Consider the following 57305-nt stretch of genomic DNA (forward strand, 5'->3'; position numbering starts at 1 on the left):
CTTTTGGTTACTTTTGGGCTCTTTTCAAAAGTGACCCGCTGTAAGAGCGGAACCAATATCAGCAACAACCCAAATAACGGATATGCCCCCAATCACTCCTTATCGTTCCCATAGTTCATGATCGACAACAACCGAATCGGCACCTGCACCAACTCCTCCGGCCCATGCGGAATCTCCCCCTCAAACGTCAAGCTATCCCCGGCCTCCATCCGATACAGCTGATTCCCATGCCGATAAATCAGCTCACCCTCGAGCAAATGCAAAAACTCAGTCCCAGGGTGCGCAAAGGTCGGAAACTCTTCACTGGCGTCATCCATGCTGACCATATACGCCTCGAAGCTCTTCTTGGGCCCCCGCGTATGGTTGAGCAGGTGATAGGTGTGCCCCTTCTCGGTCCCCCGACGCACCACTTCCATCCCCTGGTCAGCCTTGACCAACAAGGCACTGCCATCCTGCTGGTCATACTCACTGAACAACTTCGACAACGGCAGCCCAAGCACATCACACAAGCGGCTCAAGGTATCAAGACTGGTAGACACCTGGGCGTTCTCAATCTTGCTCAACATGCCCTGGCTGATATCGGCAATCTTCGCCACATCGGACAGCTTCAGGTCCTGGGCCTGACGCTGGCGTTTGATCTGCAGCCCCAGGTATTGCTCGAGCTTGAGGCGCGGGGCGGTTTCGGTGGACATGATCATCGGCTCCTGCACGGTTTCCGTTCAGTAATATTATTTTCGCACTGGGAAAGTGCAAAGTCTGGCACTTGAAGGCCACCCCGCTTTACGTATTCCTGCGGGGAAAAGAATTTTCCCATATATACAGCACAAAAGCGCTTTGATCGGCACTTCAATCGCCCGCTCGCGAATCTGGCAAGGGTATTGCATTCCTGTAGGGAAACTAACTTTCTTTTTAGGAATAAAAAGACAGTAGGCCCACCCACACGGTTTTGCCTTTCGCGAGGAGTGACACGCAATGTTGCCAGCAGAAACCCAGCGCATCATCGACAAGCACGGGATCAAGTACGTGCTTGCGCAGTTTGTGGACATACACGGTGCGGCCAAGACCAAGTCGGTGCCGATCTGCGGGCTCAAGACGGTGGCCGAAGAGGGCGCAGGTTTTGCCGGGTTCGCCATCAGCGGCATGGGCATGGAGCCTCACGGGCCAGACTTCATGGCCCGCGGCGACCTGTCGACCCTGACTCCGGTGCCATGGCAACCGGGCTACGGGCGGGTGGTGTGCGTCGGCCATGTGGACGGCAAGCCACATCCCTACGACAGCCGCTACGTGCTGCAGCAGCAAGTGCAGCGCCTGCAAGACAAGGGCTGGACCCTGAACACTGGCCTGGAGCCCGAGTTCAACCTGATGCGCCGCGACGAGCAGGGCAAGCTGCAATTGGTCGACCCCAGCGACAACCTGGACAAGCCTTGCTACGACTACAAAGGGCTGTCGCGCTCGCGGGTGTTCCTTGAACGGCTGACCGAAGCCTTGCAGGCGGTGGATTTCGAGGTCTATCAAATCGACCACGAAGACGCCAACGGCCAATTCGAAATCAACTACACCTACAGCGATGCCCTGACCTCGGCCGACCGCTTTACCTTCTTCCGCATGGCCGCCGGCGAGATCGCCAATGACCTGGGCATGATCTGCTCCTTCATGCCCAAGCCCGACCCGAAACGCGCCGGCAACGGCATGCACTTTCACCTGTCCATCAGCAGCGCCGAGAACAAAAACCTGTTCTTTGATGCCAGCGATCCAAGCGGCATGGGCTTGTCGAAAATGGCCTATCACTTCGCCGCCGGCTTGCTTGCCCACGGCCCGGCCCTGTGCGCGTTCGCCGCGCCAACCGTCAACTCCTACAAGCGCCTGGTGGTGGGCAATTCCTTGTCCGGTGCCACCTGGGCCCCGGCCTTTATTGCCTTCGGCGCCAACAACCGTTCGGCCATGGTGCGGGTGCCCTATGGCCGCCTTGAATTCCGCCTGCCGGACGCCGGTTGCAACCCCTACCTGGTCAGCGCCGCGATCATCGCGGCCGGCCTGGACGGGATTGATCGCCAGCTGGAAATCGACCACGTCTGCAACGAAAACCTCTACAGCCTGAGCCTTGAGCAGATCGCCGAGCGCGGCATCAAGACCCTGCCGCAATCCCTCAAGGAAGCCTGCGACGCGCTGGAAGCCGACCCGCTGTTCGTCGAGGTACTGGGCCCGCAGATCGTGGGTGAGTTCATCAAGCTCAAGCGCATGGAGTGGGTTGAGTACAGCCGCCATGTGAGCGACTGGGAAATCCAGCGCTATACCGAATTTTTCTGACACCGTGTGACGGAGACTTGTTATGTGTGGAATCGTAGGCCTGTACCTGAAAAACCCGCAGTTGGAGCCCCAGCTCGGCAAGCTCTTTGAACCCATGTTGCAGGCCATGACCGACCGTGGCCCGGACAGTGCCGGGTTCGCCATCTACGGCGACGAAGTGGCCGACGGCTGGGTCAAGCTGACCCTGCAGGCGACCACCGAAGCGTTTGACTGGAAAGCCCTGATGGGCGAGCTGGAAGGGCGCCTGGGCTGTTCCCTGGACTGGTTCCAGAACGCCAGTGCCGCCGTATTGAAGATCCACGCCGACGAAGCCCCGGTGCGCCTGGCCCTGGCCGAACTGGCACCGAGCGTGCGCATCATGAGCGCCGGGCAGAGCATCGAGATTCTCAAGGGCATGGGCTTGCCCCAGGAGATCTCCCAGCGCTTCGGCCTGGCGAACATGCAGGGCAGCCACATCATCGGCCATACGCGCATGGCCACTGAAAGTGCAGTGACCATGGAAGGCAGCCACCCGTTTTCCACCGGCGCCGACCTGTGCCTGGTGCACAACGGTTCGCTGTCGAACCACTTCCGCCTGCGCCAGGAACTCAAGCGCGAAGGCATCCATTTCGAAACCGACAACGACACCGAAGTCGCCGCCGGCTACCTGACCTGGCGCCTGCAACAGGGCGACTCCCTCAAGGAAGCGCTGGATCACTCCCTGGAAGACCTCGACGGCTTCTTCACCTTTGCCATCGGCACGCGCAACGGTTTTGCGGTGATCCGCGATCCGATTGCCTGCAAGCCGGCGATCCTCGCCGAGACCGACGACTACGTCGCCATGGCCTCCGAGTACCAGGCGCTGTCGAGCCTGCCGGGGATTGAAAACGCCCGTATCTGGGAGCCCGCACCGGCCACCCTGTACATCTGGGAACGCGAGTCAGCTTAAGGAGCGCACACATGAAAACCATCGATCTTTCCACCGCCAGCGTGCGTGACCTCAACCAGGCGCTGCACGCGCAGGCTATCGATAACGAATGGCGCGTCACCCATTCCAACGGCAAGCACAACCTCGCCGTGGGGGTGAACCAGGCGGTGTCCATCGATATCGAGGGCCACGCGGGCTACTACTGCGCGGGCATGAACCAACAGGCGTCGATCACCGTGCACGGCAATGTCGGCGTGGGCTGCGCCGAGAACATGATGTCGGGCTCGGTGCGCGTCAAAGGCAGCGCCTCCCAGGCCGCCGGCGCAACGGCCCATGGCGGCTTGCTGGTGATTGAAGGTGACGCAGGGGCGCGTTGCGGTATTTCCATGAAGGGCATCGACATCGTTGTCGGTGGCAGCATCGGCCATATGAGCTGCTTCATGGGCCAGGCCGGGCGCCTGGTGGTGTGCGGCGATGCCGGCGATGCACTGGGGGATTCGTTGTATGAAACCCACATCTACGTCAAAGGCACGGTGGAGTCCCTGGGCTCCGATTGCATCGAAAAAGAGATGCGCAGCGAACACCTGCAAGAACTCCAGGAACTGCTCGACCGCGCCGGTTTCGCCCATCAGGCGGCGGACTTCAAGCGCTACGGCTCGGCCCGCCAGCTCTACAACTTCAAAGTCGATAACGCCTCCGCGTACTGATCCAGGAGCTCCACCATGAGTGAACAAACCCCTCCAGTGTTGCGCGAGTCGGCCACCTTCGACCGCCTGACCATCCAGGAAATCCAGCGTGCCGCCGAAACCGGCATCTACGACATTCGCGGCGGCGGCACCAAGCGCAAGCTGCCGCACTTCGATGACTTGCTGCTGCTGGGCGCCAGCGTGTCGCGCTACCCGCTGGAAGGCTATCGCGAGAAGTGCGGCACTGACGTGATCCTCGGCAACCGCTTTGCCAAGAAACCGATCCACCTGAAGATTCCGGTGACCATCGCCGGCATGAGTTTCGGCGCGCTGTCGGCCAACGCCAAGGAAGCCCTGGGGCGTGGCGCGACCATCGCCGGCACCAGCACCACCACCGGCGACGGTGGCATGACCCCGGAAGAGCGCGGCCAGTCCCAGCACCTGGTGTATCAGTACCTGCCGTCGCGCTACGGCATGAACCCCGACGACCTGCGCAAGGCCGACGCCATCGAGATCGTCCTGGGCCAGGGCGCCAAGCCCGGCGGTGGCGGCATGTTGCTGGGGATGAAAGTCACCGAGCGCGTGGCCGGCATGCGCACCTTGCCGATTGGCGTCGACCAGCGCAGCGCGTGCCGCCACCCGGACTGGACCGGCCCGGATGACCTGGCAATCAAGATTGCCGAGCTGCGGGAAATCACCGATTGGGAAAAACCGATCTACGTGAAAATCGGCGCCAGCCGGCCGTATTACGACGTGAAGCTGGCCGTCAAGGCCGGTGCCGATGTGATTGTCCTCGACGGCATGCAGGGCGGTACGGCCGCCACCCAGGACGTGTTTATCGAGCACGTTGGCATCCCGATTCTGTCGGCCATCCCGCAAGCGGTACAGGCTTTGCAGGAGATGGGCATGCACCGCAAGGTCCAGTTGATCGTGTCGGGCGGGATTCGTAACGGCGCCGATGTGGCCAAGGCCATGGCGATGGGCGCGGACGCGGTTGCCATCGGTACGGCGGCGTTGATTGCCCTGGGCGATAACCACCCACGGCTGGACGCGGAACTGAAAAAGATCGGCTCGGCCGCCGGCTTCTACGACGACTGGCAGAACGGCCGCGACCCGGCCGGGATCACCACCCAGGACCCGGAACTGTCCAAGCGCCTGGACCCGGTGGAAGGCGGGCGTCGGTTGGCCAACTATCTGCGGGTGATGGTGCTGGAGGCGCAGACCATGGCCCGTGCATGCGGCAAATCCCACCTGCACAACCTCGACCCCGAGGACCTGGTGGCGTTGACGGTGGAGTCGGCCGCCATGGCCCGGGTGCCGCTGGCGGGCACCAGTTGGGTGCCGGGTTCCGGTAGCGGTTACTGAAACCGGATGAAAACCTGTGGCGAGGGAGCTTGCTCCCGCTGGGGTGCGAAGCAGCCCTGAAAGAGCCGGCTCCAGCTGCGCTGTCGAACGGGAGCAAGCTCCCTCGCCACAGCAAGCTCCCTCGCCACAGCAAGCTCCCTTGCCACAAAAAAATCAAATCAAGGGGCCCGGCAAGAGGCTCCCCAAACAACAACTGCTCACTGCCAGCCCCATCCCATTTCTTTTGCAGGAGCTTTGAACATGGTCAATCGTCTTCTTGGCAAATCCCTTCTCGCGTTACTGGCGGCCGCTGCCTTTGCACCCTTGGCCCAGGCCGCCGACGCCCCCACCTTGAACACCGGCAGCACCGCCTGGATGGTCACCGCCGCCGTGCTGGTGCTGTTCATGTGCCTGCCGGGGCTTGCGTTGTTCTACGGCGGCCTGGTGCGTGCGAAAAACATGCTCTCGCTGTTCACCCAGTGCTTTGGCATCGCCGGCCTGGTGGGCGTGTTGTGGGTGATCTACGGCTACAGCATGGTGGTCGACACCACCGGCATGGTCGAAGGGCAGGTGACGTTCAACAGTTTTGTCGGCGGGTTGAACCGGGCCTTTCTGGCCGGCATGACCCCCGAGAGCCTGGTGGGGGATATTCCGGAAGGCGTGTTCGTGACCTTCCAGATGACCTTCGCCATCATCACCCCGGCCCTGATCGCCGGGGCCTTTGCCGAACGCATGAAGTTCTCGGCGGCGCTGCTGTTCATGGCCGTGTGGTTCACCCTGGTCTATGCCCCGGTGGCGCATATGGTGTGGGGCGGTTCGGGGGCCTTGATGCATAACTGGGGCGTGCTCGATTTTGCCGGTGGCACCGCCGTGCACATCAACGCCGGTGTGGCTGCACTGGCCGCGTGCCTGATCCTGGGCAAACGCCGTGGCTACCAGAACACGCCGATGCCGGCTCACAACCTGAGCCTGACCATGGCTGGCGCGGCGATGCTCTGGGTGGGCTGGTTCGGGTTCAATATCGGCTCCGGTGGCGGGCTCAACGGCACCTCGGGAATTGTCATGCTCAACACCCAACTGGGCGCGTGCGCCGGGATTCTCGGCTGGATGTTCACCGAGTGGTTCAAGGTCGGCAAGCCGAGTGCCCTGGGCCTGGCGAGCGGTGCCCTGGCCGGCCTGGTGGGGATCACCCCGGCCTGTGCCTATGTGGGCGTCGGCGGTGCCTTGGCCATCGGCCTGCTGTGCGGGGTGTTCTGCTACTTGAGCGTGACGGTGTTGAAGCGTCGTTTCGGTTATGACGACAGCCTCGATGTGTTCGGCTTGCACGGCATCGGCGGCATGATCGGCGCGGTGTTGACCGGCGTGTTCTGCGTGCCGTCCATGGGCGGGCTGGTGGAAGGCGTGACCATGGGCGGCCAGGTGGTTGCCCAGATCAAGGGCGTACTGCTGACCACGGTGTATTGCTTCGTGATCAGCTGGATCATTCTCAAGGTGGTCAATGCACTGGTTGGGTTGCGCGCCCATGAGTCGGTGGAAGAGATGGGGCTCGACCTGGCCGAGCACAACGAGCGGGCTTACAACCACTGATAGCCCGAACGGCCCACTGTAGGAGCGAGCTTGCTCGCGAAGAACGTCAACGATGACGCAGCGCTTCTGGATTAGCGCGGTGTCCTTGCGCTTTTCGCGAGCAAGCTCGCTCCTACAGTGGCGGCTTGCATTGGGGCTCAGCTCACCGCCAGCTCGTGGGGCAGGGCGGCCCGCTGCAACTGGGCGGCCACCAGGGTGTTCTTCAGCAGATAGGCAATCGTCATCGGCCCCACACCTCCCGGCACCGGGGTAATCGCACTGGCCACGGTGCGTGCGCTCGCATAGTCCACATCCCCCACCAACCGCGTGCCGGTCTCGGTACTGATACGGTTGATCCCCACATCAATCACCACCGCGCCGGGCTTGAGCCAGCTGGCGTCGATCAGTTGTGGCCGGCCCACAGCGGCGACCACGATGTCTGCCAGGCGGCACAACGCGGGTGCATCGACACTGCGCGAGTGCACCACGCTGACCGAGCAGTTGGCCTGCAACAACAGGGTCGCCATGGGTTTGCCGACAATGTTCGAGCGGCCAATCACCACCGCGTGCAAGCCGCTCAGATCACCGCAGGTTTCGTGCAGCAGGCGCATGCAGCCACTGGGGGTGCAGGGTGTGAGCACTTCCAGGCCTTGCACCAGGCCGCCGACGTTTTCCCGATGAAAGCCATCCACGTCCTTGATCGGGTCGATGGCATGAATCACTGAGGCTTCGTCGATATGGCCCGGCAGCGGCAACTGCACCAGGATGCCGTTGACCGCAGGGTCGGCGTTCAGACGGGCAATCAGCTCCAGCACGTGCGCCTGGCTGGCGTCGTCCGGCAGCCGGTATTCGAGGGAGCGAATCCCGACTTCCTTGGCCCGCAGCAGTTTATTGCGCACATAGACGTGGCTGGCCGGGTCGTCGCCCACCAGCAGCACGGCCAGCGCCGGGTAGATCTGTTGCGTGGCAAGCACCTGAACCTCTTCGCGAACCTCGTCGAGAACCTGGGCAGCGATGGCCTTGCCGTCGATATCGCGGGCAAGCGTGGAGAGAGAGCTGGTCAAAAGCGTCACCATTGTCTGGAGAAGTGAAGGCGCTGAGGGATCACTCCCTCAGCGATGAGATCAGGCTACCAGCTGATGGCAGCCATACACCACCAGCACACCGGCAATCAGCGTGGCATAGGGCAACCAACCGGCACGCTTTTGCCCGTCATCGGCCTGGATATACAGGTCGCTGAGCATCGCGGCGGGAAAGCGGCCCTTGTCCTGCACGTAGTGGCGGAAGCAGAACACCGGCAGGATCAGCAGCGCCAGCAGCAAACCGGTGACCAGCGTGCCCGCGCCCCAGATATCCGCGCCCAGGCCCATGCAGGCCAGGTTGACGAAGCTCAGCACGCCACCCGCCGCCAGCAGCACGGTGGGCGCCTTGTACGGGCGCACCCAGTCGGGGCGGTCCAGGCGGTGGATCCAGCCCGCGTTGAGGTTGAGGAAGTTGAAGATGATGTAGCTGACGTTGGAGGCCGCGAGCACGAACACGTAGTCGGACATCAGCAACAGCAGCAGGTTGAACGACAGGTCGGTCCACATCGCCGCCGTGGGCGCCCCGTGTTCGTTGGTACGTCCCAGGTATTTGGGCAGCCAGCCGTCCACCGACGCCTGATACAGGGTGCGCGAAGAACCGGACATCGAGGTCATGATCGCCAGTAACGTCGCCAGCACCAGCATGATCAGCACGATATTGGCGACCACCTTGCCACCGCCAATGCTGTCGGCCATGACCTGGCCAACCCCCATGCCGCTATAGATCGCAGGTGACAACAGGCCGCTGTACACCGCCGGCGTGACGATGGCGCCGCTGGCGTCGAGCACCGCCGGGGTCACCAGTTGGCCCAGCCCCAGGCTGCCTTGAAACGCCAGCGGGACCAGGGTGAATACCAGGATGCACAGCAGGCCGGCGTAGAAAATCGCCTTGAACGTGTCGCGCTTGGGGTCCTTGAACTCCCGGGTGTAGCACACCGCCGTTTCAAAACCGTAGGTGGACCACGCGGCCATGAACAGCCCGCCGGCCATCAGCGACCAGCCGGAAATATCCCAGGGCCCATCGATGACTTGCCCGGCCGCATCATGGGCCAGGGGGTACAGCGGCAGGAAGTTGGCCTGGGCCGCATCCCCGGTGAACAACGGCACCACGCCCACCAGCAGCAGCGGGATCAGCGAGGTGACGCCCAGCACCAGGGTCAGGCGCGCCGAACGCAGGATGCCGCCGTGCTGCACGGCAAACACCGTGAGCAGAATCAACAGGCCGATGCCGAAGGTCGCGTTGATCCGCAGCGACAGGCCGCTCTTGACCCAGCCCAGGTCCAGCAGGGTCAGTTGCCAGGTGTTGATCAGTGCATCGGCGGGAAACAGCGCGGTCAGGATATAACCCGCCGCCAGCCCCGAGCCGATGGACAGCACCGGCGACCATGCCAGCCAGTTGCACCACACCGAAACCGGTGCAATCAGCTTGCTGTAGCGCACCCAGGCGACGGCGCCGTATACCGAGGCGCCACCGGACTTGTGGGGGAATAACCCGGCGATCTCGGCATAAGTGAATGCCTGGATAAACCCGAACAGGATCGACACGATCCACACGATCCACGCCGGTTTGCCGACCGTCGCGGCAATGGCGCCAATAGAGAACAGCACCAGGGCGGGTACGCCACTGGCGACCCAGAACGCCCCGCGCCAATCGATCTTGCGGTGCAGGCTGCCCACCGAACTGGCGGCCTGCGGTACTGCCTCGAACGTCGTCGCTTCCATCTCTGTATTCCCATGTCTGAATAGCGTTTAAGTGGGGCAGTCAAAATGGGGTGGCGCACACGCGTATCGGAACGATCAACTGCGCACCCGGCTTTTGTCCGGGTCATAGAAAATCGCTGCGCTGGCCGTGGCGCTGATGCGCTTCTGCAGGCCATCGACTTTGCCAATCTCGAGTACCGTGCCGGGCTCGGCGCACGCCACGTCCACCCGGCACAACGCGATGTTGCTGGCCAGCAGCGGAGAGCGGCAGGCACTGGTAACGACCCCGACCTGGGCCCGGCCCTGGTACACCGGGTCGCCATGGTGGGCAGTCTCGTTGCCGCTCAAGTGCAGGCCGACGAGCTTGTGGGTGGGGTGCGCACTGCGCCGCAACAGGGCGTCGCGCCCGATGAAATCATCGGTTTTGCTTTTCAGCGGCACGCTGAACCCGATACCCGCCTCAAACGGGTCGGTCTGGTCGCTGAACTCGTAGCCGGCAAAAATCAGCCCGGCTTCGATGCGCAGCATGTCCAGCGCTTCCAGGCCCAGGGGGACCAGCCCCAAGGGTTGGCCGAGCTGCCAGATGCGGTCCCACACCCGTTCGGCGTCTTCGGGCTGGCACCACACTTCATAACCCAGTTCGCCGGTGTAGCCGGTACGGGAAATCATCAACGGACAGCCGTCGAAACCGTCCAGCCGCCCCACCAGGAAGCGGAACCAGCCGAGGGCTTCCAGGCCCGGTTGGGTGGGCGGGGTCCAGACCATCTGTTTAAGCAGCTCGCGGCTCATCGGCCCCTGCACCGCCAGGTTGTGGATCTGCTCGCTGGCGGACTTGACCCACACCTTCATGCCCAGTTTCTGTGCCTGTTCCCGCAGCCACACCCCGGCGTAGTCCTCACCGCAGACCCAGCGGAAATTGTCCGGGCCCAGGCGCAGCAAGGTGCCGTCATCGAGCATGCCGCCGTGGGGGTGGCACATGGCGCAATAGACCACCTGGCCCACCGCCAGGCGCCGCACGTCGCGGGTCAGGCAGTACTGCAACAGGCTCTCGGCGTCGGGGCCGATGATTTCGAATTTGCGCAAGGCGGTCAGGTCCATCACCGCTACCCGTTCGCGGCAACCGAGGTATTCCTCGATGGCGCCGTAGCCGTCGTAGCGCAACGGCAGCCACCAGTTGCGGTAGTCGGTGAAGCTGCCGGTGAGGCGGCTTGTGCGTGAGTGGAACGCAGACTCACGGGTCAGAATCGGGTCGGCATCGGCCGTGGTTCGAGTGCTCATGGCGATGGAAAAACGCTCCTTCTCGCTGTAGATGCGGACGTGGATGTCGCTCGGGTCCCAGCCATTGGCCGGGTCGATGTCATCCGGGCATGAAGTGCTGGCGCACAGCAGGTCGGTGGCGGCCCGCAACAGCACGTAGTCGCCGGGACGCGACCAGGGCTCGTCGAGGGTCATCTGCTGGTGCGCGTCGATCCCGGTATTGAAGAAAAAATTGATCGCCGGCCAACCCTTGCGGGCCTGGACGCCATGGGGCGCGAGCACCTGGCTGAGGTTGTCGCTGCAGTTGTCGTGCCCGAAATAGCCCTGGCTTTCGTAATAGCGTGCGGCGCAGGCCAGGGCGAAGGAATCGTGGCGGCCGACGGTGTCTTGCACCACCTCCAGCATCGGTTGCATGTTCCGGTCGAAAAACTTCGAGAACAGCCCGGGTGCGGGGTAGGCGCTGCCGTTCAGCGTGCGGGTGACGGTCTGGTCGAGGTCCAGCTCCAGCCCGCGATCCAGGGCGCGACGGTCGAGGGCGACAAAGTCCGAACATTGGCGCCCGGCCACATCCAGCACCTGCACGTACTGCCCCTTGGCGACGGTGTAGCTGTGGGCCGTGCCGGCGCGCAGGGTGAATTCGTCCAGCACTTCGCCCAACGGTTCAGGCAGGGCGGGCACCCAGAGGGGGGAGGGGTCGACGCGGGTTACCAGCAGGCGCAGTTCGCTCGGCCGGTATTGCCGGTCAACGGCGGTGGGCCCGGCCGGGGCGGCAACGATCACCAGCGACCGGTCATGGGCGGTGAAATGGCGGCTATGGCCGGGCGGACTGTCGTCGTCCCACAGCGAGGCGGCCAGCGGCAACCGTTGCGGGTCGATGCCGCGCCGGTTGAGCGCCTGGCCGATACGCCGGGTCACGCGGCAAGCCGTTGTGCCGTGCAGTGCCCAACTGGCCAACGCACTGCGCCCGTCGGCATCGAGGGCCAGCAGTGCGCAGGTTTGCCGGCCTTCGATGTCGATCACCTGCAGGCGGTCGCCGGGTTGCAAGTCCACCAGGGTCACTCCGCCGGCGGCCACGCGGTAACGTTCCAGGTGGGGGGCGCGGGCGAACAGCCCGGGCTCTCGGGGATGAGAAACACGAGGTGCATTCATCATCAGCCGACCGACTTGATGGGCGTCGCGGGCTCACCCAGGTACGCCGCCATCGAGTCATCCAGTGCCTGCAACCACGGTGTGTGGTGCGGTGGCGATTGGGTGCCGGTCATCAGCGAACGATAGGACTTGTCGCGGTAGCCCATGATGTTTTCCGCCTTGTCATGCTTCCAGTGCAGGAAGGTTTCGTTCACCGCGGCGATGTCGAAATTCGGGTAGTCGGTGGCGTCCACCAGGTGCTGGATGTAGGCGCCCTGGTACTCGAACATCTGCTGGTTGGTTTCCAGGGTCTGTTCCCGTGCGTGCCACTGCTGGCTGTCGGCGGCTCGTTCGGCCTGGCTCGGCAGGGTGATGCGCCCCAGGATCACATCGCGGGCATACCAGGCCTGGGCGTCGAACATGTTGAAGGAGTACCACTGGTCCTGCATGCCCAGGTAGATCAGGCGCGGGTTGGGTTCCCAGAACACGCCCTTGTACAGGTTCATCGGCCACAGGCGGTTGTCGGTCTTGAGGCTCAGCTCATCCGGCAGGAACGGGAAATGATGCTTGTAGCCGGTGCACAGGATCACCGCATCGATGTGTTTGCTGCTGCCATCGACAAAGTACGCGCGGTTGTTTTCCAGGCGCGTGAGCAGCGGCTTTTCTTCCCAGTTGTCTGGCCAGGCATAGCCCATGGGCGCGGTGCGGTAGCAACTGGTGATGCTGCGGGCGCCGTACTTGTAGCACTGCGAGCCGATGTCCTCGGCCGAATAGCTGCTGCCGACAATCAGCAGGTCCTTGTCCTTGAACTCCAGTGCCTCGCGAAAATCATGGGCATGCAGGATGCGCCCGGCGAACTGTTCGAAGCCGTCGAAGTACGGCACCTTGGGCGTGGAGAAGTGGCCGCAGGCGTTGACCACGTAGTCGAACTCCTCACAGGTCAGCGTGTCGTTGTTGTAGTCGTGGGCGTAGAGGGTGAAGCGTTGGGTCTGCTCGTCGAAGGTGACTTGGCGCACCACATTGTTGAAGCGGATGTAGTCGCGCACGCCGGCTTTTTCGACCCGGCCCTTGATGTAGTCCCACAGCACCTCACGGGGCGGGTAGGAGCCGATGGGCCGGCCAAAGTGCTCTTCAAAGGTGTAGTCGGCGAACTCCAGGCACTCCTTGGGGCCGTTGGACCACAGGTAACGGTACATGCTGCCGTGCACCGGCTCGCCGTTCTCGTCCAGGCCGGTGCGCCAGGTGTAGTTCCACATGCCGCCCCAGTCCTGCTGTTTCTCGAAGCACACCAGTTCGGGAATGGCGGTGCCCTGGTCGCGGGCCGACTGGAACGCGCGAAGTTGTGCCAGGCCGCACGGGCCGGCGCCGATGATTGCTACACGTAGAGTCATGAGCGTGCCTCCTGAAGGGTTTCAGCGAAAGATCACTGTCTTGTCCTGGTTGATGAACACCCGGTGCTCCAGGTGGTATTTCAGGGCTTTGGAAAGGGCGACGGTCTCGGTGTCGCGGCCAATGGCGACCAGCGAGTCGGGCAGGTGGGTATGGTCGACGCGCTGGATTTCCTGCTCGATGATCGGCCCTTCATCGAGGTCGCTGGTGACGTAGTGGGCGGTGGCGCCGATCAGCTTCACGCCACGGTCGTAGGCCTGGTGATAGGGCTTGGCGCCCTTGAACCCGGGCAGGAACGAGTGATGGATATTGATCGCCCGCCCCGAGAGCTGTTGGCACAGGCCGTCCGACAGAATCTGCATATAGCGGGCGAGCACCACCAGGTCGGTCTGGGTGTCCTCGACGATGCGCATCAGCTCGGCTTCCTGGCTGGCCTTGCTGTCCTTGGTGATGGGCAGGTAGATGAAGCGGATGCCTTCGCGTTCGGCCATGGCTCGCAGGTCCAGGTGGTTGGAGACCACGGCGGTGATGTGCATGTCCATTTCGCCCTTGCGGTGGCGATAGAGCAGGTCGGTGAGGCAGTGGTCGAACTTGCTGACCATCAGCAGCACGCGGGTCGGTTGGCGCGAGCTGAACAACTGCCACTGCATGTCGAAGCCACCGGCGAGGTCGCCCAGGCCTTCGCGCAGGGCACCGATATCACCGCTGACCCCGGTGTTGAAGCGGAACACCGCGCGCATGAAAAACTGCCCGGTGAACTCGTCGTCGAATTGCGCCAGCTCGCTGATATAGCACTGCTGGTGGGCCAGGCAAGCGCTGATCGCCGCGACAATCCCGGACGCCGCCGGGCAGGTGATCTTGAGAATGTAATGTTCGCTGGAGGCGTCCATCGAAGGCTCCTGAATCAAGTGTGGGAAGGCTCAGCCCTTGGCCGTGCGCTTGGTTTTTTCCGGGTCGTCAAAGGGCAGGGCGTGGGTGGTGGCGGTGCCTTCAAGGCTGCCGCGCACCTGCAAGGCAATGCCGGGTTCGGAACAGGCAACGCTCATGCGTGCGATGGCCATCGAGCGTTTGCTCAGGCGCGAATACATGCCGCAGGTGATCACGCCGACCTGCTGGCCGCCTTGCCACAGGGTGTCGCCGGCCTCGGCAGGGCGTACGCCGTCGAGCAGCACGCCGGTGATCTTGAAACGCTCCTGGCCGCGCAGGCGCAGGTGTTCTTCGGCGCCGCGAAATGCTTGTTTGCCAGGGGAGACGGTGAAATCCAGGCCCATTTCCCAGAGGGTGTCGCCGGCCTTCTGGTCGGCGAAGGGGTACATCTGCGAATTGTCGTAGGGAAAAAACATCAGCGAGCTTTCCACCCGCAGCCAGTCCAGAGCGGTGAAGGCACACGGGATAATCCCCAGGCTCGCGCCTTGTTCGAGGATGCTGTCCCACAGGAAAGGCGCGTCGGCGGCCTTGCAGAAAATCTCGTAGCCGCGCTCGCCGGTGTAGCCGGTGCGGGAGATCATCACCGGGCGGTCGAACAGGCGGGTTTGTAGGTGGTGGAAGTACGGCAACTGGCGAATGCCGGGCACGTGCTCGGCGAGGAAATCCACCGCCAGCGGGCCTTGCAGCGACAGGTCGTGCAGGTCGTCATCGAACAGCACCGCCACTTGCCGGCCCTGGGCTGAGCGCACGAGCATTTCATGCCCGGTGCCGGCGCCATGCACCACCATGAAGGCGTTGGGCCCGGTGCGGTAGACGATGCAGTCGTCGACGAATTTGCCGTCTTCGTCGAGCATCGAGGCGTACACCGATTTGCCGGGGTAGAGCTTGGCGATATCGCGGGTGGTCGCCCATTGCAACAGGCTCTCGGCGTGGGGCCCGACGTAGTGGACTTTTTTCAGCCCCGACACGTCCATCAGCCCGGCACGGGTGCGGATCGCCTGGTGGTGGTCGGCCAGCCCGCTGCTGTAGGTCCAGGCCGTGCCCATGCCGTTCCAGTCTTCGAGGTTCGATCCGAGCGCGCGGTGCCGCTCGGCCAATGCAGAAATACGCCATGAGTGGGTCATGTGAGGGTCCTTTGGGTAAAAAGAGAGCCGGGAAAAGGGGCGGTCAGGCCTGCGGGTCGAACTGGCTCAGCCACTCCACCAGCGTGTGCCGGTAGCGGGTCATGCCCTTGTAGTCGGCGATGGGGTCGGGCAGGTCGCGCAGCACGCGGTGCAGGCGACAGCCCCAGCCGGGCTGGGTCACCAGCTCGTCCATGCTGATCAGGTAGGTGCGGATGCTGAACATCACCGCGTTGCTGCGGGCCAGGCGCGCCATCACTTGCAACTCGACCCGCAGGTGCACCTGTTGCCCGACGTTCTGCGCGGTGATCTGGCCGCGATCGGCGCCCCATTCGTGAAAGGTCTCGGGGGATGAATCCAGGCGCGGGTTGATGGTCAGGGTCCAGTTCAGGCGCCGCACAGGCTGGCCGGCCTGCAGGTTGAGCAGGTACTTCAGCGCACGCTCGAACACGCCCATTTGATGGGCCATGGGCACCGGTGCATGCCACTGCTTGAAACTCATGCCGGCGTCGAATGCCAAGGACCAGTCGGCCGGGCCGGTGATCAGGCCGGCGTCCATGTAGAGGTCGCCGTCGCGCTGGTCGAGCAAGGCGAAATCTCCCTGCACCTGGCGCCCGATAAATTCCAGCGGTTCACAGGGCAGGCTGGTGGCGTCGCCGAATACAAAGTGCTGGTTGATCTCCAGCAGGCGGTTACGCCAATGCCAGCGGTCGCCATCACGGGCCAGGCTGAACCACTGCGGGTAATCGGCGGCGAGGTGTTCCATCAGCATCTGCAACGCATCCCAGGCGGCCACTTGCATGTGCGGCATCACCAGGTAGCGACGCGGGTCCTTGTCCAGCACCAGCGCGCGTTCGGCCATTTCCGAGCGGTAGTGCTCGTCGATGTCGAAGCCATGTTCATAGATCGAGCCCGGGTCGCGTGAGGTCGCCGGCTCGATATTCACCGAGTACAGGTAACTGTCTTCGGTAAACGGGAAGGGGAAGCGGCGGATCGCCGTCGGGCTGTTGTGAAAGCTGAAGTCGTCCCGATAACTCAGCACGGGGCTCGATGGTAGAGGCATGGTCAACAACTCCTAGAGGTCCAGCGAAACGCATGGGCCGTTGCCGCGAGAGACGCAGGGCATCAGAAAGTCGGCCTGCTCGGCCGGTGTGAGGAAGCTGTCGCGGTGTTCGATGGCGCCGCCCATGTGACGCGTCATGCACTGGCCGCACACGCCGCCACGGCACAGGTTGGGTACCTGCAACCCGGCGGTTTCCAGGGCTTCGAGCAGGCTCTGCTCGGCTTCGACCCGCAGGCGCCGATCACTGCGCAGCAGGTGCAGGTCGAACGGCTGGCCCGGTTGTGCGCCCTTGAACGCTTCCGAGTGCACGCGTTTGGGCGGCCAGCCGAGGCGCGTGGCCTGGTGCTCGACCGCGTCGAGCAGGGACTGCGGGCCGCAGGTGTAGACGTGGCTGCCCAGCGGCCGGTTGCCGAGGATGCGGCTCAGGTCCGGGCGGCCTTCGTAGGTGTGCAGGAGTGCACCGAGGCGCTGTTGCAACTCGTCGAGGTAGGCGTCGCTCAGGCCCGGCCTGAACAGGTAATGCAGTTCGAACTCGGCCTGCTGTTGTTCGAGGGTCGCGATGTAGGCCATGAACGGCGTGATGCCGATGCCGGCGGCGATCAGGATATGCAGGCGGGCCGTGGCGTGGGGGGCGAACAGATTGGCCGGTGGCGAGATCTGCAAGGTGTCGCCGACCTGCACCTGTCGATGCAGGTACTGCGAACCGCCACGGGACACGTCTTGCAGGCGCACGGCGATGCGGTAGTGCTGGTGGTGCGCCGGGTCGCTGGTCAGTGAGTAGGCATTGCGTACCTTGCCTTCGGCCAGCGGCAGATGCACCTGCACATGGCTGCCGGGCGAGAAGCCGGGCAGGGTGCCGTCGCAGGCCACCAGGGTGAATTCGCGCACCACCGGTGTGAGCATTCTTGCCGCGCTCACCTGCACATTGAGGGCCGCGCTCATGGCTGGAACCCCGCGTAGGGCTTGTCGGGGTTATTGCACACGCCGAAATAAGCCCCCAGGCGCCTGGAAAAATGCGTGCGCACCTCCAGCCCCACATGGCAGCCGATGCAGTTCAACAGCGGCTCCGGCCCGGTCGCCTGGATCAGGCCACAGTGCGCGCAATACACCAGGCGTTGGCCGGGCAGCGAGCAGGTCAGGCGGATTTCGTCGTCTTCCAGGCCGGCGGCGCGGGCCTGGCCGTGAAGGCGCCACACAAAGGCTTCATCGCCCAGCAGGTAGAGCCGACAACCCACGGTGGCGCTGGCCAGTGCCTGCTGCAAGCGCCAGGCGAAGTCGGGTTGTTCACCGTTCAGCAGCAATGGCCGGTCCAGTCCGGCGACAACCTCCAGGCCAACGGTCGCCGATTGCATCACCACGATGGGGCGGTTGTGGGTGTGGGTCATGCGGGCTCTCCAAGGTGCGTTTTGTTTCCTGTTGGGAGAGATACTTTCCTATGGGGAAAATCTTCTCAATCTGGAAAAAGGGCTATGCCTTTGGAGATAAGCCTTGCGCGACGGCCATTCGGGGCATGGAAGTTGCTGGTCTTAAGCTGATGTTGAGCAACCAGGACGGGGGGTTATCTAGAGTGCTGACACGACCAAAAGGCTGGCCGCTCTGGTTGGGGCCTGTGCGCCCCGAACAAGCGCGTAGCGTGCGCAGGCTGTTGGCCGGGTTGCCCTTGGGCGAGGCGCACGCTGACGGTGCCTTGTCGGTTTTCCTGGACCGTTTCGACGCATTGTTGCCCGCTGGCAAGCTCAACCTGATCCTCGGCGGCGAAGACCTGGGGCCGGCCCGGCGCGGGTTGATCGAGGGCTGCCAGGACGTGGCGGGCTGCCCCTGGCGTAACGCGACCGTGGCCGATACGCCCCAGGCGTGCGGCCCGTGCCGGGAACGGGGCGTGCACCGGCTGGTGTGCGCCTTGTCCGAGGGCCAGAAGGGGGCGTTGCTGCTCGACACGCCCCGGCGGGCCGGTGCCAGTTGGCGGCAACTCATGGAGGAGGCCGCGCAGGCGGTCGGTGTCACCGTGCGCTTGCGCAGCCACACCCTTGAGCAACAGCGCAAACAGGCGACGTCCCGGCACGGTGCCCTGGCCCGTGAGCTGCACGATTCGGTGGCGCAGCAGCTGGGTTACCTGTCGTTCCAGGCGCATGGGTTGCAGTCGCAACTGGGCGAGCCGGCGCAAGCCCGCGCCAGTCTGCAGGACCTGTGCGCGGGCTTGAGCCAACTGCAGCGCCAGGTGCGTGAGCTGATCACCAGCGCACGCCTGACCATGGACGGGCGTTCGCTGCGCCAGGCCCTGGCCGACTCCGTTGCGGAGTTCTCGCGGCGTTGCATCATCGTGTTCGAACTGGACAACCGCCTGGCCGACGATGCGTTGAACCCGGAAACCGAATTGCAGATCCTGCAGATCATTCGCGAAGCCCTGGCCAATGCGGTGCGGCATTCCCATGCGCGGCACGTACGCATTGAACTGCGCCAGACCCAGGACGGCGATGCCTCGGTGTCGGTGGAGGATGACGGCATTGGCCTGAGCCCGGCCTGCGGCGAAGACAACCATTTCGGCCTGGCAATTATTCGCGAACGTGCCGCCAGCATCGGCGCGCGGCTGAGCATTGAAGCGATCCGCCCGCACGGGGTGCGCGTGCACCTCGGCCTGCGCCGCAACCAAGACCTGCCACAGGGGAGTCTCGATGGATTGCACGACCTTATTACTGATCGATGATCACCCATTGTTTCGCAAAGGCCTGGCGCAGTTGTTCGGTGCCAGTGACGACTTCGAAGTGGTGGGGCAGGCGGCCAGTGGCCGTGAGGGCATCAACCTGGCGGTGAGCCTGACGCCGCAGCAGGTCCTGCTGGATTTGCACATGCCGGGCCTGAGCGGTTTGCAGGTGCTGGATGAACTGCGCCAACTGCGCCTCGACTGCCAGGTGGTGGTGCTGACGGCGTCGATGGACCGCGCCGAACTGCTTGCGGCCTTGCGCCTGGGCGCCAGCGGTTACGTGCTCAAGGAAACCGAGCCCGACGCCTTGCTGGCGTATATGCGCAACTGCCACAAGGGCGCGATCGTGCTGGATTCGACCCTGATTGCCCTGCTGGCCGACCAGGCCGAGCCCACGCAACACTGCGAGGCCCCGGGCAGCGACAACCTCACCGAGCGCGAAGGCCAGACCCTGGCATTGATCGCCGCCGGCATGAGCAACAAACAGATCGGCCGGGAACTGGGGATCAGCGACGGCACGGTAAAAATCTACGTGCGCAGTTTGCTGCAGAAGCTCGGCCTGCACTCGCGGCTGGAGCTGGCCGCGTGGGTGCACAGCGGCGCATTGATGAAACACGAGGAGCGCCATTAGATGAGGGAAAGCCCTGAAGCGTTTGTGCAGACGCCGCCCGTGCACCTGATGGATCGCTTCCCCGCCGCGTTGCTGGAGCTGCGGGACAATGGCCAGATCGCCCACTTCAACCTGGCCTGGGCCGAGCTGATGGGGCAACCGGGGGCGGAGCGCAATCTGCTGGATTACGTGCACCAGGAAGACCGCCCGTTATGGCGCCAGGCCTTGAATGAACTGCGCCGGCGGCCTGATACGTCATTCAACCAGCGCCTGCGTTTTGTGCATCCTTGCGGCGAGTTACGCTGGTTCGAGGTGAGCCTCAAGCGCGGCCCGCAAGGGTTCTACCTGGCGGCCGGGGATGTGACTGCGCACAAGCGCCGCGAAATTGCCTTGCAGGCGAGCCAGCGCAGCAGCATGAGTTTGCTCGACAGCATGCCGGGGCTGATCTATCGCGGGCGCAACAATCGCGACTGGACCATGGAATTTGTCAGTGCCGGGTGCCTGCAATTGACCGGTTATCCCGCCGAGCGGCTGGTGGACAACCATGAGTTCACCTACAACAGCCTGATCCTGGCGCAGTACGCCGACTACGTCTGGCGCGAAGTGCAATATGCGCTGTCGCGGCGGGAGCCGTTCGAACTCAATTACCAGATTCGTTGCGCCGATCAGTCGATCAAGCACGTGTGGGAGAAGGGCGTGGGGATCTATGCCGATACCCGCGAGGTGCTGGGGATCGAGGGGGCGATTTTCGAACGCAAAACCTGACGGGTAAAACACAATTAAAAATGTGGGAGCGGGCTTGCCCGCGAAAGCGGTGGATCAGCCAATGCATCTATTGACTGTCACACCGCATTCGCGAGCAAGCCCGCTCCCACAGGGGGGTGACTCAATGCGCCCCGGCCGCCTTGTTCAGATCACTCTCCGCCCACTGCGTATACACACACGCATCCGCCGTGGCCCAGCGCACCCGCACCGGGTCGCCGGCCTTGAGCGGCATGCCCGCGGCGGACAACGCCTTGACCGTCATCGAAGTGCCGCCCAGGGTTTTCACGCTGCAGGTCTGGCTTTCGCCGAGGAACAGCACTTCGCCCACGATCGCCGACACTTCATTCCAGCCCGCCGCCAACGGTTGCCCGGCGGCCTGCTCGACGCTCAGCGCCAGGGCTTTTTCCGGGCGCACCATCAGCAGCACGTCCTGGTCGATGTGCAGCCCGGTGGTCAGGCGGATCGACAGGGATTGGCCTTCGAACGCGCCGACGGCGTTGCCCTGGGCCTTGAGCTTGAGGAAGTTCGAGTTGCCGAGGAACGAGGCGACAAACGCGTTCGGCGGGTTCTGGTACAGGTCGAAACCGCTGCCCAGGCCGACGATCTTGCCGTGGCTGAAAATCGCAATGCGCTGGGACAGGCGCATGGCTTCTTCCTGGTCGTGGGTCACGTAGACGATGGTGATGCCCAGGCGCCGATGCAACTGGCGCAGTTCGTCCTGCAAGTCTTCCCGCAGTTTCTTGTCGAGGGCGCCGAGGGGTTCGTCCATCAGCAGGATGCGCGGTTCATACACCAGCGCCCGGGCGATGGCGACGCGCTGCTGCTGGCCGCCGGAGAGTTGCGAAGGGCGGCGATGGGCAAACGCTTCCAGTTGCACCAGCTTGAGCATCGCGTCGACGCGCTTTTCGCGCTCGGCACTCGCCAGTTTGCGAATCGCCAGGGGGAAGGCGATGTTGTCGCGCACCGACAAGTGCGGGAACAGCGAGTAGCGCTGGAACACCATGCCGATGTCGCGCTTGTGGGGCGGCACATTGACCAGGGATTGGTTGCCCACCAGGATCTCGCCGCTGCTCGGTGTTTCAAAGCCGGCGAGCATCGACAGCGTGGTGCTTTTGCCCGAGCCGCTTGAGCCGAGGAAGGTGAGGAACTCGCCGTCCTGGATGTCCAGGGAGATGTTGTCCACGGCGGCAAATTCGCCGTAGTACTTGTTCAGGTTGCGCAGGCTTACCAGGGGTTGCTCGTTGCCTTGCGCGGACGCTTTGATCACTGCACTCATGTTCTTCTCCAGGGCTCAGGGCCGGGTTTCTGTGCGCCGGCGAACGGCGGCGGCAATCACCATGACCAACACCGAGAGGCCGATCAGCAACGTCGACGCGACGGCGATCACAGGCGTCAGGTCCTGGCGCAGGGTGGTCCACATTTTCACGGGAAGGGTTTGCAGGGTCGGGCTGGCCATCATCACGCTGAGCACCACTTCGTCCCACGAGACGAGAAAGGCGAACAGCGCACCCGCCACCATGCCCGGGCGAATCGCCGGGAAGGTCACCTTGAACACCGCCTGCAAGCGCGACGCACCGCAGATCACGGCGGCGTCTTCAATCGACTGATCGAACAGCTTCAGCGAGTTGATGATCGAGATGATGGTGAACGGCAACGCGACAATCACGTGGCTGACCACAAAGGCGAACATCGTCCCGGTGTAGCCGAGCTTGAGGAACAGCGCGTACACAGCCACCGCGATGATCACCAGCGGCACGATCATTGGCAGGGTGAACAGGCCGTAGAGCAATTCGCGGCCCGGAAAGCGCCCGCGCACCAGGGCGAATGCCGTAGGCAGGCCCAGCGCCACGGCAAACACCGTGGTCAGCACCGCGACCTTGAGGCTGGCCACGGCGGCGTTCATCCAGTCGGGGTTGGAGAAGAACTGGCCGTACCATTTCAGCGTCCAGCCGGGCGGCGGGAACACCAGCCATTGTGAGGAGCCGAACGACAGCAGCACGATGAACACGATCGGCAACAGCAGGAACAGGCCAATCACGCCGGTGGTGGTGTACAGGCCCAGGCGCATCCTGCGGCTCATGGCATTGGGAGTCAGGAGCATGACGGCTTACCTCGCGTTGCTGGCGCCAACCGGGGATTCCGGCTGAAGCTTCAGGTAGAAGTAGAACAACACCAGCGTGATGAAGATCAGCAACGCGGCGCCGGCACTCGCCAGGCCCCAATTGAGGAACGATTGCACCTGCTGAATGATGAACTCCGGCAGCATCATGTTCTGCGCACCGCCGAGCAGCGCCGGGGTGACGTAGTAACCGAGGGACATCACAAACACCATCAGCCCGCCGGAAAACAGCCCCGGCCGGCACAACGGCAGGAACACCCGGAAGAAGTTGGTCCAGGGGCTGGCGCCGCAGATGGAGCCGGCCTGCAGGATCATCGGGTCGATGGCCTGCATGGTCGCCTGCAACGGCAGCACGATAAACGGGATCATGATGTAGCTCATGCCGATCACCACGCCGGTCAGGTTGTGCACCATCTCCAGGGGTTGATCGATGATGCCCATCGCCATCAGCGCCTTGTTGATCACGCCTGAAGCCTGCAACAGCACCAGCCAGGAATAGGTCCGGGCGAGCAGGCTGGTCCACATCGACAGCAGCACGATGTTCAGGATCCAGCGCCCCCAGCCGCGGGGCACCAGGGTGATAGCCCACGCCAGGGGAAAGCCCAGCAACAGGCTGAACAGGGTCACCAGGCCTGCCACTGAAAAGGTGTTGAGCAACACCCGCGCATAGGCCGAGTTGGCGAACAGCTGTTCATAGTTGCCAAGCCCCGGCACCGGCTCCAGCACGCCCCGCAGCAGCAGGCCGATCAGTGGTGCCAGAAAGAACAGGCCGAGGAACAACAGGGCCGGGATCAGGTTGCTGGAACCGCGCCAGCGTTGCGCCAGGGACGGCGCTACGACTTTACCGCCAGCCTTGCCGGCAGCGCCCAGGGCGCTCCCGGCGGGCGTGGTTGCGGTCATTTTCATTTGACTAGCCATTCATTCCACCGTGTCGCAATGGCCGGACCGTTCTTGGCCCAGTAGGCGAAATCGAGGGTGATCTGGTCCTTGGCATACGCCGTCGGCAGGTTGGGTGCCAGGACTGAATCCAGGCGCTGCACGCTGTCGATATTCACCGGTGCATAGGCGGTCAGGTTGGAGAAATCCGCCTGGCCTTTGGCGCTGCTGGCGCTGGCCAGGAACTTCATGGCCGCCGCCTTGTTTTTCGAACCTTTGGGCACGACCAGGATGTCGGCCATCACCAGGTTCTGCTTCCAGCTTACGCCCACGGGCGCGCCGTCTTCCTGCAGGGCGTGAACGCGCCCGTTCCAGAACTGGCCCATGCTGACTTCGCCGGAGGCCAGCAGCTGTTGCGACTGGGCACCGCCGCCCCACCAGACGATGTCTTTCTTGATGGTGTCGAGTTTCTTGAAGGCGCGGTCCAGGTCCAGCGGGTACAGCTTGTCGGCGGGTACGCCGTCGGCCAGCAGCGCCAGTTCAAGCACGCCAGGGCTTGGCCATTTGTAGAGTGCGCGTTTGCCAGGGTAGGTCTTGGTGTCGAACAGCGCGGACCAGTCCTGGGGTTTGCCGGCGCCGAGCTTGCCTTCGTTGTAGCCCAGCACGAAGGAGAAGAAGAATGAACCCACACCGTGGTCGGAGACGAAGCGCGGGTCGATCTTGTCGCGCTGGATCACCGAGAAATCCAGGGGTTCGAGCAAGCCTTCGGCGGCGGCGCGCAAGGCGAAGTCGGCTTCGACGTCCACCACGTCCCACTGCACGTTACCGCTTTCGACCATGGCCTTGAGTTTGCCGTAGTCGGTGGGGCCATCCTGGACCACGGTGATGCCGCTGGCCTTGCTGAACGGGTCGGCCCAGGCCTGTTTCTGCGCGTCCTGGGTGCTACCGCCCCAGCTCACGAAATTGACGCTTTCGGCCGCCAGGGCCGCATGAGTGGCCGTGGCCAATAAGCCCGCGAACAGCACTGCGGTGACACGTTTGTTCAACACCATTTTCACGCCCTCATTTGTTTTGTTATTGAGCGGGCTTGGTAGTGCCCGCCTATCGGGAGCAGTAGGTCCAGCAGGGCCTCTAATCGAGGCCCCGGAAGGCGACCGTGCCAAGGGCTTTTATGGGTGCTTTCCCTGGCGGGTGCACTTGGCAGAAACGTTCGGTCTATGGGATGTCATATTATGGTATTCCAAACTTTGTGCAAGCATTTTGCCTTACCGGTTATCCGTCATTCGGTGAACGCAATGCTCTCCACCACCTCAAGGTCGTAGCCGGTCAAACCGGCATATTTAAGGGGCGGGCCGAGGTGGCGCAGTTTGCCGACCCCGAGGTCCTGCAAGATCTGCGCCCCGGTGCCTACTTCAGAATAGATGCGCGATTGGGAACGGTTGAATTGCCGGGGCGCCTGGGTCAGTTGCGGCACGCGCTCGAGCAATGCCTGGGATGACTCATGGTTGGCCAGCACCACCACCACGCCGCAGCCTTCGGCGGCCACTCGCTGCAAGGCGGCCCACAAGGTCCAGTTGGACGGGCCGCTGTATTCGGCGCCCACCAGGTCGCGCAGCGGGTCGATCACATGCACCCGTACCAGCGCCGGTTCGTCACGACGCAACTGGCCCATGACCATTGCCATGTGCACGCCGCCGTCGATGCGGTCTTCGAAAGTGATCAGGCGGAACGTGCCGTGCACCGTCGGCAGGTCGCGTTCGCCAATGCGCACCACGGTGCGCTCGGTGCTCAGGCGGTAGTGAATCAGGTCGGCGATGGTGCCGATCTTGATCCCGTGCGTGCGGGCGAATACTTCCAGATCGGGCCGGCGGGCCATGGTGCCGTCATCGTTCATCACTTCGACGATGACCGAGGCCGGCGTGTGCCCCGCCAGGCGCGCCAGGTCGCAACCGGCTTCGGTGTGGCCGGCGCGGGTCAGTACCCCGCCGTCCCTGGCGCGCAGCGGGAAGATGTGCCCCGGTTGCACAATGTCGGCCGGCCCGGCACTCATGTCCACGGCAGCGGCCACGGTGCGCGCGCGGTCGGCGGCGGAGATTCCGGTGGTCACGCCGACGGCCGCTTCGATGGACACGGTAAACGCGGTACTGAACACGCTGCCGTTGCTCGGCACCATCTGTTCCAGGCCGAGGCGCTGGCAATGTTCATCGGTGAGCGTCAGGCAAATCAGGCCACGGGCTTCGCGGGCCATGAAGCTGATCGCCTCGGCGGTGCAGCAGTCGGCAGGCAGCAACAGGTCGCCTTCGTTTTCCCGATCTTCGTCGTCCACCAGGAGTACCATTTTGCCCTGGCGGTAGTCTTCGATGATTTCTGCGATGCTGTTGAAGGTCATGTAACGTGCTCGGGTTGTTGGTTGTATGTATTATGGTATACCACAAAACTTAACGTAGAGGATGTCACGATGAAGGCCTACTGGATTGCCCATGTGGATGTGGCGGATGCCGAGCAATACACGCAGTACACCCAGCGCGCACCGGCGGCGTTTGCGAAGTTTGGCGGGCGATTTCTGGCCAGGGGCGGGCGCAGCGCCGCGATGGAAGGCGGGCCGGCAACGCAGCGCAATGTGGTGATCGAATTCGACAGCTACGACCAGGCGGTGGCGTGCTACGAGTCCGAGGAATATCAGGAGGCGAAGGCGCACCGTGAGGGCGTGGCCCAGGCGCAGATCATCATTGTGGAAGGCTTGGCGCTCTGACGCGCATCAGCGGATAAAGTGAATCCTGCCGCTGTCGTCGTTGCCGATGTAAATGCCATACACCCCGGCCTGGCGTTCCTCGATATAGCGTTCGAGGATCTGCCGGATCGCCGGGTAGTAGATGCTGTCCCAGGGAATGTCCTCGGGCGCGAAGAATTTGTAGTCCAGGGTTTCCGGCCCGAACTGGCCGGTAATCTCCAGCGCAATGGCGCGAAAGATGATGTACACCTCGCTGATCTTCGGCACGCTGAAGATCGAGTAGGGCGACACAATCTCCGCCCGCACGCCGCTTTCTTCCCAGACTTCCCGCAGTGCCGCCTGTTCCGTGGTTTCGCCACCTTCCATAAAACCTGCCGGCAACGTCCAGGTGCCCGGGCGTGGCGGGATTGCCCGTTGGCATAGCAGGTACTTGCCGTCCTGCTCGATGATGCAGCCGGCGATGATCTTCGGATTGACGTAGTGGATATAGCCGCAGCCGCGGCACATCAGGCGTTCATGGGTATCGCCCGGCGGCAGTTGGTGACCCAGGTCACTGCCGCCGCATTTCGGGCAAAAGCCAGGGGTGAACATGGTCAGTGACCTATGCGGGGTTCTTTGAGCGCGATGGGCAGGGTGATCTCGGGGATCTTGCCGGTCTCTTCCTGCTTGCGCTTGAGGTAGTCCAGGGCAACGGCGGCGGCGGCGCGCACATGGTCGACGCAGGCCTGGTGAGCCGCGAGCGGGTCGCCGCTCTTGATCGCCTGCACCATGCGCTCCATTTCCTGGTTGCTGGTACCGCGACGGTTTTCCTGGGACACCGACGTGGCCCGCAGGTAGCTGATACGCGCCTGCAACTGACGCAACTGGGTGGCGGCAACATGGTTGCCGGAGCCCACCAGCAGCACGTCGTAGAAACCCTGTACCGAGTCGATGACCTGTTGCAGTTCACCGTCCTTGAGGGCCTTGCGGTTTTCCTCGAGGGCTTTTTCCAGGGCCTTGATGTCCTTGGCCTTGGCGCGCAGGGTGAACAACTGCACGATCAAGCCTTCGAGCACGCAGCGCAGTTCATAGATATCGACGGCATCGGCCAGGGTAATGATTGCGACTTGCGGGCCCTTGGCGTCGGCGAACTCCACCAGGCCTTCGGACTCCAGGTGACGCAAGGCTTCGCGCACCGAGGTGCGGCTGACGCCGAGGCGGTCGCACAGGTCGCGCTCCACCAGGCGGTCGCCCGGCAACAGCTGGAAGTTCATGATGGCGCTGCGCAGTTTTTCCAGCACGATTTCGCGCAGGGTGACCGGGTTGTGATTGACCTTGAAGCTGTCGTCGAGTGGCAGGCGTTTCATGGGGTCTGCTCTGAATGGGGCGGTTAACTGGAGGCCTCGGCACCGGCTTTGGCGAAGGCTTCAGGGGCCAGCCGGGCCGATTGAGGGCCAAAATCTTCGGCAAGTTTATCACGCTGTGTTCTTTAAGCGACAAACCCTCACGGCCCCACAAATGGCCCCGGCAGCCGCCTCACGCCAGGGTAGGCAACGGGCCCAGCTTGCCTTTGTGGTAGATCATCGGCGTCACCGGCTGGTCGGGCAGAATCAGGTTTTTCACCGCGCCCACAATGATCGCGTGGTCACCGCCGTCGTATTCGCGCCACAACTCGCACTCGATGATCGCCGTGGCCTTGGCCAGCAGCGGGTTGCCCAGGTCGCTGAGGTGCCACTCGATACCCTTGGCTTTTTCCTTGCCTTTGCTGGCAAACGCATAGGCCTCGGCAGTCTGGTCGGCGGACAGCAGGTGAATCGCAAAGCGCTTGCTGTCCCGCAGGATCGGGTAGGTGTCCGACGCATAGTTGGGGCAGAACAGCACCAGGGCCGGGTCAATCGACAGCGCGCTGAACGCACTGGCGGTGATGCCGACGATGCCGCCTTCCGGGTCCAGGGTGGTCACCACCGTGACGCCGGAGGGAAACGAGCTCATCACGTCTTTGTAAATGCCGGGTTCGATCATGGTTGTGGTCTCTTAGCGCATCACGAAAGGATCAGGCATCGGTGCCTGGGAAAGGTTGATCCACACCGTCTTCAGCTCGGTGTAGGCCAGCACCGAATCGATGCCGCTTTCGCGTCCATAGCCACTGTTCTTGAAGCCGCCGATGGGCGCCATGGCCGATACGGCGCGGTAGGTGTTGACCCAGATGATGCCCGAGCGCACATCCCGCGCCAGCCGGTGGGCGCGGCCCAGGTCGCGGGTCCAGATACCGGCGGCCAGGCCGAACTGCGAGTCGTTGGCGATGGCCAGGGCTTCGGCTTCGTCCTTGAAGCGAATGACCGACGCCACTGGGCCAAACACTTCTTCCTGCATGATCTTCATCGAATTGCGGTCGCACTCGAACAAGGTCGGCTCGTAGAACCAGCCTTCGCCGAGGTTCTGCGGGCGTTTGCCGCCGGTGCGCAGGCGCGCGCCTTCAGCGATGGCATCCGCCACCAGGCCTTCGACCACGGCCAGTTGCTGCGCGGTGGCCATGGGGCCCATCTCGCTGGCGTCGTCTTGAGGGTTACCGATGCGAATGCGTTGGGCGCGCGCCACCAGGCGCTCGACGAATTCGTCGTAGATTTCATCCTGCACCAGCAAGCGCGAGCCGGAGACGCAGCTCTGCCCGGAGGCGGCATAGATGCCGGCGATGGCGCCGTTGATGGCGCTGTCGAGGTCGGCGTCGGCAAAGATGATGTTCGGTGATTTGCCGCCTAGTTCCAGGGACAGCTTGGCGAAGTTCTCGGCGCTGCTGCGCACCACATGCCGTGCCGTGGCGGCGCCGCCGGTGAAGGCGATCTTGCGCACCAGCGGGTGGCGGGTGAGGGCGGCGCCGGTGCTTGGGCCGTAGCCGGTCACGACGTTGACCACACCTGGCGGGATGCCGGCTTGCAGCGCCAGGCGCGCCAGTTCCAGGATGGTCGCCGAGGCGTGCTCCGACGGTTTGATCACAATGGTGTTGCCTGCCGCCAGGGCGGGCGCAAGTTTGATCGCGGTCAGGTACAGCGGGCTGTTCCACGGAATGATCGCGGCAACCACGCCCATGGCTTCGTGCACGGTGTAGGCAAACAGGTCGGGCTTGTCCAGCGGCAGGGTGCCGCCTTCGAGCTTGTCGGCCAGGCCTGCGGTGTAGTGGAAAAACTCCGGCAGGTAACTGACCTGGCCGCGGGTTTCACGGATCAGCTTGCCGTTGTCGCGGCTTTCGAGCTGGGCCAGTTGCTCTTTGTTCTCGGCAATCAGGTCGCCCAGGCGGCGTAACAGCTTGCCCCGCGCGGTGGCGGTCAGGCCGCGCCAGGCCGGGCTTTCGAAGGCGCTTTGGGCGGCGCTCACGGCGCGCTCCACGTCAGCCTCGTCAGCATCGGGCAACTGCGCCCAGGGCTCGGCCAGCGCCGGGTTCAGGCTGTCGAAGGTCTTGCCGGACAGGGCGTCAACCCATTCGCCGCCGATGCACATCTGGAAGCGTTCAAGTGTCATGCCACGATCCCCTTTATCGGGTGTTGTTGGGAGTGTGCCGTTTCGAGGAAGTCCAGCAACAGCTGGTTGACCAGACGCGGCGATTCGACAGGCATCATATGCCGTTGCTCGGGCAAAACGGCCACGGTCGCACCGGGAATGCGCTCGGCCAGTTGCCGGGCCATTTGCGGTGTCGAGCCGGGGTCCAGCTCGCCGGTGGCCACCAGCGTCGGCGCCTTGATGCTGCCCAGGTCGTCGGCGCGGTACATGTCCTGGGTGGCGAACAATTCATAGGTGGTCAGGTAACCCTGAGGGTCGTTGCCGGCGAGGGTCTGGCGCAACGCGGCAATCTGCGCCGGGTTGGCGGCCTGGTATTCACGGCTGAACCAGCGCGACAGGGCGGCTTCGGCATTCGCGTCGGGCCCGTGTTCGGCGGCCTGGGCGGTGCGTGCGATCACCCCGGCGCGCTGCTCCTGGCTACGATTGAACACACTATTGAGCACCACCAGGCTTTGCAGGCGCTCCGGGTAGTGCAGGGCAAAGGCGCGAGCCACCAGGCCGCCCATGGAAAACCCGATCACCGTCGCCTGGGGCAATTGCAGGTGATCGAGCAGTTCCAGCAGTTGGTCGGCGTAGCCCAGCAGCGGCGTACCGCTCTGCGGGCGCGGGCTGGCGCCATGGCCAAGCATGTCATAGGCAATGACGCGGTACCGGGTGGCGAGGCCGACCACCTGGCCGCCCCACATTTCTTTATTCAGGCCCACGCCGTGGATCAAAACCACAGGCTGGCCTTGGCCGGTCGCCAGGTAACTGGTGCCAGCCGGGGTACGTTCAGCGGTGAGCCGAATCATGGAGCGCTCCTGCATGCCTTTTTGTTTGAGTGACGGGTCTTGCTTACTGGGCTTTTTCAGCCGCCAGCTCTTCCAGGTCGATGTAGCGATTGCCGATGCGCGGGTGCAGGCGACCGCCGTCGGCACAGCCCAGGACCACGACGATTTCATCGGCGCGGGGCGCGTCTTCAATCTTCATTTCCAGGGTGATGTAGTGCGAGCGCAGGCCTTCGTCGTCCTTGTGCATCATCGGGATCTGGATCGAGGTGCCCGGGCCGCCGCGCTTGTTGGTGAAGCTCAGGTAGCTTTTGGCCTTGACCGCTTCACGGTAGTGGTTGCCAAAGCGCAGGGTGTGGATGATCGCCGAGGCGTGTTCGATCTCTCCATCGGCACCCACCACGGCCGCCTTGCCGTAGGCTTCGATCTTCTCGGCGCCGCCGATGATGCCCACCAGGCGCTCGACCATCAGCGCACCCAGGTCGGAACAATTGGCGCGGATTTCCGGCTTCAGGTCTTCGACAAAACCGCGGCCCAGCCACGGGTTTTTAAGCACAACGGCCAGGCCGACCATTTTGACCGGGGTGTCCGAGGCTTTGCCGCCTTCGATAAAGGTTTCTTCTACATAGCTGACGATTTTGCGGATTTCGAAACTCATGAACGGCTCCATCTGACGCAGGTGATTTGCGTATGATGGTATACCATAATACGAGAAGCGCAATAGCGTGATGTGCGTTGCCCTGGGGCAAGCTGACAAATGGCCGGCAACGAGCCCGCCCGCGCTAGGCGGGGCAGGCTGGACAGGCGTGATGGGGAGCGCAGGCGGTGAGCACGTCACCGCCTCGTAGGCGGGGTTAGAACTTGAAGCGCCCGACCAGGCCCTTGAGCTGGCCGGAAATATCCGTCAACCGCCCGGAGCCGGTCTGTGCCGAATGAGCAAAGCCTTCCACCAGCTGGGCATCGGCATGGATCTGCGCGATGTGCCGGTTGATCTCTTCGGCCACCTGATGCTGTTCCTCGGCGGCCGTGGCGATCTGGGTGTTCTGGTCGCGAATCGAGTCCACCGAGCCACGGATCTTGTCGAAGCTGTCGCGGGCCTGCTGGATGCGTTCCACGCTGGTGTGGGAGACCTGCAGGCTGCCTTGCATCTGCAGGGTGACTTCCTGGGTGCGGCGGGCGAGGTTGCCCAGCAGGCTGTCGATCTCGCCGGTGGAGTCGGCGGTGCGGCGGGCGAGGGCGCGGACTTCGTCGGCCACCACCGCAAACCCACGGCCCTGGTCACCGGCCCGTGCGGCTTCGATGGCCGCGTTGAGGGCCAGCAGGTTGGTTTGCTCGGCAATCGAACGAATCGTGTCGAGGATGGTGTTGATGTTCTTGCTGTCCTGTTCGAGCAACTGCATGGTCTGGGTCGACTTTTGCAGGTCTTCGCTCAGCTTGAGCACGCTGCCGGTGGCTTCGCCGATGTGCTGCTGGCCATCGTGCACATCCCGATAACCTTCGTCGGCGCTCGAGGCCGCCGCGCTGCACGAACGGGCGACTTCGTTGGCGGTGGCCACCATTTCGTTGAACGCGGTGCTCACCAGCTCCACGGCTTCGCGCTGACGGCCGGCGGCCTGGTTCATGTTGTGCGCGACTTCACGGGTGTCGGCCGCCGCGGTTTGCAGGTCGGACGAGGCGTTGCCGATGCGCTGCACCAACTGCGCGATCATGCTCAGGAACTGGTTGAACCAGCCCGCCAGGGTGGCGGTTTCGTCCTTGCCCTGGACCTTGAGTTGGCGGGTGAGGTCGCCTTCACCTTCGGCGATTTCCTGCAGGCCGTCGGCCACGCCACGAATCGGGCGCACGATCACCCGGGCGAAGCTGGCGCCGACAATGGCGAAGACCACCGCCAATGCCGCCGCGATGGCGGTGATCAGCCAGGTCAGGCGCGTCGCGCCGGCCATCACTTCGTCACGCTTGATCAGGCCGATAAAGCGCCAGCCCAAATCTTTGGAACTGACCACGTTGGCCATGTACGGCACGCCGTCAATCTCCACCTGGGTCACGCCATCGCCGCGCTTGGCCAGTTCGGCATAGTTGGGGCCCAGGTCGGCCAGGGGCTTGAAGTTGTGCTTGGCGTCGCTCGGGTCCACCAGCACGTTGCCGTTGGCTTCCACCAGCATCAGGTAGCCGCTGTCGCCCAGCTTGATATTGCGCACCAGTTCGGTGAGCTGCTTGAGGGATACATCTAGGCCGACGACTCCGAGGATATTGCCGGTGGCGTCGGCGACGGTGTGCACGGTGCCGATCAGCGTCACATCGTCCGGTGCCTAGTAGTAGGCGCCGGTGCGCACGGTGGTGCCGGGTGCGGCGATGGCGGCTTTGTACCAGGGGCGCACACGCGGGTCATAGTTGTTCAGTTTGGTGTCGTCAGGCCAACTGGCGTAGCCGCCGTCGCTCAGTCCCAGGGACAGGTAGGCGGTGCTCGGATGGCTTTTGGCGAACTGGTCGAAAATCGCCAGCAGGTCTTTATTGGTCGGGGTCAGCGGGATTTGCGCGGCGTCGGCGCCGGCGTAGCTCTTGAGGTCCTTGGCCGCGACAACGCGCGGGTCCTTGGCCACATAGTCGACGTTCTGGCTGATGCCGTCGAAGAACTGCTTCATGCCATTGTCGATCTGGCGGATCTCGCGACCACTGCTGTCGAGGAAATTGGCCAAGGCCCCGTCGCGCACATTCAGTACGACGAGCACGGCCACCAGGATGACCGGCAGGCACGCGATGGCCGCAAAGGCCCAGGTCAGCTTCTGCTTGATATTCATGACTTCACCCGCGGGTATTTATAGTTTTTGGCAAGGAGAAAACAGTAGGGTCGAGCGTCGCATGTGTTGTGGTGGGGCGGTGTCAGCCATGCGTACCCCCTGTATATCGACTGCGGGGGTACGTACTTGAGGCTGGAGGGGGTGTTTAAGTGGAGCGGGGAGGCCAGCGGCCTCAGTCCTCGAATACAGGTCGTGAGGAGCGCTCGATCGCGGCCATGGCTTCGGCCTGGCTCATCAACCCGGACTCTTCCAGGATCGACAGCAGTGAGCGACCTTGCGCCACGGACTGGCGTGCCAGCTGGCTGACGCGGGCGTACCCCAGTTTCGGCACCAGCGCGGTGGCTACCGCCATCGAGTCGGTCAGGTGTTGTTCATTGCGTTGCGCATCAGCCGTTATCCCACTGACGCATTTTTCGCGGAAGCGCTGGATGCCCTGGGTCAGCAGCGCAATGCTGTCGAATACACGGGAAGCCACCAATGGCTCGTAGTGGTTGATCTCCAACTGGCCAGCCTGTACCGCCTGTGCCACCGCCACGTCGTTGCCGATGACCGCGAAGCTCAGTTGAATCATGGCCATCGGCAGCACCGGGTTGACCTTGCCGGGCATGATCGACGAGCCGGCCTGGGCTTCGGGCAGCTTCAGTTCGCCAATTCCGCCGACAGGGCCGGACGACAGCAGGGTCAGGTCCGAGGCGATCTTGGCCAGGGACGCCGAGCAGGTGCGCAGTTCGGCGGAAACCCGGGAGAACACATCCATGTTCTGCATCGCGTCGAAGGCATTCGACGGTGCCTGGTACTCAATGCCGGTGATCTGTACCAGGTGCCGGTACACCGAGGCGCGATACGCCGCCGGCGCGCCGAACCCGGTGCCGATGGCGGTGCCGCCCAGGGGCAGGGTGCGCAGTTTGTCGCGCACGCTGGCAAGCTCCGCGCCCAGTCGATAGGTGAGGTCGGCATACCCGGAAAACACCTGGCCCAGGCGCATCGGCTGGGCGTCCTGCAAGCAGGTGCGGCCCAGGTGCAGGACATCGGCAAACTGTTCGGCTTTCTGGTCGAAGCGGGTTGCCAGTTGTTCCACTTCATCGATCAGCGGGCCGAGCATCGCGTACGTGGCGATCTTCAGGGCGGCCGGGTAAACATCGTTGGTCGACTGCGAGGCGTTCACATGGTCATTGGGGTGCACCACCTCATACGAACCGGCGGCATGCCCCATCAACTGTTGGGCGCGGTTGGCAATCACCTCGTTGAAATTCATGTTGGTGGACGTGCCGCCGGAGCCTTCCAGCAGGTCGACGATCAGCGAGTCGTCGCACTGGCCGGCGATCACCTCGCCGCAGGCCTGCACAATGGCCTCGCACTGGGGCAGGGCGATGACGCCGCAGGTGTGGTTGGCCAGCGCGGCCGCCGATTTGCATTGGGCGAAGGCATCACGAAAGGCGGGGTAGTGGGCGATGGTCAACGGTGACACGCTGAGGTTGTCGAACCCGCGTACCGAGTTCACCCCATACAACTTGCCGGCCGGAATGTGCACATCACCGACGTAATCGGTTTCCAGTCGTGCAGCGGCAGAATCAAAAGTACTCACGAGCATCACCCTCATCTATTTGGATTAACGCCTCCACCCCTTTGTCCAGGGCCTTTAGCCTGGGCAGGAAGGAGTGGAGGATCACATTGCGCGCCGTTTCGCAGGCATCGGCGAAAAAGGCGCTGTATTCATCGCGTCGCGCTACCAGGTACAGCGAGCGCTCCAGCTGCAGGTCCGGGGTGAGGTGTGCGGTCACTTTGTCCACCCACGAAGAGGCCTGCAAAAAACACATCGGGCTGGTCACCGCCCATCCGATGCCCTCGGCGACCATCGAGGTCAATGCATCGGCGTTGTCCAGTTCCAGGCGGTTGGGCACCCGTACATTCAGGCTGCGCAGATGGCGTTCGATCTGCAGGCCGACCTGGGACATCCGGTTGAAACGCACCACCGGCAGCACATTGGCCAGCGCCCGTACGTCCTCGACCGTGTTGATTTCGGTGCGCAGCTGGCTGGGCGTGATCACAAAGTACTTCTCTGAAAACAGCCGGTAGCGAATCACATCGTTGGCGTCCATCAGCGGGTCGCTGGTGACGATCAGGTCCAGGTCGCGGCGCAGCAGGGATTCGCCTTGTTGCGGGCTGAGCCCGGTGCGGATCGACAGCTGCGCGACCTTGCCCAGCAATTGTTTGGTGAACACCGAGCCGCAGGTCGCTGCAAAGGAGTCCACCAGGCCAATGCGCAGGTCCGGGTTCACGCCGCGTCCGGCGTCGATCACCTGGGCCTTGAGATGGGACAGTTCCTCGCTCAACACCGAGCCCCGGTTACGCAAGGCGATGCCGAACGAAGTGAGGGCGAGCGGGCGGGTGGTGCGGTCCACCAGCACCACCCCCAGGTCCTCTTCCAGCTGGCGCACCATCTGCGAGACGCCGGACTGGGAAATGCCCATGCGCGCGGCGGCTCCCGACATGCTGCCCTCTTCGGCAACCGCGATGAATACCTGGACCGCATACATGTCGATAAGCCTGTTCGCTGACATCGTCATCCCTCTTCAACGGTTTACTTCGGGGTGCGCCCCACGGGGCTGGACAGCACCGGCGACAAGCCCGGGTCGATATCGGGCGTGACGCCCGACAAGTCTTCCTTGCTGGTTTCCGGTGCAAACAAGTGGCAGAACACGCCGCCCACGATCAGCACACCGACGCACACGCCCAATGCCGCATGAACCCCCACATGTTGCACCGCAACCGGCAGCAGGAAGGTCGCCACCGCCGAGCCAAACCGGCTTGCGGCCACGGCCAGGCCGATCCCCGAGGCCCGCAGGTGGGTGGGAAACAGCTCCGGTGGATAGACGAACTCCAGGTTCACCGCGGCCGCCATCACGCAGGCAAAAAAGCCGAACGCGAGGATGGTGCCGAGCGGGCCGAAACCGGCGTAGGCCAACACGGCCAGGCCGGCAGCGCTCAGGTAGAAGGTGCCCACCAGAAACACGCGGCGAGAGATGCGGTCGATCACCAGCAAACCGAGCAGGGCGCCGACCAGCAGCAGTACGTTGTAGACCAGGCCACCGACGAACTTGTCCTGCACGTTCAACGCTTCCAGGACTTTGGGTGCGAACGTGCCCAAGGCAAAGAACGGAATCACCTGGCAGGTATAGAACACGCAGCCCACCAAGGTGTTCTTGCGCCAGCGCGGGCTCAACAGCTCGCTCCAGCTGCCGCGTGGCTTTTGCGCAGAGGCCTGGGCGGCCGGTGCGGGCAGATAGACGTGTGGCCCGAACTTGCTGCGCACCACGGCCGAGGCTTCTTCGTTGCGCCCCCGGGCCATCAGCCAGATCGGCGACTCCGGAACCCCCAGGCGCAGCGGCAAGATCAACAGCGCGGGGATGCCACTGAGGGCGAGCATCACGCGCCAGGCATCCGGGCCGATATCGCGGACCGCAAACCCGGCCAGGTACGCCGCCACGTAACCCGCCGCCCAGGCCGCCGCCAGTACACTGAGCAAGCGCCCCCGATACCGGCGGGGAGCGAACTCGGTCACCAGGGATTTGCTCACCACATAGTCAAACCCCAGCACCAGGCCCAATAACAGGCGCAGCGCCAGCAGTTGCTCGGGGGAGGTGACAAAGAACTGCGAGGCGGAAATCACCGCGAACAACAACATGTCCCAGGCAAAAATCGTGCGCCGGCCAAACTTGTCGGCGATCGGGCCGGCAAACAGGCTGCCGAGGAACAACCCGGCCAGGGACGCGGCACCCAGCAGGCCCATCCACAACGCGGTCAATTGCAGGGGCCCTGCCGCCATGCTCACGGCGATCCCGATAATGCCCAGCACGAACCCGTCACTGAACTGGCCACCCGTGCCGCTGAACACCGTCCGGATATGGAAGCGGCTCAGCGGAAGGTCTTCGAACGCTACTTGACCACTCATTCGTCTCTCCACTTGCTTTTTTATAGGTGTGGGATCCGGTGCATCAGCACCCGGTGAGAGCGAGTCTAGGGCGACGACTTCACGAAATCAGCAGGCGCCGGCTGAGTATCAAGATAGCTGATACTTGGCGCCGTTTTTCGTGAAGGTCCGGGTTAAACCGTTGGCTCGATTGAGCAGTACGGCCTGTCGGGGAGCAGGCCGGGAAGGGCAGGAGGCAATTGGCGTGGAGGGCGGGACCAGGCCCGCCTTACAGCGGGGTCAGCACATTCATCACGGTGTCCAGCGCCACGCGTGTGTCATCCAGCTGCACCAGGGACGCATGCCGGGCGCCGAGGGCATCACGGTTCTTGATCGCGGTGAGGATCGCTTTGTGCCGGGGCAGGCTCAGGCCCTGGATATCCGGGCGGCGGTTGGTGATGTTGATCGACTCGCGCAGCGGCAGCGACAGCATGTTGCACATATAGGCAAGCAGGTCGTTGCGGGTGGCGTCGGCAATCGCGCGGTGGAAGTCCAGGTCGGCCTGCAACAGCGTTTCGTGGGTGTTCGCGGTTTCCATGCCCTGGTAGGCTTTTTCGATGGTGGCGATGTCGGCGTCGGTGGCGGTGGTCGCGGCCATGGCGGCGATTTCCGGTTCCAAAATCCGCCGTACACCGGCCAGGGTGTTGAAAAATTCGCTGTGGGGGGTCGACTGCATCAGCCAGGACAGCACGTCCGGGTCCAGCAAATGCCACTGGGCCCGGGGACGCACCATCGCACCGACCTTGGGCTTGGAAATCACCAGGCCCTTGGCGCTCAGCACCCGGGTGGCCTCACGCAATACCGAACGGCTGACTTTGTATTCCTCGCACAGGCTTGCCTCCATGGGCAACCGTTCTTCCGGTTTGAAGCGCCCGGAAACGATGTGCATGCCCAAGTCCTGAACGATTTGGGCGTGCATGCTCTTGCGCGGCTTGGTCGGCTGCTGGTCCATAACAGGAAGGCTACTCTGGCGAAATTGGCGGCATCATAGCATTCCTCCCGTCCCAATTAGTGGGAATGACGTGGCACTTCGGCGCCCCGGCAGCCCACCAGGAAATCGAAGTCGCAGCCCTGGTCGGCCTGCAATACGTGGTCGATATACAGCTGCCGGTAGCCGCCGACGATCAGTTGCTGTGGCGGCGCCAGGTCGGCCATGCGTGCTGCCAGTTCGGCGTCCGGGATGTCCAGGTGCAGGCGGCCGTTGGCGCAGTCGAGTTCGATCCAGTCGCCTTCCTTCACCGTGGCCAACGGCCCGCCGGCTGCCGCTTCCGGCGCCACGTGCAGCACCACGGTGCCGTAGGCGGTGCCGCTCATGCGCGCATCGGAGATGCGCACCATGTCGGTCACACCCTGGGCCAGCAGCTTGGCCGGCAAGCCCATGTTGCCCACTTCCGCCATGCCCGGGTAACCCTTGGGGCCGCAGTTTTTCATCACCAGGATCGAGTTGGCATCCACGTCCAGCTCCGGGTCGTTGATCCGCGCCTTGTACATGTCGAAGTTCTCGAACACCACCGCCCGCCCGCGGTGCTGCATCAGTTCGGCGCTGGCGGCCGAAGGCTTGAGCACTGCGCCGAGAGGGGCCAGGTTGCCCCGCAGCACACAGATACCGCCGTCGGCGCGGATCGGGTTGTCGAGGGTGCGGATCACTTCGTCCTGGCCGTAGATCGGCGCCTCCCTGGTGTTTTCGCCGAGGGACTTGCCGTTGACGGTCAAGGCGTTCGGATGCGGGATCAGGTTGGCTTCACCCAGGCGACGCAGCACGGCCGGCAGGCCGCCGGCGTAGTAGAACTCTTCCATCAGGAAGCGCCCGGACGGCTGCAGGTCGACGATGGTCGGCATGCCGCGGCCCATGCGGGTCCAGTCGTCCAGGTCGAGCTCCACGCCGATGCGTCCGGCGATGGCTTTCAAGTGAATCACCGCGTTGGTCGAGCCGCCGATGGCCGCGTTGACGCGGATCGCGTTTTCAAAGGCTTCCTTGGTCAGGATCTTCGACAGCTTGAGGTCTTCGCGCACCATCTCCACCGCGCGCATGCCGGACATGTGCGCCAGCACATAACGCCGCGCATCCACCGCGGGAATTGCCGCGTTATGGGGCAGGGAAGTGCCCAGGGCTTCGGCCATGCACGCCATGGTCGAGGCGGTGCCCATGGTGTTGCAGGTGCCCGCCGAGCGCGACATGCCGCCTTCGGCCGCGAGGAAATCGTCGAGGGTGATGGTGCCGGCCTTGACCTGTTCGCTGAGCTGCCACACCACGGTGCCCGAGCCGATGTCCTGGCCCTTGTGCTTGCCGTTGAGCATCGGCCCGCCGGTGACGACGATGGCCGGCACGTCGCAACTGGCCGCGCCCATCAGCAGCGCCGGGGTGGTTTTGTCACAGCCGGTCAGCAGCACCACGCCGTCGATGGGGTTGCCGCGAATGGCTTCCTCCACGTCCATGCTGGCCAGGTTGCGGGTGAGCATCGCGGTGGGGCGCAGGTTCGATTCGCCGTTGGAGAACACCGGGAACTCCACCGGGAAGCCACCGGCTTCGATCACCCCGCGTTTCACATGCTCGGCAATCTGGCGGAAGTGCGCGTTGCAGGGCGTCAGTTCCGACCAGGTGTTGCAGATCCCGATGATTGGTTTGCCATGGAACTGATGATCGGCAATCCCCTGATTTTTCATCCAGCTGCGGTACATGAAGCCGTTTTTGTCGGCAGTACCAAACCAGCTGGCGGAGCGCAGGACGGGCTTTTTCTCGGACATGATGTGTTCTCTTATTGTAAGACTATATTGATCTAATCTCGGCTTAACATAGGCGTAAAATCGCCGCTTTGGAAGTGTTGTTGATTAAATAGTAATACTATATAGTCCGATTCAACGAGGCCTGGCCCTGGCGGTTTTCCGCGAGAGGCGACCCGCAACGCTCTATAAAAATAACAATCGGAGACCGCTCACATGAGCCAGGAACAGCGGCTGATACGTCGCATCACGCTCAAACTGATTCCCTTCCTGATCCTGCTGTACCTGATTGCCTACGTGGACCGCTCGGCCGTGGGCTTCGCCAAGCTGCACATGGGCGCGGATGTCGGCATCGGTGATGCAGCGTATGGCCTGGGGGCAGGGCTGTTCTTCATTGGCTACTTCCTGTTTGAAATCCCCAGCAACCTGATGCTTGACCGTTTCGGTGCCCGGCGCTGGTTTGCGCGGATCATGGTCACCTGGGGCGCCATCACCATCGGCATGGCGTTCGTGCAGGGCCCCCACAGTTTCTACGTGATGCGCTTTCTGCTGGGCGCGGCGGAAGCCGGGTTCTTCCCGGGCGTCCTGTACTACATCACCCAATGGTTCCCGGTGCGTCACCGCGGCAAGATCCTCGGGCTGTTCATCCTCTCCCAACCCATCGCCATGATGATCACCGGGCCCGTGGCGGGTGGCTTGCTCGGCATGGACGGAGTCCTCGGCCTGCATGGCTGGCAGTGGTTGTTCATCGTCATCGGCACCCCGGCGATCCTGCTGACCTGGCCGGTGCTGCGCTACCTGCCGGACGGGCCGCAACAGGTCAAATGGATGGACCAGGCCGAGAAGGACTGGCTCACCGGCGAGTTGGCCAAAGACCTGCAAGCCTACGGCCAGACCCGGCACGGCAACCCGCTGCATGCGCTGAAGGACAAACGCGTTTTGCTGCTGGCGCTGTTCTACCTGCCGGTGACCTTGAGCATTTATGGCCTGGGCCTGTGGCTGCCGACCTTGATCAAACAGTTCGGCGGCAGCGACCTGACCACCGGCTTCGTATCGGCGGTGCCGTATATCTTCGGGATCATCGGTTTGCTGATCGTCCCGCGCAGTTCCGACCGCCTGAATGATCGCTACGGGCACCTGGCGGTGCTTTATGTATTGGGCGCCATCGGCCTGTTCTTCAGCGCCTGGCTGACCGTACCGGTGTGGCAACTGGCAGCGCTGTGCCTGGTGGCGTTCGCGCTGTTCTCTTGCACGGCGGTGTTCTGGACCTTGCCCGGGCGGTTCTTTGCCGGCGCCAGTGCGGCGGCGGGCATCGCCTTGATCAACTCGGTGGGCAACCTGGGCGGCTACATCGGCCCGTTCGTGATCGGCGCGCTCAAGGAATACACCGGCAACCTCGCGTCGGGCTTGTACTTCCTGGCGTGCGTGATGCTGTTCGGTGTGGTGTTGACCGCAGTGGTGTATCGGTTGCTGGAGCGCAAGCACGTGCTGCCGCCCGACCAGTTCGCCGCCAGCGCCCGTGGCGCCACGCGTACTTAATTGGCAATCAGGAGAACACTCATGGGTTTAGTGCAGTTTGAATTGAGCAATGGCGAACGCCGGGTGGGCGTGGTCGAGGGCGGGCAGGTGCGCGAGGTGCAATCCGCACGCTCGGTACGCGACCTGGCGCTCGCCGCCATCGAGGCCGGTGTCACCTTGCAACAGCAGGTGGAGCGCCTCGGCCTCGGGGCCAGCCACGACTATGCCGAGTTGCTGGCCGGGCAGCGCATCCTGCCGCCGCTGGATCATCCGGACCCGGCGCATATGCTGGTCAGCGGTACCGGCCTGACTCACCTGGGCAGCGCGTCGGCCCGGGACAAGATGCACCAGCAGGCCGGTGACGAGAGCGCGATGACCGACTCCATGCGCATCTTCAAATGGGGTGTGGAGGGCGGCAAACCGGCCTCGGGCCAGGCCGGTGTGCAACCGGAGTGGTTCTACAAGGGCGACGGCAGCGTGGTGGTGCGCCCGGGGCAGCCGTTCCCGGTGCCGGCGTTTGCCGAGGACGCCGGCGAAGAGCCGGAAATCGCCGGGCTGTATGTGATTGGCCACGACGGCAGGCCGTATCGCCTGGGCTACGCGGTGGGCAATGAGTTTTCCGACCACGTGATGGAGCGCAAGAATTACCTGTACCTGGCCCACTCCAAACTGCGCAGTTGCAGCTATGGTCCCGAGTTGCGCCTGGGTGAGCTGCCCCGGCACCTGGCGGGCACCAGCCGTATCCTGCGCGACGGCGAAGTGCTGTGGCAGAACGAATTCCTCAGTGGCGAAGCCAACATGTGCCACAGCCTGGAAAACCTGGAATACCACCATTTCAAATACAGCCAGTTCCTGCGCCCGGGGGACGTGCATATCCATTTCTTCGGCACCGCCACCTTGTCGTTTGCCGAGGGTATTCGGACCCAGCCCGGGGACGTATTCGAAATCAGCCAGGCTGAGTTCGGCGCGCCCTTGATCAACGGCATTGCGCGGGTCGACGGCGCCCTGGCACCCGGTCGCGTAGGCACCCTTTAAGGAGACAGGCATGACCCGGATTATCGGCCACAACTACATCGGCGGGCAGCGCAGCGCGGCCGGCAGCGTTACGCTCCAGAGCGTCGACGCCACCACCGGCGAGGCCTTGCCCTTTGATTTCTACCAGGCGACGGCGCAGGAAGTCGACGCTGCGGCCAACGCTGCGGCGGCGGCTTACCCGGCCTATCGCACCCTGAGCGCGCAGCATCGCGCGGCGTTCCTGGAAGCGATTGCCGATGAGCTGGAGGCCCTGGGCGATGACTTCGTCGCCTTGGTCTGCCGCGAAACGGCGCTGCCCGCCGGGCGCATCCAGGGCGAGCGCGGCCGTACCAGCGGCCAGATGCGCCTGTTCGCCAAAGTACTGCGGCGCGGTGATTTCTACGGTGCGCGTATCGATCAGGCGCTGCCGGATCGCCAGCCCTTGCCACGCCCGGATCTGCGCCAGTACCGCATCGGTCTTGGCCCGGTGGCGGTGTTTGGGGCGAGCAACTTTCCCCTGGCGTTTTCCACGGCCGGTGGCGACACCGCCGCCGCGCTGGCCGCCGGCTGCCCGGTGGTGTTCAAGGCCCACAGCGGCCACATGGCCACCGCCGAGCGGGTGGCCGACGCGATCCTGCGGGCGGCCCACAGCACCGGCATGCCCGACGGCGTGTTCAACATGATCTACGGCGGCGGTGTGGGAGAGGCGCTGGTCAAGCACCCGGCGATCCAGGCGGTGGGGTTTACCGGCTCGCTCAAGGGCGGTCGGGCCCTGTGTGACATGGCGGCCGCCCGCCCGCAACCGATCCCGGTGTTTGCCGAGATGTCCAGCATCAACCCGGTCATCGTCCTGCCCCAGGCCCTGCAAACCCGGGCAGGCAGCGTCGCCCGGGACTTGGTGGCTTCGGTGGTCCAGGGCTGCGGCCAGTTCTGCACCAACCCGGGCCTGGTGATCGGCATTGCTTCGCCTGCATTTCGCGCCTTCACCCATCAGGTCGTGCAACTGATGGACGGGCAACCGGCGCAAACCATGCTCAATGCCGGCACGTTGAGCAGCTATGGCAAAGGTCTGCAAACCCTTCGCGCCCACCCTGGCATCGAACACTTGGCTGGCGAGGCGCAAGCCGGCAATCAGGCACAGCCACAGCTGTTCAAGGCGGATGCCAGCCTGCTGATCAACGGTGATGAAGTGCTGCAGGAAGAAGTGTTCGGCCCCACCACCGTTTTTGTGGCGGTAGCCGACCAGGCGCAACTGACTGCCGCGTTGCACGGCCTGCACGGCCAGCTCACGGCGACGATCATTGGCGAGCCGGCGGATTTCACTGAGTTCAGCGAGTTGACGCCGCTGCTGGAGCAAAAGGTCGGGCGCATCCTGCTCAACGGCTACCCTACCGGGGTCGAAGTGTGTGATGCGATGGTCCACGGCGGGCCGTATCCGGCGACGTCCGATGCTCGTGGCACCTCGGTAGGCACCTTGGCCATCGACCGTTTCCTGCGACCTGTGTGCTTTCAAAATTACCCTGATAGCCTGCTCCCCGACGCCCTGAAGAATGCCAACCCCTTGCGCATTCAGCGTCTGGTAGATGGGCAGCCGTCTCGCGAAGCGCTGTAACGCGAGCAAGTTCATTACCACCTGAAAACAACAAGAACGCAGGAGGTTTCATGTCGTGGACCGCAGTCACACCGCACCGGGCTCGACTGGGCGAAGGCCCGTTCTGGGACGTGCCGGGCCAGGCGCTGTACTGGGTGGATATCATCGGCCGGCAGGCGTTGCGCCTGCAGGGCGGGCAACTGCACGCCTGGCAACTGCCCGAACCGGTCTCGGCGTTTATCCCGTGTGCAAGTGGCGATGCGCTGGTGACCCTGAGCAGCGGCGTGTACCGGCTCGACCTCGATTCGCCGCAGTCCGACCCACGCCTGACCTTGCTCTGCGTCGCCGACCCGCACCCGGGCAACCGGGCCAACGAAGCCCGCTGCGATGCCCGGGGCCGGCTATGGCTGGGCACCATGCAGAACAACATCGGCGCCCAGGGTGAAGACCTGCCGGTGCTGCGGCGTTCCGGCGGGCTGTTCCGGGTGGATGCCGACGGCCACGTCACACCGTTGCTGCACGGCCTGGGGATTCCCAACACCTTGCTGTGGAATGACGAAGGCACCCACGTGCATTTCGGCGACAGCCTGGACGGCACGCTGTATCGACACGCGATCACCGACGCTGGGCAGCTGGCACCCGCAGAATCCTGGTTCGGGCCTCACCCGCGCGGCGGCCCGGACGGTTCGGCCATGGACACCGAAGGCTATATCTGGAACGCCCGCTGGGACGGCAGTTGCCTGCTGCGGTTGATGCCGGATGGCGAGGTCGACCGGGTGCTCGAGCTGCCGGTCAGCCGTCCCACCAGTTGCGTGTTCGCAGGCCCGGACCTCAAGACCTTGTACATCACCAGCGCCGCCAGCCCGCTGAATCACCCGCTGGATGGTGCGGTACTGGCCATCGAGGTCGATGTACCGGGGAAAATCTGCCACCGGTTCGCCGGATGACCCACAGGCTTCACCGCTGTTCAACCCACTCAAAAACAACAACAAGGAGTCACCCTATGAATCGTCGTCGTGGTATCCGTTCCCTGTGCTGCGCCGCTGTGGCGGCGTCTGCGTTCAGCCTCAGCGGCCTGTTGCTGGCGGCTGAGCCGGTGAAAATCGGCTTTCTGGTCAAGCAGGCCGAAGAGCCGTGGTTCCAGACCGAATGGGCCTTCGCCGAAAAGGCCGGCAAGGACAAGGGCTTTGAAGTGATCAAGATCGCCGTGCCCGACGGCGAGAAAACCCTCTCGGCCATCGACAGCCTGGCCGCAAACGGTGCCAAGGGCTTTGTGATTTGCCCGCCGGACGTGTCCCTGGGCCCGGCCATCATGGCCAAGGCCAAGGCTAACGGTTTGAAAGTGATCGCCGTGGATGACCGCTTTGTGGATGCCAAGGGCAACTTCATGGAAGACGTGCCTTACCTGGGCATGGCCGCCTTTGAAGTGGGCGAGAAGCAGGGCAGCGCCATGGCCACCGAGGCGAAAAAACGCGGCTGGGACTGGAAGGACACCTACGCGGTGATCAACACCTACAACGAACTCGACACCGGCAAGAAGCGCACCGACGGTTCGGTCAAATCCCTGAAAGCGGCAGGCATTCCAGACGACCACATCCTGTATGCGGCCCTCAAGACCCTCGACGTGCCTGGCAGCATGGACGCCACCAACTCGGCATTGGTGAAACTGCCCGGCGGCGCGAAAAACCTGATCATCGGCGGCATGAATGACAACACCGTGCTCGGCGGCGTGCGTGCCACCGAAAGCGCCGGCTTTGCCGCGGCCAATGTCATCGGTATCGGCATCAACGGCACCGACGCCATCGGCGAGTTGAAGAAAGCCAACAGCGGCTTCTTCGGTTCCATGCTGCCCAGCCCGCACATCGAGGGCTACAACACCGCGAGCATGATGTTCGAGTGGATCACCACCGGTAAGGAACCACCGAAGTACACCGCGATGGACGAGGTCACGCTGATCACCCGCGAGAACTTCAAGCAGGAGCTGGAAAAGATCGGTCTGTGGAACTGACGACCGCTGACGTTCCCCGGCGGCCCTGGTGGCGGGGCTGCCTGACCTGTGTGACGAGGTGGTTATGCACGCGCAACTGAAACAACCCGAGAGCGCCGGCGCCAGCCTGTGCTTCAACGGCATCGGCAAGACGTTTCCCGGAGTCAAGGCACTGGACGGCATCAGCTTCAGCGCCCACCCCGGGCAGGTCCACGCCTTGATGGGCGAGAACGGCGCCGGCAAATCCACGCTGCTGAAAATCCTCGGCGGCGCCTATCAGCCCAGCAGCGGCAGCCTGCAGATCGGCGCGCACACCCTGGCCTTCAAGTGCGCGGCCGACAGCATCGCCAGCGGCGTCGCGGTGATCCACCAGGAGTTGCACCTGGTGCCGGAAATGAGCGTGGCCGAAAACCTGTTCCTCGGGCATTTGCCGGCCAGCTTTGGATTGATCAACCGCAGCGCGTTGCGCCAGCAGGCATTGGCTTGCCTCAAGGGCCTGGCGGATGAAATCGACCCCGAGGAAAAAGTCGGGCGGCTGTCCCTGGGCCAGCGCCAGTTGGTGGAAATCGCCAAGGCGTTGTCCCGTGGCGCCCATGTGATTGCTTTCGACGAACCCACCAGCAGCCTGTCGGCGCGGGAAATCGACCGCCTGATGGCAATCATCGGTCGCCTGCGGGACGAGGGCAAAGTGGTGCTTTACGTGTCCCATCGCATGGAAGAGGTGTTCCGCCTCTGCAACGCGGTGACCGTGTTCAAGGACGGCCGCTACGTGCGCACTTTCGAGGATATGAGCAGCCTGACCCACGATCAACTGGTGACCTGCATGGTCGGTCGCGACATCCAGGACATCTACGACTACCGCCCACGTGCGCGCGGCGCGGTGGCGCTCAAGGTCAACGGCGTGCTGGGCCACGGCTTGCGTGAACCGGTGAGTTTCGAGGCCCACCAGGGCGAGATCCTCGGCCTGTTCGGGCTGGTGGGCGCCGGGCGTACCGAGTTGCTGCGGCTGCTGGGCGGCCTTGCGCGCACCACCGCCGGCAGCCTCGATTTATGCGGTGAAGCCTTGCGCCTGCGCTCACCCCGCGACGCGATCGACGCCGGCATCCTGCTGTGCCCCGAGGACCGCAAGAAGGAGGGCATCGTGCCGCTGTCCAGCGTTGCCGAGAACATCAATATCAGCGCGCGCAGTGCCCATTCGCGGTTTGGCTGGTTATTGCGCGGCCGTTGGGAGAAGGACAACGCCGCCCGGCAGATCCAGGCGCTGAAGGTCAAGACGCCCACGGCCGCGCAGAAAATCATGTACCTGTCCGGCGGCAATCAACAGAAGGCCATTCTCGGGCGCTGGCTGTCGATGCCGATGAAAGTCCTGCTGCTGGACGAGCCCACCCGGGGCATCGACATCGGCGCGAAGGCCGAGATCTACCAGATCATCCATGACCTGGCGGCCCGCGGGATTGCGGTGATCGTGGTGTCCAGCGACTTGATGGAAGTGATGGGGATTTCCGACCGGATCCTGGTGCTGTGTGAAGGCGCGATGCGCGGCGAGATGAGCCGCGAACACGCCAATGAATCCAACCTGCTGCAAATGGCCCTGCCGCGCCAACGCGCCGGGAACTGACGAGGTGACTATGACAAGCCAAAACACGGCGCTGCCCACGGCGCGCAAGCCCCTGGACCTGCGCAGCCTGCTGGACAACTGGGCGATGCTGCTGGCAGCGGTGGGGATCTTCGTGCTCTGCACCTTGCTGATCGACAACTTCCTCTCGCCCCTCAATATGCGTGGCCTGGGGCTGGCGATCTCCACCACCGGGATTGCCGCGTGCACCATGCTGTATTGCCTGGCGTCCGGGCATTTCGACCTGTCCGTAGGCTCGGTGATTGCCTGCGCCGGGGTGGTGGCAGCGATCGTGATGCGCGACACCGACAGCGTGTTCCTGGGCATCGGTGCGGCGCTGCTGATGGGCCTGGTGGTGGGATTGATCAACGGCATCGTGATCGCCAAGCTGCGGGTGAATGCGCTGATCACCACGCTGGCGACCATGCAGATCGTGCGCGGCCTGGCCTATATCTTTGCCAACGGCAAGGCGGTGGGCGTGTCCCAGGATTCGTTCTTTGTCTTCGGCAATGGCCAATTGTTGGGGGTGCCGGTGCCGATCCTGATCACCATCGTATGCTTCCTGTTCTTCGGCTGGCTGCTCAACTACACCACTTACGGGCGCAACACCATGGCCATCGGCGGCAACCCGGAGGCGGCGTTGCTGGCGGGGGTGAACGTGGATCGCACCAAGATCATCATCTTCGCCGTGCACGGGGTGATTGGCGCCCTGGCCGGCGTGATCCTGGCTTCGCGCATGACCTCCGGCCAGCCGATGATTGGCCAGGGTTTCGAACTCACGGTGATTTCGGCCTGTGTGCTGGGCGGGGTCTCGTTGAGCGGCGGGATAGGCATGATTCGCCACGTGATTGCCGGGGTGCTGATCCTGGCGATCATCGAGAATGCGATGAACCTGAAGAACATCGATACCTTCTACCAGTATGTGATCCGGGGTTCGATCCTGCTGCTGGCGGTGGTGATTGATCGCATGAAGCAACGTTGAACCTGGTGAGAGCTGTCGAGCTTCAGCTCGACAGCTCTCACCCGTTTAGTTGGCAGAGAATTTCAGCACGGTGTTCTGGGTGTAGGTCTGGCCAGGGTCGAGGCGGGTGGACGGGAAGTTCGGCTGGTTGGGAGCGTCGGGAAAGTGTTGGGTTTCCAGGGTAAACGCGCTCCAGTGGGCGTAGGGTTTGCCACCCTTGCCCTTGATCGAGCCGTCGAGGAAGTTGCTGGTATAGAACTGCACGCCGGGCTCGCTGGTATATAGCTGCAAGCGGCGCCCGGACTGCGGGTCGTGCACCTCGGCGGCCAGTTTGCCGAGGTCACCCTGGGTATCCAGCACCCAGTTGAAGTCAAAACCACCTTGTTTCGGCTCGGCGTATTTCAGCTGGGGATGATCGTCCTTGATGTGCTGGCCGATGGCGGTAGGTTTGAGAAAGTCCATCGGCGTGCCGGCCACCGGGGCCAGTTCGCCGGTGGGAATCAAGGTGCTGTTGACCGGGGTGTAATGGCTGGCATGCAGGGTGGCCAGTTGCTTGAGCACGTCACCGTTACCGGCGCCGGCGAGGTTGAAGTAACTGTGGTTGGTGAGGTTCAGCACCGTGGGTTTATCGGTGCTGGCCTTGTAGTCGATGTGCAACTCGTTGTTGTCGTTGAGGCTGTAGGTGACATCGACTTTCAGGTTGCCGGGAAAACCCATCTCGCCGTCCTTCGACAAGTAGCTCAAGGTCACGCCCACCGAGTCATTCTGCTTGACCGGCTGGGCTTTCCAAACGTGCTTGTCGAAGCCCTGCGGGCCACCGTGCAACGAGTTTGGCCCGTCGTTGAGGGGCACCTGGAAGCGTTTGCCGTCCAGTTCGAACGCGCCTTTGGCCAGGCGATTGCCAAAACGGCCGATGGTCGCGCCAAAGAACGCAGTGCCGGCCTGATAGCCCTGGACGTTATCGAAGCCCAGTACCACATCGGCGAACTGGCCGTGTTTGTCCGGTACCTTGAGCGACTGCAGTACAGCGCCGTAGGTGATGACCGTGGCTTGCATGCCATGGCTGTTACGCAACACGTACTGCTCGACGGCGGTGCCGTCATTGGTCTTGCCGAAGGGTTTGTGTTCGCTGGACAAGCCAGCGGCATGAGCGCCAAGGCTGGCCATCGCCAGGGAGAGGCCAAGGCTGGTAAGCAGGAATCGGGATTGCCGCATGACTGAGCTACCTTTATTGTTGTTAATTAAATAGTTCGACTATTTATCGTATTTCGATCAAGTGCAGTGCTGATATATAGACAAAATCGCAAAATTTGCAATATAAAATAAGACTAAATAGAGCGGAGTGACCGTCACATGCACACTGAAAAACAGCCTGTCGCCCAAGCCACGTACCCGGACCTGCGGGATAAGACGGTGTTGATTTCCGGAGGGGCTTCCGGGATTGGCGAATCCATGGTGCGAGCCTTTGCACGCCAGGGTGCCAGGGTCGCTTTCGTGGACCGGGCGCAAGGGCAGGGTGACCGGTTGGCGGCGGTACTGTCGGCCGAGGGGCATAGCGTTGAGTTCGCCCATTGCGACATCACCGACGAGATCGCCTACAAGGCCGCGATCGGGCGCCTTGCGCAAACCCTGGGGCCGATCGACGTGCTGGTGAACAATGCGGCCAATGACGTTCGACACACCCTGGATCAAATCGACTCAGAGCTGTTCGACCAACTGATTTCAGTCAACCTGAAGCACGCCTTTTTTGCCGCCCGGGCCGTGGTGCCGATGATGAAGGCGGCGGGGCACGGCTCGATCATCAACCTGGGATCCGTCGGCTGGATGATGGCCTCCAGCGGCTACCCGGTGTACGCCGCCAGCAAAGCTGCGGCCCACGGCATGACCCGCGCCCTGGCACGAGAGCTGGGGCCCAGCCGGATCCGGGTCAATACGCTGGTGCCGGGTTGGGTAATGACCGAAAAACAACTGGCGCTGTGGGTGGACGACGCGGCGCGGGAACTGATCAGCCGCAGCCAGTGCCTGCCGGGCAGTGTGCAGCCGGAGCATATCGCCAACATGGCGCTGTTTCTGGCGTCGGACGTGTCGGCGATGTGCTCGGCGCAGAATTTTATTGTGGATGGGGGTTGGGTCTGAAACGCCTCTGCCAAACGTGTTCTCTAAGTTTCTCAAACGTCATCAACCATTTATTTTGGGCGTGATACGCTAGCGTTACTTTTGAATTGGCACTGGTCGTTCCCGCGTACACGGCGACAGTGAGGAGTGAACATGTCGAAAATTTCCCACCACGATCTACGGCGCTCGTTTCGCGAGTTGCTCGCCTCCCAACACTGCTTTCATACCGCTTCGGTGTTTGACCCGATGTCGGCCAGGATCGCTGCAGACCTGGGCTTTGAAGTCGGTATCCTGGGCGGTTCGGTGGCGTCGCTGCAGGTCCTGGCTGCACCGGACTTCGCGCTGATTACCCTGAGTGAATTCGTCGAGCAGGCCACCCGGATCGGCCGGGTTGCACAACTGCCGGTAATCGCCGACGCCGATCACGGCTACGGCAATGCGCTGAACGTGATGCGCACCGTGCAGGAGCTGGAGCGTGCGGGCGTTTCGGCGCTGACGATTGAAGATACCTTGCTGCCTGCGCAGTTCGGGCGTAAATCCACCGACCTCATCAGCACCGAAGAGGGCGTGGGCAAGGTCAAGGCGGCGCTGGAGGCACGGGTTGATCCGCAGCTTTCGATCATCGCCCGGACCAACGCCGCCGTGCTGCCGGTGGACGACGTCATCCATCGCACCAAAGCGTATCAAGAGGCGGGTGCAGACGGCATCTGCATGGTGGGTATCCGTGACTTCGACCACCTTGAAGAGATCGCCGAAGGCCTGACGGTGCCGCTGATGCTGGTGACCTACGCCAACCCGAACCTCAATGACAACGAACGCCTGGCCAAACTGGGCGTGCGGATTGTGGTGGCCGGCCACGGCGCCTACTTCGCCTCGATCAAGGCCACCTACGACAGCCTGCGCGAACAGCGCAACCTCACCCGCAGCACGTCAAACCTGACGGCCAGCGAGTTAACCCATACCTACACCTTCCCCGATACCTACGTGAACTGGGCCAAAGAGTTCATGGACGTTCAAGAGTAAAACCCTGTAGGAGCGAGCTTGCTCGCGAAAAACTCGAGGACACCGCGTGCATTCAGGATGCCAGCGTTATCGTTGACGTTTTTCGCGAGCAAGCTCGCTCCTACAGAGGCTCTAAGCTAATTCCATAAAATTATTTATTTTATTTTTTATAGATCAATATCATCTAACTGAGTTGACCCTTGAAGAGCCGGGAACCGCGCTGCTCAAGTCTTATCCGCTCAGGAATCTATAAAAATGAAAACGCTGAAACTGGCCCGGAATCTCTTCTCGGCCGTGGGCCTCGCTGTCCTTTCCCTAAGTGCTCAATCCGCTGACCTGACCTTCGGCTACATCAACGGCATCGACCCGATCAAGCGCGCGATTGCCGATGGCGAATATGAAAAGGGCATTGGCCAGAAAATCGATTGGCGCGCATTCGATGCGGGCCCGGCCGTGTTGGCGGCGATGGCGTCCGGCGATGTGCAAATCGGCAACCTGGGTTCCAGCCCGCTGGCCGCAGCGGCTTCGCGCAACATGCCGTTGGTGGCGTTCATTGTCAGCGCCCAGATCCGCAGTTCCGAGGCACTGGTGGTGCGCGACGGCAGCGGGATCAAGACTCCTGACGACCTGATCGGCAAAACCATCGCCGTGCCGTTTGTCTCAACCTCCCATTACAGCCTGCTGGGTGCGCTGAAGCACTGGAACCTGGACCCGCGCAAGGTCAACATCGTCAACCTGACACCGGCGCAAATCACCGCCGCGTGGGCCCGTGGCGATATCGACGGGGCGTTTACCTGGTCGCCTGCACTGGGAGAAATCCGCAAGACCGGCAAGATCCTGACCGACGCTGGCGAGGTTTCAAACTGGGGCGCGCCGACCTTTGAAGTGTGGGTCGCCCGCAAGGATTTCGCCGAAAAGAACCCCAAGGTCGTGGCCGACTTTGCCAAGGTCAGCCTGGCAGCCATTGCCGATTATGCGGCGCATAAAAAAGACTGGACTGCCGACTCCGCCCCTGTGAAGAGCATCGCCCGGCTTACCGGGGCTAACGCTGCGGATATTCCCGAGTTGCTGGAAGGCTCTTCGTTCCCGACAGCCGCCGAACAGAAAAGCGCGCAATACCTCGCTGGCGGCACCGCCAAGGAAATCGCCAAGACCGCCGAGTTTCTGAAGGAACAGGGGAAAATCGAAAAGGTCCTGCCGGACTATTCAGCCTTTGTCAGCGACAAGTTCATCGGAGAGTAATCATGGGCCTGACGCTTCATCCCCTTGGCCCTGCCATCGGCGCCGAGGTCGAGGGGCTGGATATGTCCCTGCCTCTGACTGATCAACAGCACGACTGGGTAGAGCAAGCACTGCTGCAGCATCAGGTGTTGTTCTTCCGTAACCAGGCCATTACCCCCGCGCAGCACGTAGCGTTTGCCGCGCGGTTTGGTGATTTGCACCGGCATCCGATTTATCCGCACGTTGACCAGCACCCGGAACTGCTGCTGATCGACACCGCCGTGACCGATGTGCGCGACAACGCCATCTGGCACACCGACGTGACCTTCCTCGCCGCGCCGGCGATGGGCTCCGTATTGGCGGCCAGGCAAGTGCCGGCCTTTGGCGGGGATACGTTGTGGGCCAATGGCGTGGCGGCGTTCGAAGCGTTATCGGCCCCCATCAGGCACCTGCTTGATGGCCTGACCGCTACCCACGAGTTGACCAAGTCCTTTCCCACCGAACGGTTTGGCAGCACGCCCGAAGCATTGGAACGCTACGAAAAAGCCAGGAAGGATCACCCGCCGCTGTCACACCCGGTGGTCAGGACCCATCCCGCTACGGGTCGCAAGGCATTGTTTGTGAATGAAGGCTTCACCACGCGAATCAACGAGCTTGAGGCGGCAGAAGGTGAGGCGCTGCTGCGGCTGTTGTTCAGCCACGTGAGCCGCCCGGAATTTACCGTGCGTTGGCGGTGGAAGGCGAATGATGTAGCGTTCTGGGATAACCGCATTACCCAGCATTACGCGATTGATGATTACCGGCCGCAAAGGCGGGTGATGCACCGCGCGACGATTTTGGGTGACGTGCCTTTTTGATGGAGGATCAGTCGATGGACCTGCCCTTGGTGATCAACCCGGACGACTATCTGGAAACCGAGTTCGGCAGGGAATTCACGCCTGAGCGAAATCGACAGGCATGGCAGCTCGCGTATGCACGGTTGAGGCACGTACTGTCGGAAGCCGCAGCGGGTGCTCATGTTTACGTGGTCATGGGCGTGCAAGGGGCTGGCAAGTCGCGCTGGGTGTCGGAAAACCTTGAGCGGTTGGGTCGTGGGGCGATCGTCTTCGATGCGGCCCTGCCGGCGCGGCGTCATCGGGAGGAGCTGCTTTCCATTGTCAGGGAATATGCAATCCCGGTAACGGGCATCCTGGTGAGTGCACCCTTGGAGCTGGCGTTAGCGCGAAACGCACAACGCAGCGCTGACAAGAGAGTGCCGGAGGCGGCGTTGAAAAGCGTGTTCAACATGCTTGAACCGCCTGATGAAGCCGAAGGGTTTGTGTGGGCACAGACGATTGTCAGCGGCTAAAGGTATTTGCACTCTTCCCGCAGCAGCGTCCTGCGGTGTCAGTTCCCTGAGCCGCAGGCGGTCGGTGTTGATGATGGGGAAGTCGGACACTGTGGGCGTCATCTTTTGCAAAAACGATCCCTAAGGTGTGTTGTACGGCGCAAAAAATCAATCAGGCGGGATGCAAACACACTCTCCTGATCAACCGAGATCAAATGTGGGAGCTGTCGAGCCCCACATTGTTCTGAGCGATCAGTCCTCGCGTTTCACCACCAACGTCAAGATGTCATAACTGGCCACCAACTCACCCAGCTGGTTGGTCACCTCCACATCCCACGCCACCACGCCTTGCGGAATGCCCTGCGGGCTCTTCTTGCCCTGGTCGATCTTGCGCTTGCAGGTCAGCCGCGCCTGGATGGTGTCGCCAATGCCCACCGGGTTGATAAACCGCAGGGTGTCCAACCCGTAGTTCGCCAACACCGGCCCCGGTGCCGGGGACACGAACAGCCCGGCCGCCGCCGACAGCACAAAATAACCATGGGCGATGCGCTTGCCGAATTGCGATTCCTTGGCGGCGATGTCGTCGAAGTGCATGTAGAAGTGGTCGCCCGACAGGCAGCCGAAGTTCACCAGGTCAGCCTCGGTGACGGTGCGGCGGTGGGTCAGCAGTGATTCGCCAATCTGCAGGTCCTGGAAGAACCGGCGGAACGGGTGCACTTCGGTCTCGATGACCTTGGCGCCGCGCACGTATTCGCCGGTGACGGCCGCCAGCATGGTGGGCGAGCCCTGGACTGCCGCGCGTTGCAGGTAGTGTTTCACCGCGCGCAAGCCGCCGAGTTCTTCGCCACCACCGGCGCGGCCCGGGCCGCCGTGTTTGAGCTGTGGCAGCGGCGAGCCGTGGCCGGTGGATTCGGCGGCGGATTCGCGGTCGAGCACCAGCAGGCGGCCGTGCCACGCAGCCGCGACTGGAATGGCTTTGGCGGCGATCTGCGGGTCTTTGGTGATCAGGCTGGCGACGAGGCTGCCTTTGCCCCGTGCGGCGAGGGCGAGGGCTTCGTCCAGGTCGTCGTAGGCCATCAAGGTGCTGACCGGGCCGAAGGCCTCGATGTCGTGGGCGCCACCCTCAGCGTGCGGGTCGCGGGCTTGCAGCAGGGTCGGGGCGAAGAAGGCGCCCTGGTTGACGTTTTCGCCGCGGGGTTCAAAGCCGTCGCGGGCGCCGAACAACATGTCGCTGCTCTGCAACAGGCTTTCCAGGCGCTCGGCCACGTCTTTTTGCTGGTCGTGGGAGGCCAGCGCGCCCATGCGCACGCCCTCCACCGACGGGTCGCCCACCACGACTTTTTTCAGGCGGTCCCGCAGGCGGGTGGCGACGGCGTCGATGTGTTTGGCCGGCACGATGGCGCGGCGAATGGCGGTGCATTTCTGCCCGGCCTTGGTGGTCATTTCCCGGGCGACTTCCTTGATGAACAGCTCGAACTCTTCGTCGTCCGGGCTCACGTCCGGGGCGAGGATCGCGCAGTTCAGCGAGTCGGCCTCGGCGTTGAACGGCACCGAGTTGCGGATCAGGTTAGGGTTGACCCGCAGCTTGGCGGCGGTGTCGGCGGAGCCGGTGAAGGTCACCACGTCCTGGCCTTGCAGGCGGTCGAGCAGGTCGCCGGTGCTGCCGATCACCAGTTGCAGGCTGCCCGCTGGCAGCAGCCCGGATTCGTCCATCAGGCGCACCACGGCTTCGGTCAGGTAGCTGGTGGCGCTGGCCGGCTTGACGATGCACGGCATGCCCGCCAGGAAACTCGGGGCGAATTTTTCCAGCATGCCCCAGATCGGGAAGTTGAACGCGTTGATGTGCACCACCAGGCCGCCACGGGGCACCAGAATGTGCGTACCGGCGAAACTCCCCAGCTTGCTCAACTGCATTGCCGGGCCTTCGTGGACGATATTGCCCGATGGCAATTCCCGCGAACCGAGGCTGGCGTAGGTGAACAGGGTGCTGTTGCCGCCTTCGATGTCGATCCAGCTGTCGGCACGGGTCGCGCCGCTGTGGTGGGAGAGGGCGTAGAGCTGTTCCTTGCGCTCGCTCAGGTACAGGGCGATGGCCTTGAGGCGCTGGGCCCGTTGCTGGAAGTCCAGGGCCATCAGCCCGCTGACGCCCTGGCGACGGCCATGCTCGATGGCTTCGGCGAAGTCCGGGCGCTCTTCATGGGTGCGTGCCAGTTCGTGGCCGTCGATGGCGCTGCGCAGCACCTGGGCGCCGTGTTGGCCGATCCAGCGGCCAGCGATAAAACTTTGCAGGGTAGGGGCGTGAGGCATCACGATTCCTCCGGGTTGAATAAAGAGAGTTAGTGTTTGCTGGCGCCTGCGGCACCAATGCCGGTCATGGAGCGAATGAACTGCGCCAGGTAACGCCCACGCTCAATGGCGGCGCGGGGCGAGCGGTCGGTGACGGAAAAGCCCCAGGCGCTGAAAAACGCCAGGCTCATGGAGAACAGGGCCGGGTTGGAGTACGGGAACAGCGCCTTGTCGTAATGCAGCACGTTGACCCACACCGCCGGGCTCAGCACCAGCAGCACGATGGCCGAGACCAGCCCCGCCAGGCTGCCGGTCACCGCGCCACGGGTGGTCAGGCCCTTCCAGTACATCGAGAGGAACAGCACCGGGAAATTCACCGAGGCGGCGATTGCCAATACCAGGCCCGACAGAAACGCAATGTTCTGCGACTCAAACAGCAGGCCGAGGATGATCGCCAGCACGCCGATGCACAGCGTGGCGATGCGCGACACGCGGATTTCCTGTTGCTCACTGGCCTGGCCCTTGCGGATCACGCAGGCATACAGGTCATGGGACACCGCCGATGCGCCGGACAACGCCAGCCCGGCCACCACGGCCA

General features: G+C 63.2%; 50 protein-coding genes and 1 pseudogene (1 of these 51 running past the window's edge). 21 read left to right on the forward strand and 30 right to left on the reverse strand.

What is annotated here, in order from left to right; genetic code table 11:
* Nucleotides 1-92: 92 nt before the first annotated feature.
* Nucleotides 93-692 carry a helix-turn-helix domain-containing protein gene (locus V3W39_RS30235; protein ID WP_177046668.1) on the reverse strand — a complete coding sequence of 200 codons (600 nt, stop codon included), beginning with the start codon at nt 690-692 and terminating at the stop codon, nt 93-95.
* 280 nt (nt 693-972) lie between these two features.
* Here V3W39_RS30235 and glnT point away from each other — a divergent pair, with 280 nt between their 5' ends.
* The 5 genes from glnT (at nt 973) to V3W39_RS30260 (ending at nt 6831) form a co-directional block, all read left to right on the forward strand.
* A complete protein-coding gene (gene glnT / locus V3W39_RS30240) occupies nt 973-2307 on the forward strand; it encodes a type III glutamate--ammonia ligase (protein WP_275965547.1) in 1335 nt (444 codons plus the stop codon).
* Between the two features lie 22 nt (nt 2308-2329).
* Nucleotides 2330-3235: a class II glutamine amidotransferase gene (locus tag V3W39_RS30245; protein WP_330213943.1), complete on the forward strand. Its 906-nt coding sequence runs from the start codon at nt 2330-2332 to the stop codon at nt 3233-3235.
* 11 nt (nt 3236-3246) lie between these two features.
* Nucleotides 3247-3921, forward strand: a complete 675-nt coding sequence (locus tag V3W39_RS30250) for a protein glxC (protein ID WP_177079427.1) — start codon at nt 3247-3249, stop codon at nt 3919-3921.
* Nucleotides 3922-3936: 15 nt separating this feature from the next.
* Nucleotides 3937-5265, forward strand: coding sequence for an FMN-binding glutamate synthase family protein (locus V3W39_RS30255; RefSeq protein WP_330213944.1), 1329 nt, complete (start codon nt 3937-3939; stop codon nt 5263-5265).
* 240 nt (nt 5266-5505) lie between these two features.
* Entirely contained in the window at nt 5506-6831 is a 1326-nt protein-coding gene (locus V3W39_RS30260) for an ammonium transporter (RefSeq protein ID WP_177121718.1), read from the forward strand.
* Between the two features lie 137 nt (nt 6832-6968).
* Here the strand turns inward: V3W39_RS30260 and folD are convergent, their stop codons facing one another.
* The 9 genes from folD to V3W39_RS30305 all read right to left on the reverse strand — a co-directional run bounded on the left by folD (nt 6969) and on the right by V3W39_RS30305 (nt 17863).
* The gene (gene folD, locus V3W39_RS30265; RefSeq protein ID WP_177046655.1) at nt 6969-7886 is read right to left on the reverse strand and encodes a bifunctional methylenetetrahydrofolate dehydrogenase/methenyltetrahydrofolate cyclohydrolase FolD; all 918 of its coding nucleotides are present in this window, start codon (nt 7884-7886) and stop codon (nt 6969-6971) included.
* A 48-nt stretch (nt 7887-7934) separates the two neighbouring features.
* Entirely contained in the window at nt 7935-9614 is a 1680-nt protein-coding gene (locus V3W39_RS30270; protein ID WP_177115546.1) for an APC family permease, read from the reverse strand.
* 75 nt (nt 9615-9689) lie between these two features.
* Nucleotides 9690-11999: a DUF1989 domain-containing protein gene (locus V3W39_RS30275; RefSeq protein WP_330213945.1), complete on the reverse strand. Its 2310-nt coding sequence runs from the start codon at nt 11997-11999 to the stop codon at nt 9690-9692.
* A gap of 2 nt (nt 12000-12001) precedes the next feature.
* Nucleotides 12002-13369 (reverse strand): NAD(P)/FAD-dependent oxidoreductase, encoded by a 1368-nt coding sequence (locus V3W39_RS30280; RefSeq protein WP_330213946.1) that lies wholly within the window; start codon nt 13367-13369, stop codon nt 12002-12004.
* A 21-nt stretch (nt 13370-13390) separates the two neighbouring features.
* Nucleotides 13391-14257, reverse strand: coding sequence for a formyltetrahydrofolate deformylase (purU, locus tag V3W39_RS30285; protein WP_177135110.1), 867 nt, complete (start codon nt 14255-14257; stop codon nt 13391-13393).
* A gap of 30 nt (nt 14258-14287) precedes the next feature.
* Complete coding sequence (locus tag V3W39_RS30290; protein ID WP_330213947.1) at nt 14288-15418, reverse strand: aminomethyltransferase family protein; 1131 nt, start codon at nt 15416-15418, stop codon at nt 14288-14290.
* A 43-nt stretch (nt 15419-15461) separates the two neighbouring features.
* A complete protein-coding gene (locus tag V3W39_RS30295) occupies nt 15462-16478 on the reverse strand; it encodes a heme-dependent oxidative N-demethylase family protein (RefSeq protein ID WP_330213948.1) in 1017 nt (338 codons plus the stop codon).
* Nucleotides 16479-16490: 12 nt separating this feature from the next.
* The gene (locus tag V3W39_RS30300) at nt 16491-17420 is read right to left on the reverse strand and encodes a PDR/VanB family oxidoreductase (protein WP_330213949.1); all 930 of its coding nucleotides are present in this window, start codon (nt 17418-17420) and stop codon (nt 16491-16493) included.
* Complete coding sequence (locus tag V3W39_RS30305) at nt 17417-17863, reverse strand: dimethylamine monooxygenase subunit DmmA family protein (RefSeq protein ID WP_177046639.1); 447 nt, start codon at nt 17861-17863, stop codon at nt 17417-17419. Before V3W39_RS30305 ends, V3W39_RS30300 begins: the two co-directional genes overlap by 4 nt.
* A gap of 224 nt (nt 17864-18087) precedes the next feature.
* On the opposite strand from V3W39_RS30305, the gene V3W39_RS30310 reads away from it, so the two are divergent.
* From V3W39_RS30310 to V3W39_RS30320, 3 genes are read left to right on the forward strand one after another with little or no spacing between them, the layout of a single operon-like run.
* Nucleotides 18088-19182: an ATP-binding protein gene (locus tag V3W39_RS30310; RefSeq protein ID WP_330213950.1), complete on the forward strand. Its 1095-nt coding sequence runs from the start codon at nt 18088-18090 to the stop codon at nt 19180-19182.
* On the forward strand, nt 19151-19810 hold the full coding sequence (locus V3W39_RS30315; protein WP_177046635.1) for a response regulator: 660 nt from the start codon (nt 19151-19153) through the stop codon (nt 19808-19810). The genes V3W39_RS30310 and V3W39_RS30315 overlap by 32 nt, the downstream gene beginning before the upstream one ends.
* The gene (locus V3W39_RS30320) at nt 19811-20554 is read left to right on the forward strand and encodes a PAS domain-containing protein (RefSeq protein WP_177046633.1); all 744 of its coding nucleotides are present in this window, start codon (nt 19811-19813) and stop codon (nt 20552-20554) included. It begins immediately after the preceding gene.
* A 121-nt stretch (nt 20555-20675) separates the two neighbouring features.
* Here the strand turns inward: V3W39_RS30320 and V3W39_RS30325 are convergent, their stop codons facing one another.
* The 5 genes from V3W39_RS30325 to ribBA form a co-directional block, all read right to left on the reverse strand.
* On the reverse strand, nt 20676-21830 hold the full coding sequence (locus tag V3W39_RS30325; protein WP_177046623.1) for an ABC transporter ATP-binding protein: 1155 nt from the start codon (nt 21828-21830) through the stop codon (nt 20676-20678).
* Nucleotides 21831-21845: 15 nt separating this feature from the next.
* Nucleotides 21846-22655 carry an ABC transporter permease gene (locus tag V3W39_RS30330; RefSeq protein ID WP_177046621.1) on the reverse strand — a complete coding sequence of 270 codons (810 nt, stop codon included), beginning with the start codon at nt 22653-22655 and terminating at the stop codon, nt 21846-21848.
* Between the two features lie 6 nt (nt 22656-22661).
* On the reverse strand, nt 22662-23579 hold the full coding sequence (locus V3W39_RS30335; protein ID WP_177115553.1) for an ABC transporter permease: 918 nt from the start codon (nt 23577-23579) through the stop codon (nt 22662-22664).
* On the reverse strand, nt 23576-24601 hold the full coding sequence (locus tag V3W39_RS30340) for an ABC transporter substrate-binding protein (RefSeq protein ID WP_177046617.1): 1026 nt from the start codon (nt 24599-24601) through the stop codon (nt 23576-23578). Before V3W39_RS30340 ends, V3W39_RS30335 begins: the two co-directional genes overlap by 4 nt.
* 227 nt (nt 24602-24828) lie before the next feature.
* Nucleotides 24829-25938 carry a bifunctional 3,4-dihydroxy-2-butanone-4-phosphate synthase/GTP cyclohydrolase II gene (ribBA, locus tag V3W39_RS30345; protein WP_177046615.1) on the reverse strand — a complete coding sequence of 370 codons (1110 nt, stop codon included), beginning with the start codon at nt 25936-25938 and terminating at the stop codon, nt 24829-24831.
* Nucleotides 25939-26007: 69 nt separating this feature from the next.
* Here ribBA and V3W39_RS30350 point away from each other — a divergent pair, with 69 nt between their 5' ends.
* Nucleotides 26008-26301 carry a DUF1330 domain-containing protein gene (locus tag V3W39_RS30350; protein WP_177046614.1) on the forward strand — a complete coding sequence of 98 codons (294 nt, stop codon included), beginning with the start codon at nt 26008-26010 and terminating at the stop codon, nt 26299-26301.
* A 6-nt stretch (nt 26302-26307) separates the two neighbouring features.
* On the opposite strand, the gene V3W39_RS30355 is transcribed toward V3W39_RS30350, so the two are convergent.
* The 12 genes and pseudogenes from V3W39_RS30355 to V3W39_RS30410 all read right to left on the reverse strand — a co-directional run bounded on the left by V3W39_RS30355 (nt 26308) and on the right by V3W39_RS30410 (nt 40094).
* A complete protein-coding gene (locus V3W39_RS30355; protein WP_177079415.1) occupies nt 26308-26871 on the reverse strand; it encodes an NUDIX hydrolase in 564 nt (187 codons plus the stop codon).
* Nucleotides 26872-26873: 2 nt separating this feature from the next.
* Complete coding sequence (locus tag V3W39_RS30360; RefSeq protein ID WP_177046610.1) at nt 26874-27626, reverse strand: GntR family transcriptional regulator; 753 nt, start codon at nt 27624-27626, stop codon at nt 26874-26876.
* Nucleotides 27627-27795: 169 nt separating this feature from the next.
* Complete coding sequence (locus tag V3W39_RS30365; protein WP_177079414.1) at nt 27796-28281, reverse strand: flavin reductase family protein; 486 nt, start codon at nt 28279-28281, stop codon at nt 27796-27798.
* Nucleotides 28282-28293: 12 nt separating this feature from the next.
* Nucleotides 28294-29775: an aldehyde dehydrogenase gene (locus V3W39_RS30370; RefSeq protein WP_177046606.1), complete on the reverse strand. Its 1482-nt coding sequence runs from the start codon at nt 29773-29775 to the stop codon at nt 28294-28296.
* The gene (locus V3W39_RS30375) at nt 29772-30605 is read right to left on the reverse strand and encodes an alpha/beta fold hydrolase (protein WP_177046588.1); all 834 of its coding nucleotides are present in this window, start codon (nt 30603-30605) and stop codon (nt 29772-29774) included. Before V3W39_RS30375 ends, V3W39_RS30370 begins: the two co-directional genes overlap by 4 nt.
* Before the next feature lie 43 nt (nt 30606-30648).
* On the reverse strand, nt 30649-31239 hold the full coding sequence (locus V3W39_RS30380) for an amino acid synthesis family protein (RefSeq protein ID WP_177046586.1): 591 nt from the start codon (nt 31237-31239) through the stop codon (nt 30649-30651).
* A gap of 196 nt (nt 31240-31435) precedes the next feature.
* Nucleotides 31436-33379, reverse strand: a pseudogene (locus V3W39_RS30385) (methyl-accepting chemotaxis protein).
* 172 nt (nt 33380-33551) lie between these two features.
* Complete coding sequence (locus tag V3W39_RS30390) at nt 33552-34964, reverse strand: aspartate ammonia-lyase (protein WP_259198968.1); 1413 nt, start codon at nt 34962-34964, stop codon at nt 33552-33554.
* Nucleotides 34951-35940: a LysR family transcriptional regulator gene (locus V3W39_RS30395; protein ID WP_177046580.1), complete on the reverse strand. Its 990-nt coding sequence runs from the start codon at nt 35938-35940 to the stop codon at nt 34951-34953. The genes V3W39_RS30390 and V3W39_RS30395 overlap by 14 nt, the downstream gene beginning before the upstream one ends.
* A 20-nt stretch (nt 35941-35960) precedes the next feature.
* Nucleotides 35961-37331 carry an MFS transporter gene (locus V3W39_RS30400; protein ID WP_259198967.1) on the reverse strand — a complete coding sequence of 457 codons (1371 nt, stop codon included), beginning with the start codon at nt 37329-37331 and terminating at the stop codon, nt 35961-35963.
* Between the two features lie 247 nt (nt 37332-37578).
* A complete protein-coding gene (locus tag V3W39_RS30405) occupies nt 37579-38301 on the reverse strand; it encodes a FadR/GntR family transcriptional regulator (protein WP_259198966.1) in 723 nt (240 codons plus the stop codon).
* 56 nt (nt 38302-38357) lie between these two features.
* On the reverse strand, nt 38358-40094 hold the full coding sequence (locus tag V3W39_RS30410; protein ID WP_010173667.1) for an IlvD/Edd family dehydratase: 1737 nt from the start codon (nt 40092-40094) through the stop codon (nt 38358-38360).
* 192 nt (nt 40095-40286) lie between these two features.
* On the opposite strand from V3W39_RS30410, the gene V3W39_RS30415 reads away from it, so the two are divergent.
* The 7 genes from V3W39_RS30415 (at nt 40287) to araH (ending at nt 48777) form a co-directional block, all read left to right on the forward strand.
* Complete coding sequence (locus V3W39_RS30415) at nt 40287-41609, forward strand: MFS transporter (protein ID WP_177079413.1); 1323 nt, start codon at nt 40287-40289, stop codon at nt 41607-41609.
* Between the two features lie 21 nt (nt 41610-41630).
* Nucleotides 41631-42623 (forward strand): AraD1 family protein, encoded by a 993-nt coding sequence (gene araD1 / locus V3W39_RS30420; RefSeq protein ID WP_177079412.1) that lies wholly within the window; start codon nt 41631-41633, stop codon nt 42621-42623.
* Nucleotides 42624-42633: 10 nt separating this feature from the next.
* On the forward strand, nt 42634-44214 hold the full coding sequence (locus tag V3W39_RS30425) for an aldehyde dehydrogenase (NADP(+)) (RefSeq protein ID WP_330213951.1): 1581 nt from the start codon (nt 42634-42636) through the stop codon (nt 44212-44214).
* Nucleotides 44215-44264: 50 nt separating this feature from the next.
* Nucleotides 44265-45140, forward strand: coding sequence for an SMP-30/gluconolactonase/LRE family protein (locus V3W39_RS30430; protein ID WP_330213952.1), 876 nt, complete (start codon nt 44265-44267; stop codon nt 45138-45140).
* Between the two features lie 56 nt (nt 45141-45196).
* Nucleotides 45197-46201 carry a substrate-binding domain-containing protein gene (locus V3W39_RS30435; protein ID WP_177046567.1) on the forward strand — a complete coding sequence of 335 codons (1005 nt, stop codon included), beginning with the start codon at nt 45197-45199 and terminating at the stop codon, nt 46199-46201.
* 64 nt (nt 46202-46265) lie between these two features.
* Entirely contained in the window at nt 46266-47798 is a 1533-nt protein-coding gene (gene araG / locus V3W39_RS30440; protein ID WP_330213953.1) for an L-arabinose ABC transporter ATP-binding protein AraG, read from the forward strand.
* 10 nt (nt 47799-47808) lie between these two features.
* Nucleotides 47809-48777 (forward strand): L-arabinose ABC transporter permease AraH, encoded by a 969-nt coding sequence (gene araH, locus V3W39_RS30445; protein WP_177046563.1) that lies wholly within the window; start codon nt 47809-47811, stop codon nt 48775-48777.
* Between the two features lie 45 nt (nt 48778-48822).
* Here the strand turns inward: araH and V3W39_RS30450 are convergent, their stop codons facing one another.
* The gene (locus V3W39_RS30450) at nt 48823-49971 is read right to left on the reverse strand and encodes an aldose epimerase family protein (protein WP_330213954.1); all 1149 of its coding nucleotides are present in this window, start codon (nt 49969-49971) and stop codon (nt 48823-48825) included.
* Between the two features lie 138 nt (nt 49972-50109).
* Between V3W39_RS30450 and V3W39_RS30455 the strand changes: the two genes are divergently transcribed.
* The 5 genes from V3W39_RS30455 (at nt 50110) to V3W39_RS30475 (ending at nt 54442) form a co-directional block, all read left to right on the forward strand.
* Nucleotides 50110-50892 (forward strand): SDR family NAD(P)-dependent oxidoreductase, encoded by a 783-nt coding sequence (locus V3W39_RS30455; protein ID WP_177046558.1) that lies wholly within the window; start codon nt 50110-50112, stop codon nt 50890-50892.
* Between the two features lie 132 nt (nt 50893-51024).
* Nucleotides 51025-51894: an isocitrate lyase/PEP mutase family protein gene (locus tag V3W39_RS30460; RefSeq protein ID WP_294734734.1), complete on the forward strand. Its 870-nt coding sequence runs from the start codon at nt 51025-51027 to the stop codon at nt 51892-51894.
* A gap of 234 nt (nt 51895-52128) precedes the next feature.
* A complete protein-coding gene (tauA, locus tag V3W39_RS30465; RefSeq protein WP_177133891.1) occupies nt 52129-53115 on the forward strand; it encodes a taurine ABC transporter substrate-binding protein in 987 nt (328 codons plus the stop codon).
* A 2-nt stretch (nt 53116-53117) separates the two neighbouring features.
* Nucleotides 53118-53951, forward strand: coding sequence for a taurine dioxygenase (gene tauD, locus V3W39_RS30470; RefSeq protein WP_177046552.1), 834 nt, complete (start codon nt 53118-53120; stop codon nt 53949-53951).
* Between the two features lie 14 nt (nt 53952-53965).
* Nucleotides 53966-54442: an AAA family ATPase gene (locus V3W39_RS30475; protein WP_330213955.1), complete on the forward strand. Its 477-nt coding sequence runs from the start codon at nt 53966-53968 to the stop codon at nt 54440-54442.
* Nucleotides 54443-54673: 231 nt separating this feature from the next.
* On the opposite strand, the gene paaZ is transcribed toward V3W39_RS30475, so the two are convergent.
* Together paaZ and V3W39_RS30485 are read right to left on the reverse strand one after the other, a co-directional pair.
* Nucleotides 54674-56728 carry a phenylacetic acid degradation bifunctional protein PaaZ gene (gene paaZ, locus V3W39_RS30480; protein WP_177046543.1) on the reverse strand — a complete coding sequence of 685 codons (2055 nt, stop codon included), beginning with the start codon at nt 56726-56728 and terminating at the stop codon, nt 54674-54676.
* Nucleotides 56729-56757: 29 nt separating this feature from the next.
* A protein-coding gene (locus tag V3W39_RS30485) for a cation acetate symporter (RefSeq protein ID WP_330213956.1) crosses the window boundary here: on the reverse strand, nt 56758-57305 show its 3' portion. The gene runs 1099 nt beyond the window's last position; only the last 548 of its 1647 coding nucleotides appear in the window; its start codon lies off the right edge, out of view — the gene reads right to left on this strand; the stop codon is at nt 56758-56760.

Origin of the sequence: Pseudomonas sp. Z18(2022) (assembly GCF_036346535.1) — a bacterium.
In the GTDB taxonomy this organism is placed as follows: domain Bacteria; phylum Pseudomonadota; class Gammaproteobacteria; order Pseudomonadales; family Pseudomonadaceae; genus Aquipseudomonas; species Aquipseudomonas yamanorum_A.

Excerpts from the sequence above, each read along its gene's own strand:
- V3W39_RS30275 (WP_330213945.1), bottom strand. The coding sequence starts at position 11,999 with ATGAATGCACCTCGTGTTTCTCATCCCCGAGAGCCCGGGCTGTTCGCC.
- V3W39_RS30395 (WP_177046580.1), bottom strand. The coding sequence starts at position 35,940 with ATGTCAGCGAACAGGCTTATCGACATGTATGCGGTCCAGGTATTCATC.
- paaZ (WP_177046543.1), bottom strand. The coding sequence starts at position 56,728 with ATGCCTCACGCCCCTACCCTGCAAAGTTTTATCGCTGGCCGCTGGATC.
- V3W39_RS30475 (WP_330213955.1), top strand. The coding sequence starts at position 53,966 with ATGGACCTGCCCTTGGTGATCAACCCGGACGACTATCTGGAAACCGAG.
- V3W39_RS30410 (WP_010173667.1), bottom strand. The coding sequence starts at position 40,094 with ATGTCCGAGAAAAAGCCCGTCCTGCGCTCCGCCAGCTGGTTTGGTACT.
- V3W39_RS30430 (WP_330213952.1), top strand. The coding sequence starts at position 44,265 with ATGTCGTGGACCGCAGTCACACCGCACCGGGCTCGACTGGGCGAAGGC.
- V3W39_RS30450 (WP_330213954.1), bottom strand. The coding sequence starts at position 49,971 with ATGCGGCAATCCCGATTCCTGCTTACCAGCCTTGGCCTCTCCCTGGCG.
- V3W39_RS30360 (WP_177046610.1), bottom strand. The coding sequence starts at position 27,626 with ATGAAACGCCTGCCACTCGACGACAGCTTCAAGGTCAATCACAACCCG.
- V3W39_RS30340 (WP_177046617.1), bottom strand. The coding sequence starts at position 24,601 with ATGGTGTTGAACAAACGTGTCACCGCAGTGCTGTTCGCGGGCTTATTG.
- V3W39_RS30270 (WP_177115546.1), bottom strand. The coding sequence starts at position 9,614 with ATGGAAGCGACGACGTTCGAGGCAGTACCGCAGGCCGCCAGTTCGGTG.
- V3W39_RS30425 (WP_330213951.1), top strand. The coding sequence starts at position 42,634 with ATGACCCGGATTATCGGCCACAACTACATCGGCGGGCAGCGCAGCGCG.
- araH (WP_177046563.1), top strand. The coding sequence starts at position 47,809 with ATGACAAGCCAAAACACGGCGCTGCCCACGGCGCGCAAGCCCCTGGAC.
- V3W39_RS30455 (WP_177046558.1), top strand. The coding sequence starts at position 50,110 with ATGCACACTGAAAAACAGCCTGTCGCCCAAGCCACGTACCCGGACCTG.
- V3W39_RS30260 (WP_177121718.1), top strand. The coding sequence starts at position 5,506 with ATGGTCAATCGTCTTCTTGGCAAATCCCTTCTCGCGTTACTGGCGGCC.
- purU (WP_177135110.1), bottom strand. The coding sequence starts at position 14,257 with ATGGACGCCTCCAGCGAACATTACATTCTCAAGATCACCTGCCCGGCG.
- V3W39_RS30295 (WP_330213948.1), bottom strand. The coding sequence starts at position 16,478 with ATGCCTCTACCATCGAGCCCCGTGCTGAGTTATCGGGACGACTTCAGC.
- V3W39_RS30250 (WP_177079427.1), top strand. The coding sequence starts at position 3,247 with ATGAAAACCATCGATCTTTCCACCGCCAGCGTGCGTGACCTCAACCAG.
- V3W39_RS30290 (WP_330213947.1), bottom strand. The coding sequence starts at position 15,418 with ATGACCCACTCATGGCGTATTTCTGCATTGGCCGAGCGGCACCGCGCG.
- V3W39_RS30380 (WP_177046586.1), bottom strand. The coding sequence starts at position 31,239 with ATGAGTTTCGAAATCCGCAAAATCGTCAGCTATGTAGAAGAAACCTTT.
- V3W39_RS30315 (WP_177046635.1), top strand. The coding sequence starts at position 19,151 with ATGGATTGCACGACCTTATTACTGATCGATGATCACCCATTGTTTCGC.
- V3W39_RS30245 (WP_330213943.1), top strand. The coding sequence starts at position 2,330 with ATGTGTGGAATCGTAGGCCTGTACCTGAAAAACCCGCAGTTGGAGCCC.
- tauD (WP_177046552.1), top strand. The coding sequence starts at position 53,118 with ATGGGCCTGACGCTTCATCCCCTTGGCCCTGCCATCGGCGCCGAGGTC.
- V3W39_RS30435 (WP_177046567.1), top strand. The coding sequence starts at position 45,197 with ATGAATCGTCGTCGTGGTATCCGTTCCCTGTGCTGCGCCGCTGTGGCG.
- V3W39_RS30415 (WP_177079413.1), top strand. The coding sequence starts at position 40,287 with ATGAGCCAGGAACAGCGGCTGATACGTCGCATCACGCTCAAACTGATT.
- araG (WP_330213953.1), top strand. The coding sequence starts at position 46,266 with ATGCACGCGCAACTGAAACAACCCGAGAGCGCCGGCGCCAGCCTGTGC.
- V3W39_RS30350 (WP_177046614.1), top strand. The coding sequence starts at position 26,008 with ATGAAGGCCTACTGGATTGCCCATGTGGATGTGGCGGATGCCGAGCAA.
- folD (WP_177046655.1), bottom strand. The coding sequence starts at position 7,886 with ATGGTGACGCTTTTGACCAGCTCTCTCTCCACGCTTGCCCGCGATATC.
- tauA (WP_177133891.1), top strand. The coding sequence starts at position 52,129 with ATGAAAACGCTGAAACTGGCCCGGAATCTCTTCTCGGCCGTGGGCCTC.
- V3W39_RS30375 (WP_177046588.1), bottom strand. The coding sequence starts at position 30,605 with ATGATTCGGCTCACCGCTGAACGTACCCCGGCTGGCACCAGTTACCTG.
- V3W39_RS30335 (WP_177115553.1), bottom strand. The coding sequence starts at position 23,579 with ATGAAAATGACCGCAACCACGCCCGCCGGGAGCGCCCTGGGCGCTGCC.
- V3W39_RS30255 (WP_330213944.1), top strand. The coding sequence starts at position 3,937 with ATGAGTGAACAAACCCCTCCAGTGTTGCGCGAGTCGGCCACCTTCGAC.
- V3W39_RS30365 (WP_177079414.1), bottom strand. The coding sequence starts at position 28,281 with ATGATCGAACCCGGCATTTACAAAGACGTGATGAGCTCGTTTCCCTCC.
- V3W39_RS30235 (WP_177046668.1), bottom strand. The coding sequence starts at position 692 with ATGTCCACCGAAACCGCCCCGCGCCTCAAGCTCGAGCAATACCTGGGG.
- V3W39_RS30400 (WP_259198967.1), bottom strand. The coding sequence starts at position 37,331 with ATGAGTGGTCAAGTAGCGTTCGAAGACCTTCCGCTGAGCCGCTTCCAT.
- V3W39_RS30305 (WP_177046639.1), bottom strand. The coding sequence starts at position 17,863 with ATGACCCACACCCACAACCGCCCCATCGTGGTGATGCAATCGGCGACC.
- V3W39_RS30405 (WP_259198966.1), bottom strand. The coding sequence starts at position 38,301 with ATGGACCAGCAGCCGACCAAGCCGCGCAAGAGCATGCACGCCCAAATC.
- V3W39_RS30370 (WP_177046606.1), bottom strand. The coding sequence starts at position 29,775 with ATGACACTTGAACGCTTCCAGATGTGCATCGGCGGCGAATGGGTTGAC.
- glnT (WP_275965547.1), top strand. The coding sequence starts at position 973 with ATGTTGCCAGCAGAAACCCAGCGCATCATCGACAAGCACGGGATCAAG.
- araD1 (WP_177079412.1), top strand. The coding sequence starts at position 41,631 with ATGGGTTTAGTGCAGTTTGAATTGAGCAATGGCGAACGCCGGGTGGGC.
- V3W39_RS30330 (WP_177046621.1), bottom strand. The coding sequence starts at position 22,655 with ATGCTCCTGACTCCCAATGCCATGAGCCGCAGGATGCGCCTGGGCCTG.
- V3W39_RS30320 (WP_177046633.1), top strand. The coding sequence starts at position 19,811 with ATGAGGGAAAGCCCTGAAGCGTTTGTGCAGACGCCGCCCGTGCACCTG.
- V3W39_RS30300 (WP_330213949.1), bottom strand. The coding sequence starts at position 17,420 with ATGAGCGCGGCCCTCAATGTGCAGGTGAGCGCGGCAAGAATGCTCACA.
- ribBA (WP_177046615.1), bottom strand. The coding sequence starts at position 25,938 with ATGACCTTCAACAGCATCGCAGAAATCATCGAAGACTACCGCCAGGGC.
- V3W39_RS30460 (WP_294734734.1), top strand. The coding sequence starts at position 51,025 with ATGTCGAAAATTTCCCACCACGATCTACGGCGCTCGTTTCGCGAGTTG.
- V3W39_RS30280 (WP_330213946.1), bottom strand. The coding sequence starts at position 13,369 with ATGACTCTACGTGTAGCAATCATCGGCGCCGGCCCGTGCGGCCTGGCA.
- V3W39_RS30355 (WP_177079415.1), bottom strand. The coding sequence starts at position 26,871 with ATGTTCACCCCTGGCTTTTGCCCGAAATGCGGCGGCAGTGACCTGGGT.
- V3W39_RS30325 (WP_177046623.1), bottom strand. The coding sequence starts at position 21,830 with ATGAGTGCAGTGATCAAAGCGTCCGCGCAAGGCAACGAGCAACCCCTG.